This window comes from Promicromonospora sp. NFX87, assembly GCF_048564965.1.
Taxonomy (GTDB): Bacteria; Actinomycetota; Actinomycetes; order Actinomycetales; family Cellulomonadaceae; genus Promicromonospora.
In genome coordinates this window covers 5,570,109-5,625,922 of record NZ_CP183413.1, presented here as the reverse complement: position 1 = coordinate 5,625,922, position 55,814 = coordinate 5,570,109, and the positions used below count along the sequence as shown (strand labels likewise).

General features: G+C 70.8%; 55 protein-coding genes (2 of these 55 cut by a window edge). 40 read left to right on the top strand and 15 right to left on the bottom strand.

Features of this window, described 5'->3' with window-relative positions:
* From ACNYC2_RS25240 to ACNYC2_RS25215, 6 genes are all read left to right on the top strand, one after another.
* Positions 1–588: the 3' portion of an ABC transporter substrate-binding protein gene (locus ACNYC2_RS25240; RefSeq protein WP_419704383.1), read on the top strand. 423 nt of this gene lie to the left of the window's left edge; the window shows 588 of its 1,011 coding nt (coding positions 424–1,011); its start codon lies beyond the left edge, outside the window; the stop codon is at positions 586–588.
* 159 nt (positions 589–747) lie between these two features.
* On the top strand, positions 748–2,274 hold the full coding sequence (locus tag ACNYC2_RS25235; RefSeq protein ID WP_419704382.1) for a sugar ABC transporter ATP-binding protein: 1,527 nt from the start codon (positions 748–750) through the stop codon (positions 2,272–2,274).
* Complete coding sequence (locus tag ACNYC2_RS25230; protein ID WP_419704381.1) at positions 2,271–3,335, top strand: ABC transporter permease; 1,065 nt, start codon at positions 2,271–2,273, stop codon at positions 3,333–3,335. Before ACNYC2_RS25235 ends, ACNYC2_RS25230 begins: the two co-directional genes overlap by 4 nt.
* Complete coding sequence (gene yjfF / locus ACNYC2_RS25225; RefSeq protein ID WP_419704380.1) at positions 3,335–4,333, top strand: galactofuranose ABC transporter, permease protein YjfF; 999 nt, start codon at positions 3,335–3,337, stop codon at positions 4,331–4,333. The genes ACNYC2_RS25230 and yjfF overlap by 1 nt, the downstream gene beginning before the upstream one ends.
* 145 nt (positions 4,334–4,478) lie before the next feature.
* Entirely contained in the window at positions 4,479–8,051 is a 3,573-nt protein-coding gene (locus ACNYC2_RS25220) for an alpha-L-arabinofuranosidase C-terminal domain-containing protein (protein ID WP_419704379.1), read from the top strand.
* Between the two features lie 129 nt (positions 8,052–8,180).
* On the top strand, positions 8,181–8,960 hold the full coding sequence (locus tag ACNYC2_RS25215) for a GTP pyrophosphokinase (protein ID WP_419704378.1): 780 nt from the start codon (positions 8,181–8,183) through the stop codon (positions 8,958–8,960).
* A 94-nt stretch (positions 8,961–9,054) separates the two neighbouring features.
* On the opposite strand, the gene ACNYC2_RS25210 is transcribed toward ACNYC2_RS25215, so the two are convergent.
* Positions 9,055–10,587 (bottom strand): alpha-N-arabinofuranosidase, encoded by a 1,533-nt coding sequence (locus ACNYC2_RS25210; RefSeq protein WP_419704377.1) that lies wholly within the window; start codon positions 10,585–10,587, stop codon positions 9,055–9,057.
* 117 nt (positions 10,588–10,704) lie between these two features.
* Between ACNYC2_RS25210 and ACNYC2_RS25205 the strand changes: the two genes are divergently transcribed.
* From ACNYC2_RS25205 to ACNYC2_RS25175, 7 genes are all read left to right on the top strand, one after another.
* A complete protein-coding gene (locus ACNYC2_RS25205) occupies positions 10,705–11,826 on the top strand; it encodes a LacI family DNA-binding transcriptional regulator (RefSeq protein ID WP_419704376.1) in 1,122 nt (373 codons plus the stop codon).
* A 570-nt stretch (positions 11,827–12,396) separates the two neighbouring features.
* The gene (chvE, locus tag ACNYC2_RS25200; protein WP_419704375.1) at positions 12,397–13,566 is read left to right on the top strand and encodes a multiple monosaccharide ABC transporter substrate-binding protein; all 1,170 of its coding nucleotides are present in this window, start codon (positions 12,397–12,399) and stop codon (positions 13,564–13,566) included.
* Between the two features lie 154 nt (positions 13,567–13,720).
* Positions 13,721–15,292 carry a multiple monosaccharide ABC transporter ATP-binding protein gene (mmsA, locus tag ACNYC2_RS25195; protein WP_419704374.1) on the top strand — a complete coding sequence of 524 codons (1,572 nt, stop codon included), beginning with the start codon at positions 13,721–13,723 and terminating at the stop codon, positions 15,290–15,292.
* On the top strand, positions 15,289–16,470 hold the full coding sequence (mmsB, locus tag ACNYC2_RS25190; RefSeq protein WP_419704373.1) for a multiple monosaccharide ABC transporter permease: 1,182 nt from the start codon (positions 15,289–15,291) through the stop codon (positions 16,468–16,470). The genes mmsA and mmsB overlap by 4 nt, the downstream gene beginning before the upstream one ends.
* A 139-nt stretch (positions 16,471–16,609) precedes the next feature.
* Positions 16,610–17,218 carry a TetR family transcriptional regulator gene (locus ACNYC2_RS25185; protein ID WP_419704372.1) on the top strand — a complete coding sequence of 203 codons (609 nt, stop codon included), beginning with the start codon at positions 16,610–16,612 and terminating at the stop codon, positions 17,216–17,218.
* 26 nt (positions 17,219–17,244) lie between these two features.
* Entirely contained in the window at positions 17,245–18,009 is a 765-nt protein-coding gene (locus ACNYC2_RS25180) for an ABC transporter ATP-binding protein (protein ID WP_419704371.1), read from the top strand.
* Complete coding sequence (locus tag ACNYC2_RS25175) at positions 18,006–18,731, top strand: ABC transporter permease (RefSeq protein WP_419704370.1); 726 nt, start codon at positions 18,006–18,008, stop codon at positions 18,729–18,731. Before ACNYC2_RS25180 ends, ACNYC2_RS25175 begins: the two co-directional genes overlap by 4 nt.
* Positions 18,732–18,832: 101 nt before the next feature.
* Here ACNYC2_RS25175 and ACNYC2_RS25170 read toward each other — a convergent pair whose 3' ends face one another.
* The 3 genes from ACNYC2_RS25170 to ACNYC2_RS25160 form a co-directional block, all read right to left on the bottom strand.
* Positions 18,833–20,143, bottom strand: a complete 1,311-nt coding sequence (locus ACNYC2_RS25170) for a phytase (RefSeq protein ID WP_419704369.1) — start codon at positions 20,141–20,143, stop codon at positions 18,833–18,835.
* Positions 20,144–20,201: 58 nt separating this feature from the next.
* Positions 20,202–21,374: an acetoin utilization protein AcuC gene (locus tag ACNYC2_RS25165; RefSeq protein WP_419704368.1), complete on the bottom strand. Its 1,173-nt coding sequence runs from the start codon at positions 21,372–21,374 to the stop codon at positions 20,202–20,204.
* Between the two features lie 147 nt (positions 21,375–21,521).
* Positions 21,522–21,809 carry a hypothetical protein gene (locus ACNYC2_RS25160; protein WP_419704367.1) on the bottom strand — a complete coding sequence of 96 codons (288 nt, stop codon included), beginning with the start codon at positions 21,807–21,809 and terminating at the stop codon, positions 21,522–21,524.
* A 104-nt stretch (positions 21,810–21,913) separates the two neighbouring features.
* On the opposite strand from ACNYC2_RS25160, the gene ACNYC2_RS25155 reads away from it, so the two are divergent.
* From ACNYC2_RS25155 to ACNYC2_RS25145, 3 genes are all read left to right on the top strand, one after another.
* Complete coding sequence (locus ACNYC2_RS25155; protein WP_419704366.1) at positions 21,914–23,335, top strand: TrkH family potassium uptake protein; 1,422 nt, start codon at positions 21,914–21,916, stop codon at positions 23,333–23,335.
* Positions 23,336–23,407: 72 nt separating this feature from the next.
* On the top strand, positions 23,408–24,076 hold the full coding sequence (locus tag ACNYC2_RS25150) for a potassium channel family protein (RefSeq protein ID WP_116673486.1): 669 nt from the start codon (positions 23,408–23,410) through the stop codon (positions 24,074–24,076).
* Positions 24,077–24,306: 230 nt separating this feature from the next.
* Positions 24,307–24,405, top strand: coding sequence for a 30S ribosomal protein bS22 (locus tag ACNYC2_RS25145; RefSeq protein WP_003792170.1), 99 nt, complete (start codon positions 24,307–24,309; stop codon positions 24,403–24,405).
* Positions 24,406–24,482: 77 nt separating this feature from the next.
* Here the strand turns inward: ACNYC2_RS25145 and ACNYC2_RS25140 are convergent, their stop codons facing one another.
* Positions 24,483–25,277, bottom strand: a complete 795-nt coding sequence (locus ACNYC2_RS25140) for an HAD family hydrolase (RefSeq protein ID WP_419704365.1) — start codon at positions 25,275–25,277, stop codon at positions 24,483–24,485.
* Between the two features lie 77 nt (positions 25,278–25,354).
* On the opposite strand from ACNYC2_RS25140, the gene ACNYC2_RS25135 reads away from it, so the two are divergent.
* From ACNYC2_RS25135 to ACNYC2_RS25110, 6 genes are all read left to right on the top strand, one after another.
* On the top strand, positions 25,355–26,029 hold the full coding sequence (locus ACNYC2_RS25135; RefSeq protein ID WP_419704364.1) for a Pr6Pr family membrane protein: 675 nt from the start codon (positions 25,355–25,357) through the stop codon (positions 26,027–26,029).
* A gap of 9 nt (positions 26,030–26,038) precedes the next feature.
* Positions 26,039–26,287 (top strand): glutaredoxin family protein, encoded by a 249-nt coding sequence (locus ACNYC2_RS25130; RefSeq protein ID WP_357456393.1) that lies wholly within the window; start codon positions 26,039–26,041, stop codon positions 26,285–26,287.
* A gap of 60 nt (positions 26,288–26,347) precedes the next feature.
* The gene (locus tag ACNYC2_RS25125; protein ID WP_419704363.1) at positions 26,348–26,995 is read left to right on the top strand and encodes a redox-sensing transcriptional repressor Rex; all 648 of its coding nucleotides are present in this window, start codon (positions 26,348–26,350) and stop codon (positions 26,993–26,995) included.
* A gap of 224 nt (positions 26,996–27,219) precedes the next feature.
* The gene (locus ACNYC2_RS25120) at positions 27,220–28,095 is read left to right on the top strand and encodes a hypothetical protein (protein WP_419704362.1); all 876 of its coding nucleotides are present in this window, start codon (positions 27,220–27,222) and stop codon (positions 28,093–28,095) included.
* Positions 28,096–28,548: 453 nt separating this feature from the next.
* Positions 28,549–28,965 (top strand): hypothetical protein, encoded by a 417-nt coding sequence (locus ACNYC2_RS25115; protein WP_419704361.1) that lies wholly within the window; start codon positions 28,549–28,551, stop codon positions 28,963–28,965.
* Positions 28,962–29,396 (top strand): hypothetical protein, encoded by a 435-nt coding sequence (locus tag ACNYC2_RS25110; RefSeq protein ID WP_419704360.1) that lies wholly within the window; start codon positions 28,962–28,964, stop codon positions 29,394–29,396. Before ACNYC2_RS25115 ends, ACNYC2_RS25110 begins: the two co-directional genes overlap by 4 nt.
* Here the strand turns inward: ACNYC2_RS25110 and ACNYC2_RS25105 are convergent.
* The gene (locus ACNYC2_RS25105; RefSeq protein ID WP_419704359.1) at positions 29,370–30,134 is read right to left on the bottom strand and encodes an aspartate/glutamate racemase family protein; all 765 of its coding nucleotides are present in this window, start codon (positions 30,132–30,134) and stop codon (positions 29,370–29,372) included. The genes ACNYC2_RS25110 and ACNYC2_RS25105 overlap by 27 nt on opposite strands.
* Before the next feature lie 2 nt (positions 30,135–30,136).
* Positions 30,137–31,756 (bottom strand): NCS1 family nucleobase:cation symporter-1, encoded by a 1,620-nt coding sequence (locus tag ACNYC2_RS25100; RefSeq protein WP_419704358.1) that lies wholly within the window; start codon positions 31,754–31,756, stop codon positions 30,137–30,139.
* Between the two features lie 219 nt (positions 31,757–31,975).
* Here ACNYC2_RS25100 and ACNYC2_RS25095 point away from each other — a divergent pair, with 219 nt between their 5' ends.
* Both ACNYC2_RS25095 and mmuM read left to right on the top strand, forming a co-directional pair.
* A complete protein-coding gene (locus tag ACNYC2_RS25095) occupies positions 31,976–32,569 on the top strand; it encodes a helix-turn-helix domain-containing protein (RefSeq protein ID WP_419704357.1) in 594 nt (197 codons plus the stop codon).
* A gap of 9 nt (positions 32,570–32,578) precedes the next feature.
* Entirely contained in the window at positions 32,579–33,493 is a 915-nt protein-coding gene (gene mmuM, locus ACNYC2_RS25090) for a homocysteine S-methyltransferase (RefSeq protein WP_419704356.1), read from the top strand.
* A gap of 96 nt (positions 33,494–33,589) precedes the next feature.
* Here the strand turns inward: mmuM and ACNYC2_RS25085 are convergent, their stop codons facing one another.
* Complete coding sequence (locus tag ACNYC2_RS25085; RefSeq protein ID WP_419704355.1) at positions 33,590–34,141, bottom strand: YceI family protein; 552 nt, start codon at positions 34,139–34,141, stop codon at positions 33,590–33,592.
* A 143-nt stretch (positions 34,142–34,284) separates the two neighbouring features.
* Between ACNYC2_RS25085 and ACNYC2_RS25080 the strand changes: the two genes are divergently transcribed.
* The 6 genes from ACNYC2_RS25080 (at position 34,285) to ccsB (ending at position 39,703) form a co-directional block, all read left to right on the top strand.
* A complete protein-coding gene (locus tag ACNYC2_RS25080; RefSeq protein ID WP_419704354.1) occupies positions 34,285–34,797 on the top strand; it encodes a MarR family winged helix-turn-helix transcriptional regulator in 513 nt (170 codons plus the stop codon).
* A gap of 89 nt (positions 34,798–34,886) precedes the next feature.
* Entirely contained in the window at positions 34,887–35,531 is a 645-nt protein-coding gene (locus tag ACNYC2_RS25075; RefSeq protein ID WP_419704353.1) for a histidine phosphatase family protein, read from the top strand.
* Positions 35,531–36,127 (top strand): TlpA family protein disulfide reductase, encoded by a 597-nt coding sequence (locus ACNYC2_RS25070; protein ID WP_419707901.1) that lies wholly within the window; start codon positions 35,531–35,533, stop codon positions 36,125–36,127. The genes ACNYC2_RS25075 and ACNYC2_RS25070 overlap by 1 nt, the downstream gene beginning before the upstream one ends.
* The gene (locus ACNYC2_RS25065) at positions 36,127–36,948 is read left to right on the top strand and encodes a cytochrome c biogenesis CcdA family protein (protein WP_419704352.1); all 822 of its coding nucleotides are present in this window, start codon (positions 36,127–36,129) and stop codon (positions 36,946–36,948) included. The genes ACNYC2_RS25070 and ACNYC2_RS25065 overlap by 1 nt, the downstream gene beginning before the upstream one ends.
* Positions 36,948–38,714: a cytochrome c biogenesis protein ResB gene (gene resB, locus ACNYC2_RS25060; protein ID WP_419704351.1), complete on the top strand. Its 1,767-nt coding sequence runs from the start codon at positions 36,948–36,950 to the stop codon at positions 38,712–38,714. The genes ACNYC2_RS25065 and resB overlap by 1 nt, the downstream gene beginning before the upstream one ends.
* Before the next feature lie 2 nt (positions 38,715–38,716).
* Positions 38,717–39,703, top strand: coding sequence for a c-type cytochrome biogenesis protein CcsB (gene ccsB, locus ACNYC2_RS25055; RefSeq protein WP_419704350.1), 987 nt, complete (start codon positions 38,717–38,719; stop codon positions 39,701–39,703).
* A 110-nt stretch (positions 39,704–39,813) separates the two neighbouring features.
* Here ccsB and ACNYC2_RS25050 read toward each other — a convergent pair whose 3' ends face one another.
* Together ACNYC2_RS25050 and ACNYC2_RS25045 are read right to left on the bottom strand one after the other, a co-directional pair.
* A complete protein-coding gene (locus ACNYC2_RS25050; protein WP_419704349.1) occupies positions 39,814–40,212 on the bottom strand; it encodes a PLDc N-terminal domain-containing protein in 399 nt (132 codons plus the stop codon).
* Between the two features lie 33 nt (positions 40,213–40,245).
* Positions 40,246–40,731, bottom strand: a complete 486-nt coding sequence (locus ACNYC2_RS25045) for a PLD nuclease N-terminal domain-containing protein (RefSeq protein ID WP_419704348.1) — start codon at positions 40,729–40,731, stop codon at positions 40,246–40,248.
* A 94-nt stretch (positions 40,732–40,825) separates the two neighbouring features.
* Here ACNYC2_RS25045 and ACNYC2_RS25040 point away from each other — a divergent pair, with 94 nt between their 5' ends.
* Positions 40,826–41,107: a DUF4229 domain-containing protein gene (locus ACNYC2_RS25040; RefSeq protein WP_419704347.1), complete on the top strand. Its 282-nt coding sequence runs from the start codon at positions 40,826–40,828 to the stop codon at positions 41,105–41,107.
* A 49-nt stretch (positions 41,108–41,156) separates the two neighbouring features.
* Here the strand turns inward: ACNYC2_RS25040 and ACNYC2_RS25035 are convergent, their stop codons facing one another.
* Positions 41,157–42,026, bottom strand: coding sequence for a 1,4-dihydroxy-2-naphthoate polyprenyltransferase (locus tag ACNYC2_RS25035; protein WP_419704346.1), 870 nt, complete (start codon positions 42,024–42,026; stop codon positions 41,157–41,159).
* Between the two features lie 115 nt (positions 42,027–42,141).
* Positions 42,142–43,440: an AMP-binding protein gene (locus ACNYC2_RS25030; RefSeq protein WP_419704345.1), complete on the bottom strand. Its 1,299-nt coding sequence runs from the start codon at positions 43,438–43,440 to the stop codon at positions 42,142–42,144.
* A gap of 156 nt (positions 43,441–43,596) precedes the next feature.
* Here ACNYC2_RS25030 and ACNYC2_RS25025 point away from each other — a divergent pair, with 156 nt between their 5' ends.
* Both ACNYC2_RS25025 and ACNYC2_RS25020 read left to right on the top strand, forming a co-directional pair.
* Positions 43,597–44,799 carry a DUF1611 domain-containing protein gene (locus ACNYC2_RS25025; RefSeq protein WP_419704344.1) on the top strand — a complete coding sequence of 401 codons (1,203 nt, stop codon included), beginning with the start codon at positions 43,597–43,599 and terminating at the stop codon, positions 44,797–44,799.
* Positions 44,786–46,441 (top strand): ABC transporter ATP-binding protein, encoded by a 1,656-nt coding sequence (locus tag ACNYC2_RS25020; protein WP_419704343.1) that lies wholly within the window; start codon positions 44,786–44,788, stop codon positions 46,439–46,441. Before ACNYC2_RS25025 ends, ACNYC2_RS25020 begins: the two co-directional genes overlap by 14 nt.
* 31 nt (positions 46,442–46,472) lie before the next feature.
* Here ACNYC2_RS25020 and ACNYC2_RS25015 read toward each other — a convergent pair whose 3' ends face one another.
* Positions 46,473–47,426 carry a 1,4-dihydroxy-2-naphthoyl-CoA synthase gene (locus ACNYC2_RS25015; RefSeq protein WP_419704342.1) on the bottom strand — a complete coding sequence of 318 codons (954 nt, stop codon included), beginning with the start codon at positions 47,424–47,426 and terminating at the stop codon, positions 46,473–46,475.
* Positions 47,427–47,498: 72 nt separating this feature from the next.
* On the opposite strand from ACNYC2_RS25015, the gene ACNYC2_RS25010 reads away from it, so the two are divergent.
* Positions 47,499–48,101, top strand: coding sequence for a gamma carbonic anhydrase family protein (locus tag ACNYC2_RS25010; RefSeq protein WP_419704341.1), 603 nt, complete (start codon positions 47,499–47,501; stop codon positions 48,099–48,101).
* 12 nt (positions 48,102–48,113) lie between these two features.
* Here ACNYC2_RS25010 and ACNYC2_RS25005 read toward each other — a convergent pair whose 3' ends face one another.
* Positions 48,114–49,061: an EamA family transporter gene (locus ACNYC2_RS25005; RefSeq protein WP_419704340.1), complete on the bottom strand. Its 948-nt coding sequence runs from the start codon at positions 49,059–49,061 to the stop codon at positions 48,114–48,116.
* Between the two features lie 147 nt (positions 49,062–49,208).
* Here ACNYC2_RS25005 and ACNYC2_RS25000 point away from each other — a divergent pair, with 147 nt between their 5' ends.
* The 6 genes from ACNYC2_RS25000 to ACNYC2_RS24975 all read left to right on the top strand — a co-directional run bounded on the left by ACNYC2_RS25000 (position 49,209) and on the right by ACNYC2_RS24975 (position 55,198).
* Positions 49,209–49,715, top strand: coding sequence for a type II toxin-antitoxin system Phd/YefM family antitoxin (locus tag ACNYC2_RS25000; protein ID WP_419704339.1), 507 nt, complete (start codon positions 49,209–49,211; stop codon positions 49,713–49,715).
* Positions 49,715–50,050 (top strand): hypothetical protein, encoded by a 336-nt coding sequence (locus ACNYC2_RS24995; protein ID WP_419707900.1) that lies wholly within the window; start codon positions 49,715–49,717, stop codon positions 50,048–50,050. The genes ACNYC2_RS25000 and ACNYC2_RS24995 overlap by 1 nt, the downstream gene beginning before the upstream one ends.
* Positions 50,051–50,075: 25 nt before the next feature.
* Positions 50,076–51,056: an o-succinylbenzoate synthase gene (locus ACNYC2_RS24990; protein WP_419704338.1), complete on the top strand. Its 981-nt coding sequence runs from the start codon at positions 50,076–50,078 to the stop codon at positions 51,054–51,056.
* Complete coding sequence (gene menD, locus ACNYC2_RS24985; RefSeq protein ID WP_419704337.1) at positions 51,053–52,837, top strand: 2-succinyl-5-enolpyruvyl-6-hydroxy-3-cyclohexene-1-carboxylic-acid synthase; 1,785 nt, start codon at positions 51,053–51,055, stop codon at positions 52,835–52,837. The genes ACNYC2_RS24990 and menD overlap by 4 nt, the downstream gene beginning before the upstream one ends.
* Before the next feature lie 84 nt (positions 52,838–52,921).
* Positions 52,922–54,487 carry a S1C family serine protease gene (locus tag ACNYC2_RS24980; RefSeq protein ID WP_419704336.1) on the top strand — a complete coding sequence of 522 codons (1,566 nt, stop codon included), beginning with the start codon at positions 52,922–52,924 and terminating at the stop codon, positions 54,485–54,487.
* A gap of 180 nt (positions 54,488–54,667) precedes the next feature.
* Positions 54,668–55,198 (top strand): GNAT family N-acetyltransferase, encoded by a 531-nt coding sequence (locus tag ACNYC2_RS24975; RefSeq protein WP_419704335.1) that lies wholly within the window; start codon positions 54,668–54,670, stop codon positions 55,196–55,198.
* 8 nt (positions 55,199–55,206) lie between these two features.
* On the opposite strand, the gene ACNYC2_RS24970 is transcribed toward ACNYC2_RS24975, so the two are convergent.
* Positions 55,207–55,814: the 3' portion of a TetR/AcrR family transcriptional regulator gene (locus ACNYC2_RS24970; RefSeq protein ID WP_419704334.1), read on the bottom strand. Its footprint extends 22 nt past the window's final position; only the last 608 of its 630 coding nucleotides appear in the window; its start codon lies off the right edge, out of view — the gene reads right to left on this strand; it ends in the stop codon at positions 55,207–55,209.

The following is a 55,814-nucleotide window of genomic DNA, read 5'->3' as shown; positions in this document are numbered from 1 at the left end:
TCGAGCGACGAGACCCTCTACGAGTCGTTCATCGGCTCCGACTTCGTCAAGGAGGGTGAGATGGCCGGCGAGTGGGTCGCCGAGCAGTACGACGGCGAGGGCTACAAGGCCGTCGAGCTGCAGGGCACCACGGGCGCCGCCCCGGCGATCGACCGCAAGGAAGGCTTCGAGGCCGCCATCGAGGGTACCGACGTCGAGATCATCGACAGCCAGACCGGTAACTTCACGCGGGCCGAGGGCAAGACCGTGATGGAGGGCTTCCTCAACAAGCACGACGACATCGACCTCGTGTTCGCGCACAACGACGACATGGGGCTCGGCGCGATCGAGGCCATCGAGGCGGCCGGCATGGTGCCCGGCGAGGACATCAAGATCGTCACCATCGACGCCGTCAAGGACGGCATGCAGGCGCTCGCCGACGGCAAGATCAACTACATCGTCGAGTGCAACCCGCTGCTCGGGCCGGACCTGGCGGACATCGCCAAGAAGGTCATCGCCGGCGAAGAGGTCGAGAAGCGCATCGTCGTCCAGGACGAGGCGTTCGACCAGGCCGCGGCCAAGGAAGCGCTCCCCACGCGCGAGTACTGACGCCCGTGTCGCCGAAGTAGAGCGCCTGTCCGGACACACGCTCTACTTCGGCGATCGAGCCATGCCGAGGTAGAGCGTGTGTCCGGACAGGCGCTCTACTTCGGCGACGGGCGATGTAGCCCTCATGCGCCGCAGCACGCCAGAACAAGAAGGTCGAGGATGACCCAGCAGACAGCACCAGCCGTCGTCGAGATGACCGGCATCAGCGTCGAGTTTCCCCCGGTGAAGGCCCTCGACGGGGTCGACTTCCGCCTGCGGCCCGGCGAGATCCATGCCCTCATGGGCGAGAACGGCGCCGGCAAGTCCACCCTGATCAAGGCCCTCACCGGTATCCACTCGCCGACGGCGGGGACGATAGTGGTCGACGGCGTAGAACGCCGGTTCACCGGCCCCGCCGACGCGCGGGCGCACGGCGTGAGCACCGTTTACCAGGAGGTGAACCTCTGCGAGAACCTCACGGTCGCGGAGAACATCATGCTCGGCGCCGAGCCGCGGCTCCTGGGCGGCCTGCACTGGTCGGCGATGCGCCGTCAGGCCGCGTCGCACCTGGAGCGGATGGGTCTGAACATCGACCCGGCGTCGTCGCTCGGGTCGCACTCGCTCGCGGTGCAGCAGCTCGTCGCGATCTGCCGCGCCACGGTGGGCGACTGCAAGGTGCTCATCCTCGACGAACCCACCTCCAGCCTGGACACGGACGAGGTGGCGCACCTGTTCACCGTCATGCGCACGCTGCGTGACGAAGGCGTCGCCATCCTGTTCGTCAGCCACTTCCTCGACCAGATCTACGAGGTCTCCGACCGGATGACGGTGCTGCGCAACGGCGGCCTGGTGGGGGAGTACGTCACCGCCGACCTGCCGGCCGCCGAGCTGGTCCAGCACATGATCGGCCGCTCCATGGAGGTCCTGGAGGCCGCGGAGGAGGTGCTCGAGCACACCGAGCGCCCCGCCGACGCGACCCCGCTGCTCCAGGTGGTCGGCCTCGGCCGCAAGGGCTCGGTACAGCCTTTCGACCTCGAGCTCTACGAGGGCGAGGTGGTCGGTCTCGCCGGTCTGCTCGGCTCGGGCCGTACGGAGCTGGCGCGCCTGCTCACGGGCGCCGACCGGGCCGACGTCGGCGAGACCCGCGTGGCCGGAGCGCCGGCCCGCCTGCGCACGCCGCGCGCGGCCATGAGCCACGGCATCGCCTACACCTCGGAGGACCGCAAGGGGGAGGGCGTCGTCGACGGCCTCACCGTGCGGGAGAACATCGTGCTCGCCCTGCAGGCGCGGCGCGGCTGGATCCGGCCGCTGCCCCGCAAGCAGGTCGACGACCTGGTCGCGTCGTACATCAAGCAGCTCGGGATCCGGCCGGCCAACCCCGAGGCGCTGCTGCGCAACCTGTCGGGCGGCAACCAGCAGAAGGTGCTGCTCGCGCGGTGGCTCGCCACGGCGCCGCAGCTGCTCGTCCTGGACGAGCCCACCCGCGGCATCGACGTCGGTGCCAAGGCAGAGATCCAGAAGCTCGTCGCCGACCTGGCGGCCGAGGGCATGTCCGTCGTCTTCATCTCGGCGGAGCTCGAAGAAGTACTGCGTATATCCCACCGCATCGCCGTGATGCGGGACCGTCGCAAGGTGGCGGAGATCGATGGAGGAGGAGCCACTATGGACCAGGTGGTCGACCTCATCGCCGGAGGTGGCGCGAAGTGACGAACATCCTGCGCCACTACCTCTTCTGGCCGGTCGCGGCTCTGGTCGCCCTGCTGGTGGCCAACACCGTCGCCCGGCCGAGCTTCCTGGCGATCAGCATCCGGGACGGGCACCTGTTCGGTGCCCCGATCGACATCCTGCGGACCACCGCACCGCTCCTGCTCGTCGCCCTCGGCATGACCCTGGTCATCGCCACGCGCGGCATCGACCTCTCGGTCGGCGCCGTGGTGGCGGTCTCGGGTGCGGTCGCGCTGTCGCACATCGCGTCGTCGCCGAACCCCGAGTCACCGGTCACGGTGCTCACCGCCATCGGCCTGGCCCTCGCGCTGTGCCTGGTGCTCGGCGTGTGGAACGGGTTCCTGGTCTCGGTGCTCGGCATCCAGCCGATCATCGCGACGCTCATCCTGATGACCGCGGGCCGCGGCGTCGCCATGCTCATCACGGGCGGCATGATCACCACGATCAACAGCGCGCCGTTCAAGGTGCTCGGCTCAGGGTTCTGGCTCGGGCTGCCCGTCGCGGCGGTCATCGCGTTCGGTGTCTTCGCGGTGGTCGCGTTCGTGGTGCGGCGTACCGCGCTCGGCATGCTCCTGGAGGCGACCGGCATCAACCCGGCCGCGAGCCGCCTCTCCGGCGTCCGCTCCAAGACGCTGACCTGGACCGTGTACACGGCGTCGGGCCTGTTCGCCGGCCTGGCGGGCCTGCTCATCAGCGCTGACACGATGGCCGCCGACGCGAACAACGCCGGCGTGTTCATCGAGCTCGACGCCATCCTGGCAGTGGTGATCGGCGGGACCGCGCTCTCGGGCGGCAAGTTCAACCTGTCGGGCACCCTGGTGGGCGCGCTCGTCATCGCCACCCTCGAGCGGACGGTGACCGTCCTCGGCATCTCGCCGCTGGTCACGCCCCTGTTCATGGCGCTCGTCGTCATCGCGGTGACCCTGCTCCAGTCGCCTCGGATGCGGGAGCGGCTGACGGCCGCCACCCGTCGTCCGGTCGCGACGACGCCGCCCGAGCCGCAGCCCGCTGCGCGCCCTGACTCGACGGAGGTGAAGGCCTGATGGCTACGTCGGCCCCCGTGCGCGCCTCGCGCTCGCTGAAGATCCCGACCCGGCTGGACCGGCGCTACCTCCCGGTGGTGGGCACGTTCGTCGTGCTGGCGCTCATGCTGATCGTGGGCGGCACCCGGTACGAGAACTTCCTGACGCCCGCAGTGGTGTCCAACCTGTTCATCAACAACGCGCACCTCATCGTGCTCGCGGTGGGCATGACCTTCGTGATCCTGACCGGCGGGATCGACCTGTCGGTCGGATCGGTGCTGGCCCTGTCCACGGTGGTCACCGCGGCGCTGCTGCAGGCGGGTCTGCCGCCCGCGGTGGTGATCCCGCTCGCCGTCGGCGCCGGGACGGTGATCGGCCTGGCGCACGGCGTGATGGTGCAGTACTTCCAGGTGCAGCCGTTCGTGGCGACGCTCGCGGGCATGTTCCTCGCCCGCGGCCTGTGCTTCCTCATCGCGCCGGAGTCCATCGCCATCGACAACCCGGCGTTCGGCGAGCTCGCGAGCTGGGTCCAGATCTTCGGCGGCTGGCGGATGTCGTCCGGCGTGCTCATCGCGCTGGTCGTCGTGGGCCTCGGCTTCCTCGTGCTGCACTTCACGCGGTTCGGCCGCACGGTGTACGCGATCGGCGGCGGTGAGCAGTCCGCGCTCCTCATGGGTCTGCCCGTGGCCCGCACCAAGGTGCTCGCCTACGTGGTGAGCGGCACGTGCGCGGGGCTCGGCGGCCTGCTGTTCGCGATGTACTCCCGGTCGGGCTACTCGCTGACCGGTGTCGCGATGGAGCTCGACGCCATCGCCGCGGTGGTCATCGGCGGGACGCTGCTGACGGGCGGCACCGGCTTCGTGCTCGGCTCCGTGCTGGGCGTGCTGGTGCTCGGCCTGATCCAGACGATCATCACGTTCGAGGGCACCCTCAGCTCCTGGTGGACCAAGATCGTGATCGGCGTCCTCCTGCTGGTCTTCGTGGCCCTCCAGCGCATCCTGACGCTCCGCCGCACGTAACCGCACGGCACAGAACCCCGGCCCTGACTCGCCGTACCCGGTACGGCGAGTCAGGGCCGCAGTACCACCGACCCACTCCACACCGACGTGACGAAGGGATCGATACGACATGGATCTACAACGATATAGAAGAGGTGCGCTCGCGATGGGCGCCGCACTCGCGGTCAGCCTGGCGGGAGCGGTGGCGCCTTCCGTCGCCGCGCAGGACGCCGCTCCGGCGTCGGCCACGGCGGCGGAGGCCGAGTACGCCGCCTACTTCTTCCCCTACTTCACCGGCGAGTCCACCGCCGACGGCGAGACCATCTCGTTCGCCGTCTCGGACGGTCCCGACCCGCTGGAGTGGACGACGCTCAACGGCGGCGAGCCGGTGCTCAGCTCCACGCTCGGCACCAAGGGCCTGCGCGACCCGTTCCTGATCCGCGGCGGCGACGGCACGTACTACCTGCTCGCGACCGACCTGCAGATCTACGGCGGCGGCAACTTCGGCGACGCCCAGGAGACCGGCAGCCGCAAGATCATGGTCTGGGAGTCCACGGACCTGGTGAGCTGGGGCGAGCAGCGCGAGATCGAGCTCGCGCCCGAGAACGCCGGCAACCTGTGGGCGCCCGAGGCGTACTGGGACGAGGCCGCCGGCGAGTTCGTCGTGTACTGGGCCTCCGCCCTGTACCCGGCCGACGTCCCGCCCGCGGAGCGCGACATCCGCACGTCGTACCAGCGCATGCTGTACGCGACGACCACGGACTTCGAGACCTTCTCGGAGCCGAAGCCGTGGATCGACGAGCCGCAGGGCGACGGCCTCGGCATGATCGACTCGACGGTCCAGGAGGAGGACGGCGTCTACTACCGCCTCACCAAGGACGAGTCGTACATGGGGATGCGGCAGGAGTCGTCCACCGACCTGCGCCGGACGCAGGGCGTGACCGAGGGCGACGGCTGGGACCTCGTCAAGGAGCGCGTCGGGTTCGGGCAGCCGAACCCGTGGGGCGGCACGTTCACCGGCGGTGAGGGGCCGACGCTGTTCCCGTCGCTGACGGACGACCGCTGGTACCTCCTGCAGGACCAGCCGAGCTACCACGGCGGCCAGGGCTACATGCTCTTCGAGTCCGACGACCTGAGCAGCGGCGAGTGGACCGCCAACCTCGACGCGATCCTGCCCGCCAGCCCCAGGCACGGGACGGTCCTGCCGATCACGGCCGAGGAGCGGGCGCGCCTCGTGGCCGCGTACCCGCCGGCCGAGACCCCGGTGCAGGAGCACACGCTCGACGTCGACGCCGCGGCAGCGGGCACGGAGATGAGCGACGACCTGTACGGCGTCTTCTACGAGGACATCAACTACGCGGCCGACGGCGGCCTGTACGCCGAGCTGGTCCGGAACCGGTCCTTCGAGTTCGCCGCGACCGACAACGCGAACTTTACCGGTATGACGGGCTGGGACGCCGTGCAGCGGCGGGGCTCCACCGGCACGGCGCAGGTCGAGTCCGAGCGGGACAAGTGGCTCAACGACGCCAACCGGGCGTACCTGACCATCAAGGCGGACGGCCCCGGCGTCGGCGTGCGCAACGCGGGCTACAACGAGGGCTTCGCGATCGAGAAGGGCAAGAAGTACGACTTCTCGGTGTTCGCGCGCACCGGACGGGCCCAGCAGCTGCGGGTGAGCCTGGAGTCGCCCGACGGTGCCACGACGTACGCGGCCGTCGTGGTGGGGGTGGACAACACCAACCGGTGGAAGAAGCGCACGGCCAGGCTGACCGCGAGCCGCACGGTCGACGACGCCCGGCTCGTGGTGACGGTCGGCCGAGAGAGCACGATGCGCCTGGACATGATCTCCCTGTTCCCGCGTGACACGTGGCACGGCCCGGTCAACGGCCGCTCGGTTCTGCGCAAGGACCTCGCGCAGAAGGTCGCCGACCTGGAGCCGTCCTTCCTGCGGTTCCCCGGCGGCTGCGTCACCAACGTCGGCACGTTCGACACGTACCTGGAGTCGGACGGCGCGGACCGCCGTCGGACGTACCAGTGGAAGGAGACCATCGGGCCGGTCGAGGAGCGCCCGACCAACTGGAACTTCTGGGGCTACAACCAGACCTACGGCCTGGGCTACCTCGAGTACTTCGAGTTCGCCGAGGACCTGGGGGCGTCGCCGCTGCCCGTGCTGTCCGTGGGTGCCAACGGGTGCGGCAGCAACATCCCCGAGATGACCGACGACGTCCGCCTCGACCGCTGGGTGCAGGACACCGTCGACCTCATCGAGTTCGCCAACGGTTCCGTGGACACCGAGTGGGGCGCCAAGCGTGCCGCGCTGGGCCACCCCGACCCGTTCGGGATGAAGTACATCGGCCTGGGCAACGAGGAGAACACCGACACGTTCCAGGCGAACTTCCCGCGGTTCCGCGACGCCGTCGAGGCCGCGCACCCCGAGGTCACCGTGATCTCCAACTCCGGCCCGGACGACACCGGCGCCCGGTTCGACGAGCTCTGGGACTTCAACCGCGAGCAGGGCGTCGCGATGGTCGACGAGCACTACTACAACGACCCGTCGTGGTTCCTGTCGAACACCGAGCGGTACGACTCGTACGACCGCGAGGGCCCGCACGTGTTCCTCGGCGAGTACGCCTCGCGCGGCAACGCCTGGGCCAACTCGCTGTCCGAGGCCGCGTACATGACCGGGATCGAGCGCAACGCCGACCTGGTGGAGCTGGCCTCCTACGCGCCGATGTTCGCGAACGAGGACCATGTCCAGTGGTCCCCGGACCTGATGTGGTTCGACAACGACGAGTCGTGGGGCTCGACGTCGTACTACACGCAGCGGATGTTCATGACGAACACCGGCGACCAGGTCGTCCCGTCCACGCACGACGGCCCCGAGGAGACCCCCGCGGACATCTCGGGTGGCGTCTTCCTGTCGACCTGGAACACCCAGGCCGCCTACGACGACGTGAAGGTCACCGACAACGAGTCCGGCGAGGTGCTCTTCTCCGACTCGTTCGACGAAGCCGCGCAGTGGGAGCCGCAGGCCGGCACGTGGGGCGTGTCCGACGGCGAGTACGTGCAGTCGGCGGGCAACGTCACCGATGCCCGCTCGATCATCACCGACGCGTACACGAAGGACTGGGACAACTACACCCTGGAGCTCGACGCCCGGAAGCTGGGCGGCAGCGAGGCGTTCCTCGTCGGGTTCGCCGCGGGCGGCCGGGACGACTTCTACTGGTGGAACCTGGGCGGCTGGAACAACTCCCGCCAGGCGCTCCAGCGGGCCGACGGCGGCGGCGCGGGCGAGGTCGCGGCCGTGGAGGGCCACTCGATGGAGACCGGCCGGGACTACCACGTGAAGGTCGTGGTCTCCGGGCGGACCATCAAGCTCTACCTCGACGGCGCGCTGCAGATGACGTACACGGAGCCGACCACGGAGTCGCTGTACCAGGTGGTCACGCGGGACGCCGAGACGGGCGAGCTGGTGCTCAAGGTCGTCAACCCGTTCGACTCGGTCGCACGCACGGCGGTGAACGTCGACGGTTACGCGGTGGACGGTGACGCCGAGGTGATCGAGATGAGCGGGGCGCCGTCGGCCATGAACACCAAGACGCAGCCGGAACGGATAGTGCCGGTGGAGGGCAGGGCGACGCTCGACGTGTCCCGGTCGGGAGGTGACACGGAGTTCAGCTACGACTTCGCGCCGCACTCGATCACGTTCCTCCGGCTCGCGGAGGCCAACGGCAGCTGACCGTAGGTAGGTCCGCGAAGTAGAGCGCCTGTCCGGGTTCTCCCGGGTGACAGCCGGGAGAACCCGGACAGGCGCTCTACTTCGCGGACCAGCCCCACGGCGGCGCCCTCAACCCGTACGGTGGTCTCCGTGAGCACGCTGCCCGAGGACCTCCGGGAACACCCGATACCTGATCCAGCCGAGCTCCGGACGCTGGTCGCAGAGCTGCGCCGCCTGGTGCTGACCTACAAGTTCGGGATCGACGAGGTGATGACCAAGGTCTCGATCCTGCGCGACGAGTTCCGGCACATGCAGAACTACAACCCCGTCGAGCACGTGGGTTCGCGGCTCAAGTCGTTCGAGTCGATAGTCGCCAAGTGCCGCCGCAAGGGCATCCCGCTGACGCCGGACGGCGTCCGGGCGCAGATGTTCGACATCGCCGGCGTCCGGATCACCTGCAGCTTCGTCAACGACATCTATCTGGTCCGCGACATGCTGCTCAAGCAGGCGGACCTGACGCTGCTGGAGGAGCGCGACTACATCAAGCACCCGAAGGCGACCGGGTACAAGTCGCTGCACCTCATCGTGCAGATCCCGGTGTACCTGTCCGACCGGGTCGAGGACGTGATCGTCGAGATCCAGCTGCGCACGATCGCCATGGACTTCTGGGCCAGCCTCGAGCACAAGATCTACTACAAGTACGACGGCGACGTGCCCCGGCACCTCACCGACTCGCTCAAGCTCGCGGCGGACGTCGCATGGTCGCTGGACACCTCGATGGAGCGCATCCACGACGAGGTCAAGGCCATCTCGGGCGACGAGGAACCGGTGGCGAGCCGGCACAACCTCCACACCCCGGAGGAGATGCTGCGCGACTTCTGGCGGGCCGCCGAGGCGGACGGCGGCTTCGACCTCGGCACCGACAAGTGAAGCGGGATCCGTGAAGTAGAGCGCCTGTCCGGCTCTCCCTGGTGTCGACAGGGAGAGCCGGACAGGCGCTCTACCTCACGGATCCCGCTTGAGTTCAGAGGGGCTTGAGGGTGCCTGACAGGGCTGTCCACGACTCGGGGGCCAGCGTCACCCTTGTCGTCGCGCCCTCGGTCGCGGCGACGCGGCCGGCGACGTCGAACTCGCCCCAGTGCTCCGCGGCCACCTTCTCCGCGTGCTCCGGCCCGGCGACGGCGGCCTCGTGGTCGGCCGTCATGGCCCAGCCCTCGGCGACCTCCAGCGCCGCGCCCAGGTGGGCCAGCTCGACCTCCACCGGCTCGGTGGAGCGGTTGGTCAGGAACAGGGCGACGGCGCCGTCGGCCAGGGTGGCCGCCGCCGTGACCGCAGGCACCTCGCCGTGGGCCTTCGTGGTGATCGTGGACGTGGACACGCGCAGGTCGAGCGCCTCGCCCTGCGCCAGGCGCGCCGTCGTCGCGAACGGGTGGAAGGTCGGCTGCCGCCAGGCCTCGCCGCCCGGCTCGGTCATGATCGGCGCGATCACGTTGACGAGCTGCGCGAGGCACGCGACCGGCACCCGGTCGGCGTGGTTCAGCAGCGTGACCAGGAGGTCGCCCACGACCACGGCGTCCAGCCCGGAGTAGACGTCCTCGATGATGCGGGGCGCGTCCTTCTGGATCGGCAGGTTCGCCTCGCCGGGGAAGCGGGTCTGCAGGTACCAGACGTTCCACTCGTCGAACGAGATGGTGATGCGCTTGTCCGATCGGCGCTGGGCGCCGACGGCGTCCGCGGAGGCCACGACCCGCTCGATGAACCGGTCCATCGCGGTGCCCGACCCGAGGAACGACGCGCGGTCGCCGTCGACCTCCTCGTAGTAGGCGTGCATCGAGATGTGGTCCACGAGGTCGTACGTGTACTCGAGGACCGTGCGCTCCCACTCGCCGAACGTGGGCATCCCCATCGACGACGAACCGCAGGCGACGAGCTCGATGGACGGGTCCACGAGCTTCATCGCGGCGCCGGCGTTGCGGGCGAGCTTGCCGTACTCGTGCGCGTCCTTGTGCCCGATCTGCCACGGGCCGTCCATCTCGTTGCCCAGGCACCAGAGCTTGACGCCGTAGGGCTCCGCGCGGCCGTTCGCGATGCGCAGGTCGGCCCAGCGGGTGCCCGCCTCGCCGTTGCAGTACTCGAGCAGGGCCACTGCCTCCTCGACGCCGCGGGTGCCCAGGTTGACGGCCATCATCGGCTCGATGCCCTCGCGCTCGGCCCACTGCAGGAACTCGTCGGTCCCCACGACGTTGGGCTCCACCGTGCGCCACGCGAGATCCAGGAACGGCTTGCGCTGCTCGACGGGCCCGACGGCGTCCTCCCACCGGTAGTTGGAGACGAAGTTGCCGCCCGGGTACCGGACGGTGGTGACGCCGAGCTCGCGCGTCAGGTCGGCGACGTCGCGGCGGAAGCCGTGGCTGTCGGACGTCGGGTGGCCCGGCTCGTGGATGCCCGTGTAGACCGCACGCCCGAGGTGCTCCACGAAGGAGCCGAACAGGCGGCGGTCGACGGTACCGACGGTGAAGTCGGGGTGCAGCAGCACGCGGGTGCGGGAGGTCGTCATTGTTCCTCGCTGGATCGGTCGGTCGTTCTACAACGTTGCACACTATCCGATCGGCGACGCGTGGACGACGGCCGTCCTCTACCCTGTGGGAAAACTCGCCGAGTGGAGGCTGGCAGCGTGGCTGTGACGATGCACGACGTGGCGCAGCGCGCAGGCGTGTCGATCAAGACGGTGTCGAACGTGGTGAACGGCTACCCGTACATCCGCGCCGCGACCCGGGAGCGGGTCCAGGCCGCCATCGAGGACCTGGGCTACCGCGTCAACATGTCCGCCCGGAACCTCCGCACGCGCCGCACGGGGCTGATCACGCTGGCGGTTCCCGAGCTCTCGCTCCCGTACTTCGCCGAGCTCGCCGACTCCGTCATCTCCGCCGCCGACGACGCCGGGTGGACCGTGCTCATCGAGCAGACGAGCGCCAGCCGCGAGCGGGAGACCGACGTGCTCTCGGGCCGCCGCAGGCACCTCACGGACGGCCTGATCTTCTCGCCCCTCGCGCTCGGGCCCGACGACATCGGCCTGTTCACCGTCGACTTCCCGATAGTGATCCTGGGCGAGCGCGTCTTCGGCGCACCCGCCGACCACGTGACGATGAACAACGTCGAGGCGGCCAAGGCGGCGACCCTGCACCTGGCGTCGCTCGGCCGCCGTCGGATCGCGCTGATCGGGGGGCACGAGGGGGAGCAGGTCGGGTCCGCGGCGCTGCGCACCGCCGGCTACCTGGAAGGACTGGCGGAGGCCGGCCTGCCGCACGACCCGGCGCTGATCGGGGAGGCGGGCCTCTGGCACCGCTCCACCGGTGCGGAGACGATGCGCCGCATGCTCGACGAGGGCGTCGAGATCGACGCGGTCTTCGCGCTCAACGACGCGCTCGCCCTCGGCGCCCTGCACGCCCTGCACGCCCACGGGATCGACGTCCCGGGGGAGGTGGCGCTCATCGGGTTCGACGACGTCGACGACGCGAAGTACGCGGTTCCAGCGCTGTCCTCGGTGGACCCGGGACGAGACCAGATCGCGCGCACCGCCGTCGAGCTGCTGCTGGAGCGCATCGGCGCGGCCGGCGACCCGGCGCCGTTCCGGAAGGTGGTGCCGGACTCGCGGATCATCGGACGGGAGTCGACGGGCGACGTCGCGCCGGGCCAGGACAGCCGCGTCGTGGGCGTCCAGCCGGGTGGCACGGAGCTCGTGCAGGTGATCGGCGAGGCGGCGGACAGTCGGCAGCTGGAGCAGCCGATCTCCTGACGGCGGGTGAGATCCGGCCCTCTTCCGGGTGATCTTGCCGCCGCCGTGACACGCGATCAGCACTGTGCTGCTGCTCACTACCGTCGCCACGTGGAACAACTTCTTCCTGCCCTTGGCCGTCTCCCGGGGAGCTCGCGCCTACTTCCGGTCGCCGCCAGGGTCTTCACGAGGCAAGCCCTTTCCCATGTGCGTGCAGGCGGCGAGCAGGTCTGGAACCGCATCGCCACGGGCTCGTTCATCCCCGTGGTTCCGCTGGTCGCAGCGTTTCGGCCGCTGCAGAAGTACCGGCAGGGCGGGTTGTCGCCGGGGCGCGCGGTGAGCGGACTACCCAGGACGACGGTTCCCGGATTCAAGAGTTGACTGTATCGATGCCGTAACCATCCAGTAAGTTCCCCTTACTAGCCCTCGACCACGGCTACGGTGGGCACGGTCACCGGTCGGTTGTGGCTAAGTTCAGCCGACCTGGTTTTGACCAACGGACGTGTGAGCGTTCACAATCTGTTGCGTTCACAATGTGAAGTCGGCCGGGTTGCAGAGACGTTGCCCGGGCAAACTCGAAGAGGAGATGTCATGGCAAGGAAGCTGTGGGCCAAGCGCGGTCTGGCTGCGCTGGCGACGGGCACGATGGCTGTTTCGCTCGCTGCGTGCGGCGGCGGCGGTGCCGGCGCAGGTGGCGGTGGCGGTGCCGGGGACGGCGAAGAGGGCGGCCTCGTCGGCGTGGCGATGCCCACCCAGACGTACGAGCGCTGGATCGCGGACGGCGGTGCTGTCGAGGAGGGTCTCAAGGCGGCCGGGTACGACGTCGACCTGCAGTTCGCGGGTGACGACATCCCGACCCAGCAGCAGCAGATCGACGCGATGATCAACAAGGGCGCCGAGGCACTCATCATCGCCTCGATCGACGGCACCGCGCTGGGCAGCCAGCTCGAGGCCGCCGCTGCCGCGGACATCCCGGTGATCTCTTACGACCGCCTCATCCGCGACTCCGAGAACGTGGACTTCTACGTCACGTTCGACAACTACACGGTCGGCGTGCAGCAGGGCACCTCGCTGCTGACCGGTCTCGGCATCCTGGACGAGAACGGCGAGGAGGCCGCTGACGCGCCCGAGGGTCCGTTCAACGTCGAGCTCTTCGCCGGTTCGCCGGACGACAACAACGCAGGGTTCTTCTACGAGGGCGCCATGTCGGTGCTCCAGCCGTACATCGACGACAAGACGCTCGTCGTGCCCTCGGAGCAGACCGACTTCGGCACCGTCGCCATCCAGCGCTGGGAGCAGGAGGGTGCGCAGGAGCGCATGGAGAACCTGCTGACCTCGACGTACACCAAGGGTGACGTGAAGGTCGACGGCGTGCTCGCCCCCGCCGACGTGCTGTCGCGCGGCATCATCACCGCCCTGAAGAACTCGGGCTACGGCAAGGGCGACCTGAAGATGCCGATCATCACCGGCCAGGACGCCGAGGCGGCCTCCGCCAAGCTGATCGTCGACGGCGACCAGTACTCGACGATCTTCAAGGACACCCGGCTCCTCGCCGAGCAGGCCGTCACCGCGGCGACGGCGTTCCTCGAGGGCAACGAGCCCGAGGCCAACGACACCGAGACGTACGACAACGGCGTGAAGGTCGTGCCGTCGTTCCTGCTCCCCACGGTGATCGTCACCAAGGACAACCTCGAGGCCGAGCTGGTCGAGTCCGGCTACCTCACCGAGGAAGAGGTCGCGTCCGGCCAGGTCGACGAGTAGGACTGACCTCCTGGCAGTACCGGTCCGACGCCGCTGACTTCTTGCGGTCGTTCGGTGGTCGAGCTTGTCGAGACGTGGTCTCGGCAAGCTCGACCACCGGCGTCGGGCAACCCGCAACATCACTATTGGCGACAAGTACGCGACAAGGACTGGCATGGCCGATTCGGCGCCGACCGACATCCTCGAGATGCGCGGCATCACCAAGACATTTCCTGGGGTCAAAGCGCTCCAGGACGTCAACCTCACTGTCCGCAGGGGCGAGATCCACGCCATCTGCGGTGAGAACGGGGCGGGCAAGTCCACCCTGATGAAGGTGCTGTCGGGGGTGTACCCGTTCGGCACCTACGACGGCGACATCGTGCTCGACGGCGAGAACGCCCAGTTCGGCAACATCAACGACTCCGAGGCCCGCGGTGTCGTGATCATCCACCAGGAGCTCGCGCTCGTCCCGTACCTGTCGATCGCCGAGAACATCTTTCTCGGCAACGAGCGACGCCGCGCCGGTGGCGCCATCGACTGGAACAGGACCAACTCCGAGGCAGCCGTGCTGCTGGAGCGGGTCGGGCTGAGCGAGTCGCCCACGGTCCCCATCTCCGCGCTCGGTGTGGGCAAGCAGCAGCTCGTGGAGATCGCCAAGGCCATCTCCAAGGACGTGCGCCTGCTCATCCTCGACGAGCCGACGGCGGCGCTGAACGACAACGACTCCGAGCACCTGCTCGAGCTGCTCCGGCAGTTCAAGAGCCAGGGCATCACGTCGATCATGATCTCCCACAAGCTCGCCGAGATCGCCGAGATCGCCGACCGCACCACCATCATCCGCGACGGCCAGTCGATCGAGACCTTCGACATGGCCGAGGCGGGTGGCTCGTCCGAGGCGATCCAGAACCGCATCATCCGCGGCATGGTGGGGCGCGACCTCGACAACCGGTATCCCGACCGCGAGTCGCACCCGGGCGAGGAGGTGCTGCGCGTCGAGGACTGGACGGTGTACCACCCGACCCAGCCCGGCCGCGTCATCGTCAAGGGCGCGAACCTGAACGTGCGGGCCGGCGAGGTGGTCGGTATCGCCGGCCTCATGGGCGCCGGGCGGACGGAGCTCGTGATGTCGCTGTTCGGCCGCTCCTACGGCCGGGACATCTCCGGCACGGCGTACGTGCACGGCAAGAAGATCGACGCCCGCACGGTGCCGGACGCGATCAAGGCCGGTATCGCCTACGTGTCCGAGGACCGCAAGCAGTACGGGCTCAACCTCATCGAGGACATCAAGCGCAACATCTCGGCGGCGGGCCTCGGCAAGCTGTCGAAGAACGGCTTCGTGGACGAGAACGAGGAGCTCAAGGTCGCGGAGGAGTACCGCGAGTCCATGAACATCCGCACCCCCAACGTGCTCGTGGACGTGGGCAAGCTCTCGGGCGGCAACCAGCAGAAGGTGGTGCTGTCCAAGTGGCTGTACACCGCCCCTGAGGTGCTGATCCTCGACGAGCCCACGCGCGGCATCGACGTCGGCGCCAAGTACGAGATCTACACCATCATCAACAAGCTGGTCGCGGACGGGAAGGCCGTGCTGGTCATCTCCTCGGAGCTCCCCGAGCTCCTCGGGATCTGTGACCGCATCTACACCCTGGCCTTCGGCCGCATCACTGGCGAGGTCGACGTGGCCTCAGCCACCCAGGAAGGACTCATGGCTCTCATGACCCAGGAGAACGCACAGGAGACGAAGGCATGACCGGCATCACGAACCTCCGGGACCTGTTCACCCGGAACATCCGCACCAGTGGCATCTACATCGCGTTCGTGCTGATCATCGTGCTGTTCTCGGTGCTGACCGACGGCCTGCTGCTCAGCTCGCGGAACCTGACCAGCCTCGTGCTGCAGTTCTCGTACATCCTCATCCTCGCCATCGGCATGGTGATCATCATCATCGGCGGGCACATCGACCTGTCGGTGGGCTCGGTGGTCGCACTGACCGGAGCCGTGGCCGCGGTGATCGTCATCCGTGGCGGTCAGCCGTGGTGGGTGGGCGTGCTCGCCGCCATCGGCACCGGGCTGCTGGTCGGGGCGTGGCAAGGGTTCTGGGTGGCGTACGTGGGCATCCCAGCGTTCATCGTGACGTTGGCAGGCATGCTCCTGTTCCGTGGCCTCACGCTCGAGGTGCTCAACAACGTCTCGCTCTCGCCGTTCCCGGCGGAGTACTCGGCCATCGCCTCGGGCTTCCTCAACGGCCTGCTCGGCGGTTACGGGTACGACACCTTCACGCTCGTCATCTTCGCCATCGGTGTGCTGGGCTTCGCGTACAACTCGTGGCGCCAGCGCCGCGCGCGCATCGCGTACAAGCAGACGGTCGAGGCGGCCGTGTTCTTCGTGCTGAAGCTCGTGGTCGTCGCAGCCGTGGTCATGTGGTTCGCGTACAACCTCGCCACGTACCGCGGCCTGCCCGCGGTGCTGATCATCCTGGCCGTGCTGGTCATGGTCTACACGCTGATCACGAAGCACAGCGTGTTCGGCCGCCACGTCTACGCCATCGGTGGCAACCTCGCCGCGGCGCAGCTCTCCGGCGTCCGCGTGAAGCGCGTGAACTTCTGGATGTTCGTGAACATGGGCTTCCTCGCCGCTATCGCGGGCATCGTGTACTCCGCGCGGTCGAGCGCCGCCCAGCCGGCGGCGGGCAACATGTTCGAGCTCGACGCGATCGCGGCGTGCTTCATCGGTGGCGCCGCCGTGACCGGCGGTATCGGCACGGTGACCGGCGCGATGGTCGGTGGCCTGATCATGGCCGTCATGTCCAACGGCATGCAGCTCATGGGTGTCGACCAGTCCACGCAGCAGGTCGTCAAGGGCATCGTCCTGCTCCTGGCCGTCGCGTTCGACGTCTGGAACAAGCGGCGGGCCGCGGCCACCCGCTGACGGTTCTCGGCTGACAAGAGAACCGCGAGGGTCTCGACAAGCTCGACCAGCAGGTGCGCGAGGGTCTCGACGGGCTCGACCACCGGTGGTCGAGCCCGTCGAGACCCTCGCGTCGTAGTACCTGGGCGAGAATGGCGGGATGGCCGATCTCGCTCCTCCCTCGCGCCGCGGACGGCGTCCCGCCGGGCAGGACGCACGCGCCGACATCCTGACCGCCGCCCGGGCGGAGTTCCTGGAGCGCGGGTACGAGGCGGCGTCCCTGCGGTCGGTCGCCCGGCGCGCCGGCGTCGACCCGGGCACCGTGCGGCACTGGTTCGCCGACAAGGCGCGGCTGCTGACGGCCACGCTCGGCGTCACGGAGATCGAGCCGGACCGCGTGATGGAGCAGGTGGTGGACGGCCCCATGGAGACCCTGGGGGAGCGCCTCGTCGAGGCGATGCTCGGCGTCTGGGAGTTCGACGGCGGCACCACGGTCCGCATGGTGGTACCCGCCGTCATGGCCGACCCCGGGCTGCGCGGGCTCCTGCCCCAGTTCATCGGCGCGGCGATCCTCGGCCCGGTGATGCGCACGCTCGACGCGCCCGACGCGCCGCTGCGGACCGCCCTCGTCGCCTCCCAGATGGCGGGGCTCATGATGACGCGGTTCCTCGTCCCCGTGGAGCCCATCGCCTCGATGACGCCCGCCGAGGTCGCGGCGCTCGCCGGCCCCACCATCCAGCGCTACCTCACGGGAGACCTTGCGCGGTAGCCGGGCGCGGGAGCACAATTCCTCACATGAGGAAAAATGCGGTGGTCATCAGGGACCTGCGGGTGGTGCGCGGCGGACGGCCGATCATCGACGGGCTGGACGTCGCCGTGCCGGCCGGATCCGTCGTCGGGCTGATGGGGCCGTCCGGCTCCGGCAAGACGACGCTCATGCGCTCCGTCGTGGGCGTGCAGGACCGCGTGACCGGCACCGTGGAAGTGCTCGGCAGCGCGGCCGGTACCCCGGCGCTGCGGCGCCGGGTCGGCTACATGACGCAGGACGCCAGCGTCTACACCGACCTCACCGTCGCGCAGAACCTCAGGTACTTCGCCGCTCTGGCCGGCGTCCCCTCGCCCGCCGAGGCGGTGGCGACCGCCGTGGCCACCGTCGACCTCGGTGGGCACGAGAAGCAGCGGGTCGGCACGCTCTCGGGCGGCGAGCGCTCCCGGGTCTCCCTGGCCGCCGCGCTGGTCGGCGGACCCGAGCTGCTCGTGCTGGACGAGCCGACGGTGGGCCTCGACCCGGTGCTCCGCCGCGACCTGTGGGCCGTGTTCCGAAGGCTCGCGGCCGCGGGGTGCACGCTCCTGGTCTCCAGCCACGTGATGGACGAGGCGGTGCAGTGCGACCGTCTGCTTCTCATGCGGTCGGGCGCTCTCGTCGCCGACACCACTCCCGACGACCTGCTGGCCACCACCGGGGCACCCGACGCCGAACGCGCGTTCCTCGCCCTGATCGACGCCGCCGGCGTCGGCGAGACCACCGTCGGCGAGACCACCGAGGAGACGGCGCGATGAACCTGACCCTCGCCACCGCGAGCCGCGTGCTGTCCCAGCTGCGCGGCGACCACCGCACGGTGGCCCTGATCATCCTGCTGCCCTGCCTGCTGATCGGCCTGATCGCCTGGATGTTCGACGACCAGCCCCAGGTGCTCGACAGGTTCGGCCCGATGCTGGTCGGCCTCTTCCCGCTCATCGTGATGTTCCTGGTCACGAGCGTGGCGACGCTGCGCGAACGGCAGTCGGGCACGCTGGAGCGGCTGATGACGACGCCCATCCGCAAGGGCGACTTCGTGGCCGGCTACGGCCTGGCGTTCGCGACGCTGGCGCTCGTCCAGGCGCTGGTGGTGGTCGGCTTCGCGCTGCTCGTCGGGATGGACGTGGAGGGGCCGCTCGGCCTCGTCGTCGTGGTCGCGCTGCTCGACGCGATCCTCGGCTGCACGCTCGGCCTTGCCGCCTCCGCGCTCGCGCGCAGCGAGTTCCAGGCGGTCCAGATGATGCCCGCCATCCTGTTTCCGCAGCTCATCACGTGCGGGCTGCTCATGCCGCGCGACCAGATGCCGCAGGTGCTGGAGTGGCTGTCCCGCGCGTTCCCGCTCACCTACGCGATCGAGGCGATGACGTCGCTCGCGGCGGGCGACGAGTGGGCCGACATCCGCGGCGCCGTCGGCGTGATCGCCCTGTTCATCGTGGGCGCGGTGCTCCTGGGCGTCCTAACCCTCCGCCGCCGCACCCCGTGAGCCCCGTGGGCGGATCGCCGAAGTAGAGCGCCTGTCCGACTCTCCCGATGGCAACCCTGGGAGAATCGGACAGGCGCTCTACTTCGGCGATCACGGTCGGGTCAGTGGAGGCGCAGGGCCTTGGTTACGTCGGACCAGTGGACGTAGGAGAAGCCTGTGGCTTCCTCCTCGCGGCCTGGGTCGACGTCGGGGCCCGTCTCCGGCTCGTCGTGCGTGACCAGCAGCCCTGAGCGGTACTCGCCCACCGGCGCGTTGGAGACCGCGAGGCCGTCCGACCCGTTGACGTCGTCCACGCCGTCGCCCGCCACCCGGAAGGTACCGAGCGCCCGGTTGTGGCCGCGCAGGTCGTAGACACCGTAGGTGTCGTCACCCTGGCTGGACACGATCACGTAGCCCTTGCGGCCCGGGCCGTACCAGATGTCCACGCCCTCGGCGTCGGCCGTCAGGTTCTTGCCCCCGTACGACGGCGCCTCCGGGTCCACCGGGGCGCACTCCTCGGTCTCGGGGTCGTAGGCGTCGTGCACGCCGAAGTCCTTCACCCGGTCCACCAGCCGTGGCTCGCCCGAGCCGAGGGGGAGCGGAACCCGCCACAGGCCGACGTCCTCCTGCGTGGCGTACAGCGTGCCGGTGCGGCGGTCGACGGCCAGCCCCTCCAGCTGCGGTTCCGTGCCCGGCTCCTCGCACGGCACCCAGGTGGTGCCGTCGGGCAGGGGGAACTCGCCGGGCATCGCCAGGTGCTCGACGTCGGTGTAGCCGACGCCGTCCGGGCCGGTCGTGATCCGCGCCGTGGCGATGTTGGTGCTGCCCTCCTGCGTCACCACCGCGTACGTCCGGCCGCGGCGCTGGTAGACCGCCAGGCCGTAGGCCGTCTGGTCCTCGGCGACCGTCTCGCGGTCGGGGCTGAACAGGAACTCCAGCTCGGGCGCGGTCACCTCGGTGAGCGGCCTGGCGGCCCTGGCCCCGGCCGGGTCGATCGCGAAGAAGCGGATCTGGTCGTTGTACCGGTCGGAGACGACGGCGACATCGGTCTTCCGGCCGGCCACGTCCAGGCCGTAGGCGATGTCCACGTTGTTGTACCGGCCGGGTACGCCGTCCGCGCGCGGGGCCGGCGCGGCCGGGAGCGACTGCAGCTCGGTCGCGGCGACGGAGTAGACGCGCAGGCCGCCCTCCTTGGCCGTCGTGACGACGAGCGACCGGTTCGAGCTCTTCGGGTGGACCCAGATCGCGGGGTCGTCGCCCGAGGCGTTGCCGCCGGCCTCGTCGTCGTACAGCGGCGGCGTCTCCACCGAGGTGGTGACGGTGGCGGTGGCCGACGTCGGCCGGTCGTGCCCGCCGCTCGCGGCGGCCGAGGCCGGGACCATGGTGGACAGGAGCAGCAGGGCAGCCGGCAGGGCGGCGAAGCGACGTCGCATGGGCCCGAGGTTCCCGCACCCGGATGACGCGAACCTGAACCACACACGAACACCCAGGTCAGTCCAGGAGCGGGTCCAGGCCGTGGAGGGGGAACACCGCGCGGCGGGTGGCCTGGACCGCACGGTCCACGGCGTCGGCCGGGTCGTAGCCGTCGCTCCAGCGGCGGAACGGCACCTCGGCGGAGCCCAGCGTGCGCGCGGCCTCGAAGCCCATGGCCTCGACCGCGGCGCGCCACGTGGCGGGCAGCTCGGCGCCGCGTTCCAGGGGTGCGTGCGCGGCCTCGGCGACGAGGGCCGCCCAGGCGAGCGGGACGACGTCGGACACCGCGTAGCCGCCACCGCCGAGGGCCAGCCAGCGGCCGTCGGCGTGCTCGTGCGCCAGCGCGTGCGTCCACTGCTGCGCCGTCCACTGCGCGTCCACCGAGACGTTCAGGTTGGAGAGCGGGTCCCGCCCGTGGGCGTCGCAGCCGTGCTGGGACACGATCACCTGCGGCCGGTGCTCCCGCACCAGGGCGGGCACGACGGCGTCGATCGCCCGCAGCCAGGCCGGGCCGGTCGTGCGGGCGGGGACCGGGATGTTGACGGCGCTGCCCTCGGCGGAACCCTGTCCGACGTCGGCGGAGGCGCCGGTCCCCGGGAACAGGGTGCGGCCGTCCTCGTGGACGGAGACGGTCAGCACGCGGGGGTCGTCCCAGAAGATCGCCTCCACCCCGTCGCCGTGGTGGGCGTCGAAGTCCAGGTAGACGACCCGTTCCGCGCCCCGGTCCAGCAGCCGGCGGATGGCGGCCGCGGCGTCGTTGTAGACGCAGAAGCCCGAGGCCGCGCCAGGCATCGCGTGGTGCATGCCGCCGGCGATGTTCACGCCGTGCGCGATCTCGCCGGTCCAGAGCGCGTCGGCGAGGTCGACGGACCCGCCCAGCTGGCGCGCGGCGGCCTCGTGCATCCCGGCGAACAGCGGGTCGTCGTCGGTGCCCAGCCCGCGCGCGACGTTCGGCTCCAGCGTCGTCCCCGCGTGCCGGACGGCGGCGACGTAGTCGGCGTCGTGCACCGTCTCGATCACCGCGTCGGACGCCGGCTCGGCGTCCGCCAGCTCGAGCGTGGGCCGGTCCAGCAGGCCGAGCGCCTCGATGAGCCGCATCGTGAGGTCGAGGCGGGTGGGCGACATGGGGTGCCCGGGTCCGAAGTCGTACTCGAGCAGTCGCGGACTCCAGACCAGCCGGGCGAGGTGCACCCGCCCACGGTAACGGACCTGCGGCCCGGCCAGCGCTCTGGCTCAGGATCAGCACGCGAGGTACGCTGGTTGCTGCCACCTCCTGCGGGAGGAGAGGAAGTGAGGCCGGGAACCCCGCCGGACGACGGGATCCCGGCTTTCGCGTGTTCAGAGCTCGATGTCGATCTCGTCGATCCCTTGGCCCAACGCTTCGCGTACGTCGAGACCGACTCCTCGCCGTGCTTGGCCGACCGCGCCGGCGACGGAATCGGCCACCCAGAGCATCGGTTCCTCTGCGGGAGACGCGAAGTCGATGTGCAGTTCCGCGGGCATCGCCCGCTTGGCGTGCAGGGCCGCGAACATTCGCCTGTCCCGGTCGTTGAGGGACTGCGTCCGGGACTCGAGCCAGACCTGCGAGACGGCAAGGATCCCTAGCTCGAACACGAGACGTTCCAAGCATTTATCCGCAACAGCCGTCTAAAGGCTCGCTGTCCGGCTCAGGGTTTCTGCTCAGAACGGCTGCCGTTGCGTGGCAGAGTAGGGCGTCGATCGACCGGGACATGGTGGAGGGAGCGGAGCGGATGGCGGGGAGCCTGCGGAACCGGCTGTTCGGGCTGCGGGAGCTCGTCGACGAGCTCGCCTTCCGGGCGCCGGCGCGGCTGGCGGTCACCGTCTTCGCGTGTGTGGTCGTGCTGTTCGCGGCGCTCCTGACGGTGCCGTTCGCCACCGCCGACGGCGAAGGCGCTCGCCTGGTCGACGCCCTGTTCACCGCGGTCTCCGCCGTGTGCGTGACGGGGCTCGTGGTCCAGGACACCGCCACCTACTGGTCCCTGTACGGGCAGATCGTGATCCTCGCGGGCATCAAGGTGGGCGGCTTCGGCATCATGACCGTCGCCTCCCTGCTCGGCATGATCGTGTCGCGCAAGATCGGGCTGACCCAGAAGCTGCTCACGGCGTCGGAGACCAAGACGAGCCGGCTGGGCGACGTCGGCTCGCTGATCCGGGTCATCATCGTCACCGCCACCACGCTCGAGCTGTCGATCGCCCTGCTGATCTTCCCGCGGCTGGTCGTCATCGAGGAGAACGTCGGCACCGCCGCCTGGCACGCGCTCTTCTACGGGATCTCCGCGTTCAACAACGCGGGCTTCGTGCCCACGACCGAGGGCCTGATGCCGCACGTCGGCGACTGGGCGCTCGTGCTGCCGATCGCTCTCGGGGTGTTCATCGGCGCGCTCGGCTTTCCCGTGATCCTCAACATCCAGCGCGCGTTGCCCCGGCCGGGCCAGCGCTGGCACAACTGGACCAAGCGGCTCTCCCTGCACAGCAAGCTCACGCTCGTGACGAGCGGCGCGCTGCTCGCCGTCGGCGCGTTGCTGCTGCTGGTGCTGGAGTGGGCCAACCCGGACACGTTCGGGCCCCTGACCTTCGGGGAGAAGCTGCTGGCCGCTCTCTTCGCCGGGATCATGCCCCGCTCGGGCGGGTTCAGCACGGTCGACGTCGGCGCCATGACGGAGTCGAGCTGGCTCATCCAGGACGCACTGATGTTCGTCGGCGGCGGGTCGGCGTCGACCGCCGGCGGTATCAAGGTGACCACGCTCGCCGTCATGCTGCTGGCGATCGTCGCCGAGGCGCGCGGCGACCGCGACATCGAGGCGTTCGGCCGCCGCATCCCGCGGGACGTCCTGCGGCTGTCCATCGCCGTGGTGTTCACGGGGGCGAGCATCGTGCTCGTCTCGTGCATCGCGCTGCTGGAGGTCACGGGCCTGCCGCTGTCGCAGGTGCTGTTCGAGGTGCTCTCGGCGTTCGCGACCGTCGGCCTGTCCACGGGCATCACGCACGAGCTGCCCGACGCCGGGAAATACGTGCTGGCTCTCCTCATGTTCGTGGGGCGCACCGGCGCGGTCACGGTGGTCGCGGTGCTTGCGCTACGCGACCGGCGGCGCATCGTACGCTTCCCAGAAGAACGCCCGATTATCGGTTAACTGACGAGAGTGTCAGGCGCACGGGTCACTAGGGTGACCTGTACGTCTGACAAGCGGCTAGAGAGGAATACCGTGCCGGAGAAGAAGCCCGAGCGGGATGCGGGTGTGCTCGTGATCGGACTGGGGCGGTTCGGGTCGTCGATCGGCGCGACCCTGGACCGGCTCGGCCAGGACGTGCTCGCCGTCGAGCAGGACCCGGTCCTGGTGGCCCAGTGGTCCGGGCGGCTGCCGCTGGTGGAGGCCGACGCGTCCAACCCGGAGGCGCTGGAGCAGCTGGGCGCCAAGGACTTCGGCGTGGCAGTGGTCGGCGTCGGCTCGTCGCTCGAGGCGTCCGTGCTGATCACGGGCAACCTGGTGGACCTCGGTACGCCCCAGATCTGGGCCAAGGCCATCTCCGCCGAGCACGGCCGCATCCTGACCCGCATCGGCGCGCACCACGTGGTCTTCCCGGAGGCCGACGCCGGTTCGCGCGTCGCCCACCTCGTGAGCGGCAAGCTGCTCGACTACATCGAGGTCGAGGACGGCTTCACCATCGTGAAGATGCGCCCGCCCAAGGAGGCACAGGGCTTCACGCTCGCGCAGTCCAACATCCGCAAGCGGTACGGCATCACGGTGATCGGCGTGAAGTCACCGGGTGTCGACTTCGTCTACGCGACGCCGGAGACGCGGATCTCCGCCAACGACCTGCTCGTCTGCTCCGGCCACGCGGACCTCCTCGAACGGTTCGCCGCGAGGCCGTGAACCGGGCTTCGGGACGGGTTCGCTACGGCTCCGGGACAGGTTCGGCGCACCTCACACCGCCCCCGATTACGGGGCGCGCGTCAGACCAGGTAGCCTAGGCAGCGGACTCCCTTTCGTGTTGGTCGGCCATCGTCACTCCCTGGCGTCACTGTCCCGGACCAACCGTGGACCATTTCGCTGAGCGGCCCGTCGTCGGGCTGCCGCCGACCGATCGAACATTGCGAGGACCTATGGGCTCCGTCATCAAGAAGCGCCGCAAGCGTATGGCGAAGAAGAAGCACCGCAAGCTGCTTCGTAAGACGCGCCACCAGCGCCGCAACAAGAAGTGACGCTCGCGCCCTCGGGCGCGTGACGAGCAGGCCCGGCCCCCTCGGGGCCGGGCCTTCTTCGTGTCAGCGGTGCGCTGCTACTGCCCGCGCAGCCGGCGGCGAGCCGCCCGCAGCACCAGGCCCAGCACCCACGCGGCGCCGGCCCAGGACGCCGTGCGTACGCTGCGCCCCGCCGCGCGCTGCGACCGTCCGCGGAACTCCCGGATGGGCCAGCCCACCTCCTGCGCGTGCCGGCGCAGCCGCAGGTCGGGGTTGATCGGGCAGGGGTGGCCCACCGAACGCATCATCGGCAGGTCGTTGAGCGAGTCCCCGTACGCGTAGCTCTCGTCGAGGTCGATGCCCTCCAGCTCCGCGAGCTCGACGATGGCCGCCGCCTTGGCCTGGCCGTGCATCAGGTCGCCGTTGAGCCGGCCCGTGTAGAACCCGTCCTTGTGCTCCGCGATGGTGCCGAGCGCACCCGTCGCGCCCAGCCGGCGCGCGATGAGCTGCGCGATCTCCACGGGCGTGGCGGTGATGAGCCAGACCTGGTGGCCCGCCGCGATGTGCTCGTCGAGCAGGCGGCGCGTGCCGGCGTAGATCCGCAGGGACAGCACGGCGTCCCACACCTCCTCGCCGAGGGTGGCGACCTCGGCGACGCTGCGGCCCGCGATGAGCGACAGGGCGCGGTTGCGGACCTCGTCGATCTCGGCCTTGTTCTCGCCGAAGACGAGGTACCGAGCCTGGATCAGGGCGAAGCGGAGGATGTCCCGCGTGCCGAAGAACTTGCGCTGGTACGCGGACTTGGCCAGGTGAAAAGCGCTCGCACCGCGGATGATCGTGTTGTCGACGTCGAAGAACGCCGCGGTGGCGGACGAGGGGTGCGTCGACGGCATGGAGGCCACTCTATCCGCGCGCCACGTAGTGCAGGTCACACCGGGCAGGCAGCGGCAGCCGGTGATAGAACCGGGGCGTGAGCCAAGAGATCAGCGGGCCGGACCGGGCCACCCTCGCGCGTGTCCTCCACCTCCTGGTGGCCGTGGTCGCCCTCGGCGGCTTCACGATCGAGCTCGTCACCGCGATCGTCGGCGGCCCGGGTATCGCGCCCACCCACGCCGAGCGTTTCGTCCGGCTCTTCAGCTACTTCACCATCGAGTCGAACCTGCTGATCGGCGGCGTCTCGCTGGCGCTGGCGCTGGACCCGCGGCGCGACGGTCCGGTCTTCCGCGTCCTGCGGCTCGACGCGCTGCTGTGCATCGCCGTCACGGGGATCGTCTACAACACGGTGCTGCGCGGCCTGACGACGCTGACGCCGTCGGGCGCCGTGGCGAACACGATGCTGCACGTGCTGGCGCCGCTCCTCGCCGTCGTCGTCTGGCTGTGGGTGGGTCCCCGGCCCCGCGTGAGCGTGCAGACCGTGTGGTGGTCGGTCGTCTACCCGATCGCGTGGCTCGTCTACACGTTCGTCCGCGGCGCCGCCACGGGCTGGTACCCGTACCCCTTCCTCGACGTCACCGTGCTCGGCTACGGCGCCGCGCTGACCAACGCCACCCTCGTCGCCGTGGTCTTCCTGGTCCTGGCCTGGGGCGTGCGGTGGGCAGACGTACGGCTGCCGGGTACGGACGGTTCGGTCCCGCGCGTGACGTAACCTCGGGTCGTGACAAGTCCTGCCGATGCCCGGGTGGTCCTGTACACACGCGAGGCGTGCCATCTGTGCGAAGACGCACGCGCCGTGGTGGTGCGGGTGTGCGAGGGCGCAGGAGCCCGATGGCGCGAGGTCGACATCGACAGCGCGCCCGCACTGCGGGAGAAGTACGGGGACTACGTCCCCGTGGTCGAGGTGGACGGGGTCCAGCAAGGTTTCTGGCGCGTGGACGGTGCGCGTCTGGCCCGCCTCCTGGCATGATCATCCCGGCAGTGTGTGCGTACGCCCGCGACACAGTGGTCGCGGGGAGGGGAGCAGCACGTGGTCGAACTCAGTGACGGGACAGTTCCGGCAGCAACCGTAGGGAGGCTGCCGTACTACCTGCGCGCCCTGCGGGACCTCGCGGCCGAGGGGGTGGCCCTCACCTCGTCGACGGAGCTCGCCGAGCGTTCGGGCGTCAGCTCGGCGCAGCTGCGCAAGGACCTGTCCTACCTGGGTTCGTTCGGCACTCGCGGCGTCGGGTACGACGTCGAGTCGCTCGCCTCCTACATCACGGTCGCCCTGGGGCTCGAGACCGAGCACCGGCTGGCGATAGTCGGCATCGGTAACCTCGGGCACGCCCTCGCGAACTACTCCGGCTACACGACGCGGGGCTTCCAGGTGGTGGCGCTGCTCGACGCGTCGCCCGACGTCGTGGGCACGCGGGTGGCGGGCGTGACAGTCGAGCACGTGCGCGACGTCGCGCAGATCATCCAGCGTGAGCGGGTCAGCATGGTCGTGCTCGCGCTGCCGGGCCACGTGGCCCAGGACGTGGCCGACGCCGTGGTGGCCACGGGCGTCCGCGAGATCCTCAGCTTCGCGCCGGTCGCGCTGCAGGTGCCGGACGACGTGGTGGTGCGCTCGGTCGACGTCGGCGGCGAGCTGCAGATCCTGGCGTTCCACGCGGCGACACGAGCCGCGGCGCTCTGACTCTCGGCCCCGAAGGCTGACCGTGCCGGGTGATCTTCCGCTCGTGCGGCTCAGCGACGCCTTCTGGCTGGTGCCGCGCTGATAGGAATGGCTGTGCTGATGCGCTGGCCGACCGGGGGACCCGAATGACTGAGGAATGGCACCCGAGGATCAGGCGAAGGACGCTGTCGGGGGTCTCCGCGCACCGTCTGTCCGCCGTCGATGGTTGGTGCCTGGGGATCGGCATGGCCTGTTGCGTGGTGGCGCTGGTGCTGCTCTGGGTCGCTGACCAGCCGATTCTTGCCGCCCTGGTCGGCCTGCCGGGAGCGATCGGGGTAACGGTATCGCGGGCGCTCGGCACTGCCGGGGGCACCCGGGAGGCCAGGGAGCGCGTGGCGGGATACGTCACGCTCGTCCATGGCACGGGACCGGCCGACCTGGAGCACGTGGACCCCCGAACGGGGCGGCTCGTCAGCTTCGCCGGAGAGGGCCTGACCGACGCAGAGCGCCGGGCGCGGGTCGCGGCGATCCGTTCCGATGCCAGGCTCGGCGTCGGGCATCCGGACCGGTTGCTGATCGCGGCCGGTGGTGATCCGGTGGACCCCGCGGGCTACACGGACGAAGACCTCTTTGCCGGGCGTCCGAGGACGTTCATCACGCTGCCGTGGTCCGTACGGCACGGAACCGTCTGGGGATGGTTCATTGTCGGCCTGTCCCCGATCGGGTTCCTCGTCTTTGCCCTGTTCGACGCCAGCATGTCGACACTGGCCATCGTCGCCCCGGTGATCCTCGGCGTGGTGCTGGTCGCCGCGCCGATCGGCGCAGTCGTCCTGGTCACGGTGATGCGTAGGGCCGACACGCTGCTGGGTGACGGTGGCCCAGGCGGCAGCGACAGGTCTCGGGGTGTCGTGGTGTCGCTCTGGGTCGTGCCGCTGGGCGTCGCTGTAGTTCTCATCGGCATCTCGGTCGTCGCGACGAACGACATCGCCGGAGCGCGGGACCTGCTCGGCGTTGCCGGCCTGGACCGCGCGGCCATGATGTCCGCCGTATGGGCCGTCCCTTGGTTCGTGGCCTGGGTAGTGCTGGTGCGCCGCGCGGCGACGGCGGAGCCACGCTCCTGACCATGGTTCAACAGGCTCTAGGGTGCCGTAGACCTGGGGTTGCAGCTCCTCGGAAGCCTGCTGAAGGGGAGTCAGCCCCGTTGGTTCCGCGAACCGCTTGCCGGGGTATGGGGTCATACTCGTTTCGCTTGTTCTGACGGCCCATCCCGGCTCAATGTCCAGGTGCTGCCGCGCGCCCATGCAGTTAGCGTGTTGCCCATGCCGCCTGGGCTGTGGCGGTCAGAACTATGGGGGACTCTTGAACCGACTCCGCTTTCGACAGCTGGCCACGCTGATCGTCGCAGCAGCAATGGTGGGGACTGGAATGGGTGGCGCAGCGGCTTCTGAAAGTCTGACGCACTCTTCGGGAGACTCAGATCAGGCCATGGGGCCGGGAAGCCCGCAATACTCGTGGGTTGCTGAGTCTGCAGAAGACATCCAGATGGATAGGTTGGCGGCAACGCCGAGCGAGACATGGGCGCATGCGGAATCTTCGGCAGCAGTCTGAAGGTCATCAGAGCCTTCAAGGGCCGTTCTCAGGGTCACGTCGGCGGCAAGTCGATCACGTACGGCGGTTCGAACTTGACGTGTGGCAACGAGCGTTGGGGATACAGGCATATTCTCAAGAGGCATCTGAGCGAGTGGCAGTCTCGGGCCGCGGTGGCGCAGGAAAACTGGCGTGACACCGGCGACTACGGGATCCATTGGGCGCTCAGGGATCCGGACAAGATCAGGTACCGGGCGTCCGACGATACGTTCTGCTATTCACGCAAGATCCTGCTGATCGACAACCGCACCAAGGAGGCCGTGGGGTCGTACTACCCCAAGGTTTCCGTGGCCCGCGTTAGTCATCGCGTGATCACCGCCTACCCGTCAGGAGCCCAGTGTTGATCTCCGGGGCCAGCCGCGACCTCGCCCGTGACCTGATCTCTCGGGGTGGCGAGGTTCTGGACCGCATCGAGGTCGACGCGCGGGAGGCTCGCGCTCTTGTGCGGGTGCCGCCTGAAGAAGCTCCCGTGGAGTTCATCGTCGACCTGGGTGGCCTGCAGCGATTCATCGAACTCGCCCAGCAAGACGCGCGGGATGCCTTTCCTGACGTCGATCCGACCGAGGGCGCGCTTCGACTCATCTCCGAGCACCTGTGGGAGGAGATCGGCTCCGCGGACGCGAGGGTCGTAGCGGTTGGCGTCGATCGCCGGGGTGAGGTTTGGCGCCGCACCGAGCCTGTGCCGCCGGGAACTGCGCTGCCCCCAGGTGATTACCGTTGGACGGCCGACCGCGAGGCGTCCCAGGGGTCAGATCCTCGAACCGCTCCCCGGTAGCCGGGGCGGGGGCGCGTACTCGTCGCGTTTGCTCGTACCGACGCCCATCCGGACCATGCCGGACACCAGGCCGACGGCGGCCGCCACGCCGTCGATCACCGGCACCCCCGTGCGCTTCGTGAGGTCGGCGCAGAGGTCGGTCATGCCCGCGCAGCCGAGCACCACGGTGTCCGCGCCGTCGTCGCCGACCGCGCGCTCGCAGAGCTCGGCGATCTTCTCCCGGGCGGCCGAGCCGGCGTCCTCCAGCTCGAGGACCGGGACGTCCGCCGCGTACATGGCCACGCACGCGTCCTCGAAGCCGTAGCGCCGCACGAGGTCGTGCGCGCGGCCCAGCGTGCGCGACAGCGTGGTGACCACCGCGAACGTGCGGCCCGACAGGGTCGCGACGTGCATCGCGGCCTCGGCGATCCCGACGACCGGGCCGTCCGTGAGCTCGCGGGCGGCGTCCAGGCCGGGGTCGCCGAAGCAGGCGACGACGTAGCCGTCCGCGGGGCCGACGTCGACCGCCCCTCCGCCGCTCGCACCGACGCCGGCCGCCTCCGCCGCCGCGACCTGCTGCGCCACCACGAGCGCCGCCCACGCCTCGTCGGTGTGGCTCTCGACGGCGGCCGGTCCAGCACCGGGGTCCGGGCAGGTGGCGACGACGGTGACGTCCGGCCCGGCGACCTCCCGGGCGGTGACCGCGATCTTGTCGGTCATCGCCCGGGAGGTGTTGGGGTTGATGAGGTGGATCCGCACCTTCAGGCCTTGGTGCCCGCTGCGCCGTCGGCCACACCCTCGGTGACGCCGTCGAACGACGGGATCTGCGGGCTGAGCCGCTCCAGCCACCAGAAGGCGACGAAGCCGAGGCCGCACCCGATGAACCAGGTGTAGTTCCCGATCCAGGAGATGTCGAAGTACCCGAGGTCGGCGATCAGCTTGGGCAGGACGCCCAGGAGGACGGTCGGCACGCCGGCCAGGAAGATCGCCAGCACGCCGTTGCGGTTGTAGCCGTTCGTGTACCAGTAGGCGCCCTCGGGCGACATGGTGAACATGTCGTCGACGAGCACCCGCTGCTTCGCCGCGAAGTAGTAGCCGGCGATGAGGATGCCGAACAGCGGGCCGATCAGGGCGCCGAGCACGCCGAGCGTGTAGTGGATCGCGTCGGCGTCGTTGTACCAGTTCCAGGGCAGCAGGACCACGGACCCGACCGCGGCGATCATGCCGCCCATGCGCCAGCTGATCTTCTGCGGGGCCACGTTGGAGAAGTCGAACGCGGGGGAGATGAAGTTCGCGACGATGTTGATGCCTACCGTCGCGGTGACGAAGGTGAGGCCGCCGAGCAGGATGGCGAACGGGGTGTCGATGCGTTCGACGGTGTGGATGGGGTCGGTGATGAGCTCGCCGAACACCGGCACTGTTGCCGACGCCGTGATCACCGTCAGGAGCGAGAAGAAGAGGAAGTTGACCGGCAGGCCCAGCAGGTTCCCGCGCTTCACGGCCTTGAACGAGCGCCCGTACCGCGCGAAGTCGCCGAAGTTCAGCATCGGCCCGGAGAAGTACGACACGACGATCGCGACCGCTGTGCAGAAGACCCCTACCGAGGCCCACCCGGTCAGCGGCTCGCCCTCGGAGAGGTCCAGGCTGATGTTGGACCAGCCCGCCTCCGAGACGAGGTAGACCGCCAGCACGATCATCACGACGTAGACGGCGGGACCGGCCCAGTCGATGAACCGCCGGATGGTCTCCATGCCGTTCCAGAACAGCGCTGCCTGCGCGAACCAGAGCACGGCGTACGAGATCCAGCCCAGGGCGTTCAGCCCGAGGAACGTCGGCTCCAGGAGCGCGGCGCTGGCAGGGATGAACTTGAGGAACACGATGTTCAGCGCCTGCGCGGCGAGGAACGTCTGCACGCCGTACCAGGCCACGGCGATGAGGCCGCGGATGATCGCCGGGATGTTCGCGCCCTTGACGCCGAAGACTGCGCGGTTGATCACCGGGTACGGCACGCCGGTGCTCTGGCTGGGCTTCGCGACCAGGTTGGTGAACACCTGCACGATGACGATGCCGACCAGCAGGGCCAGCAGCACCTGCCAGCTCGCGATGCCGAGCGCGAAGAGGCTGCCGGCGGTGACGTAGCCGCCGACGCTGTGCACGTCGGACATCCAGAAGGCGAAGATGTTGTACGACGACCACTTCTGCTCCCGCAGCGGGGCCAGGTCCTCGTTGGCGAGGCGGGGGTCGTAGGAGGGCTTGACGTTGCCCGACCCCACCGGGTGCCCGGCGGCCTCGACCAGGTCGTGCTCACCGCCGGAGACGGCGCCGGGCGGGTTCTGGGGTGCGGTCGCCGAGGAGGCCGCCACCTCCGTGTTCTCGGTCATGAGCACTGCCTTCCGAAGCGTGGTCGCTGGGTCGATATGAAGTTATGGGTTAACGGGAGGCGGCTGGTTTCCCCGGGGTAACCACGTCGTAAGGCTCATGTTCAGTGACCGCTTCACGCATGTTTCGGGGCGTGTCGGGTACGTGAACCGGTGCGTGTCGCCCGGTGTGTCGTGCGGGCGAGGGCCGCACGAGGCCCGGAGCACTCGTACGATGCGGCGGTGTCCTCCGAACCGTCCCTCGGTGCCCGGCTCCGCGGCCTCCGCGTGGCGCGTGGTGTGTCCGCACGCAGCCTCGCCGCGACGCTCGGGATCTCGGCCAGCGCCGTCTCGCAGATCGAACGGGACGTCATGCGCCCCTCGGTGGTGCGCCTGCTCGCGATCACCGACGCGCTGGGGGTCTCGCTGTCCGACGTGTTCGAGCCGCCGGACGCCGTCGCCGTCCCGCGCGGCGGGACGACGGAGCTCGACCACGCGGGGATCGCGGTCACCCGCGGCTGGGAGGCGTCCCCGGTGACCCTCGACGGCGGGGTCACCTTCCGCCGGCTCTCGCCCAACCCGACCAGCGGTCTCGACTTCTTCGAGTCGATCTACCCGCCCGGCGCCACGGCCACCCTCGGCGACGTCGACCTGTTCAAGCACGAGGGCTACGAGATCGGCAACGTCGTGGCGGGCGAGCTCACCGTCGAGCTGGCCGACGACGAGGTGGTGCTGGCGGCCGGCGACTCCATCAGCTACCCGTGCTCCGTGCCGCACCGGATCCGGAACGCGGGTGTGCGGCCGGCGGTCGCGACGTGGCTGATCGTGCACCCTTAGGGTCGCCCCGTGGGATTCCTGGAGAACGACGACACGGTCCTGGTCACGGACGGCGGCCTGGCGACCGAGCTCGAAGCGCGCGGGCACGACCTGTCGGACGACCTGTGGTCGGCGCGGCTGCTGACGGACGCCCCCGACGAGATCAAGGCCGCCCACCTGTCGTTCTTCCGCGCCGGCGCCGTGATCGCCACGACGGCGAGCTACCAGGCCTCGTTCGACGGCTTCGAGGCCCGCGGGATCGATCGGGACGACGCCGTCCGGCTGCTCCGGCGCAGCGTCGAGCTGGGCCGCGACGCCCGCGACGAGCTGGCCGACGACGGGCGGGAACGCTGGGTCGCCGCGTCGGTGGGCCCCTACGGTGCGACGCTGGCCGACGGGTCGGAGTACCGGGGCCGGTACGGGCTGAGCGTGGCTGAGCTGGCAGCGTGGCACCGACGTCGGCTGGAAGTCCTGGCCGACGCCGGACCGGACGTGCTGGCGCTCGAGACCATCCCGGACCTGGACGAGGCGGAAGCGCTCATGTCGGTGGTCTCCGGCATGGGCATCCCCGTGTGGCTGACGTACAGCATCGACGGCGACCGCACCCGCGCCGGGCAGTCGCTGGCCGAGGCGTTCGCCGTCGCCCGGGACGTGCCGGAGGTCGTGGCGGTTGGGGTCAACTGCTGTGCGCCGTCGGACGTGCCGGCGGCGGTCGTCACGGCAAGGGACGTGACCGGGAAGCCGGGGATCGCCTACCCGAACAGCGGCGAGAGCTGGGATGCCGGGCGGCGCAGCTGGGCGGGTTCGCCGGAGCGGTCCGCGCAGCCGGGGCAGCAGGCGCGGCAGTGGGTCGCCGACGGGGCGCGGATCGTGGGCGGTTGCTGCCGGGTGCGCCCCGCCGACATCAAGGACATAGCCCGTGCCGTCGCGAGGTCCGCGAAGTAGAGCGCCTGTCCGGGTCTCCCCGGTTGCGCCGGGGAGACTCGGACAGGCGCTCTACTTCGCGGACCTCGCGTCCTCGCTGAGGGTCGATCGAGGAGATCAGGCCTTGGCGATCGCGCTGACGTCCAGGGTGATCTTCACCTTGTCGCCCACGAGGAAGCCGCCGGTCTCCAGCGAGGCGTTCCAGGTCAGGCCGAACTCCTTGCGGTTGATCTCGAGGGCGGCCTCGAAGCCGGCGCGGTTGTTGCCGAACGGGTCCTTGGCGGTGCCGGTGAACTCGGTCTCCAGCTCGACGCCCTTGGTGACACCGTTGATGGTCAGGTCGCCCGAGATGATGTAGGCGTCGCCCTCGGGGCGGATGGCGGTGGACGAGAAGGTCCAGGCGGGGTTCTCGTCGGCGTGCCAGAAGTCGGCGCTCTTCAGGTGGCCGTCACGACCGGCGTCGCCCGTGTTGACCGACTGTGCGTCCAGCTCGGCGGTGACGCTCGACGACTCGAGGTCCTCGCCGACCGTGATGGTGCCCGAGGAGACGGCGATGGTGCCGCGCACCTTCGCGATGCCCGCGTGGCGGACCGAGAAGGCCGCAGAGGTGTGGGACGTGTCGATGTCGTAGGTGCCGGTGGTGAGTCCGGCGGGGAGCGGGGTGGCCATGAGTGAGGACTCCTTGTTGATGCGGCGATTTGGGTGGATAGTTTAGAGATCAACTACCCGAGGTGGTCCAACATAGCGGGTCCCGTAACGTATTCCCAGGTGTCCGAGCAGGGTGTCCGAGTGAGCGCGAAGGCGGTGGCGAGATGGCGGTGCAGACGGTCGAGCAGCAGGACGTGTGGCTGACCGAGGAGCAGCAAGGCTCCTGGCGGCACTATCTCGAAGGCACCGCACGATTCGTCGAGGCCCTCGGCGCGGTCCACGACCGCACGCTCGATCTCTCCCTCGGCGAGTACAGCCTGCTGGTGCAGCTCTCGGAGGCACCGGAGCTCACCATGCGGATGTCGACGCTCGCCGACGGCCTCGTGCTGTCGCGCAGCCGGCTCACGCACACGGTCGCCCGCATGGAGTCGCGCGGGCTGGTCGAGCGCCGCGCCGCCGAGGGTGACCGGCGCGGCGTGAACTGCACGATGACCGACGCCGGCCGTGCGGCCCTGGAGGCAGCGGCGCCCGGCCACGTCGCCGCGGTGCGCCGCATCATGGTCGAGGCGCTGGAGCCCGAGGAGTTCGCGACGCTCGGCCGGATCATGGCCAAGGTGGCCGAGTCCTCGAAGCTCTCGGGCGGCACCGAGGAGGGCCTGACGGCGCACTGCGACTGACCCGGCCGGTCGCCAGGTCGGGCGCAGGATGACGTAATCCACACTCCCGAGGTCACCGGCACCCAGGGTCGGGTGCGAGACTGGGCGCCATGGTTTCCACGACGGTTCACCTGCTGCGTCACGGCGAGGTGTACAACCCCGACGGTGTCCTGTACGGGCGGCTGCCCGGCTACCGCCTCTCCGACCGTGGCCAGGCGATGGCGAAGATCGTCGCCGACCACCTCACCAGCACCGGTCACGACGTGATCCGGGTGGTGGCCTCCCCGCTGCAGCGCGCGCAGGAGACGGCCGCCCCCGTGGCGCAGGGCTTCGGGCTGGAGCTCGCCACCGACGACCGCATCATCGAGGCAGGCAACAGGTTCGAGGGCCTGCCCGTCGGCGACCGCGGGGGCGCGCTCAAGAGCCCGCGCAACTGGCCGTACATGTGGAACCCGTTCCGCCCGTCCTGGGGTGAGCCCTACACGCAGCAGGTCGAGCGGATGCGCAGCGCCGTCGAGGACGCGCGCAGGGCCGCGGAGGGCCACGAGATCGTGCTGGTCAGCCACCAGCTCCCGGTCTGGCTCACGCGCCGGTCGTTCGAGAACGGCCAGCTCTGGCACGACCCGCGCCGCCGCCAGTGCAACCTGGCCTCGCTGACGTCCCTGCACTTCGAGGACGACCGGTTCGTCGGACTGCACTACACGGAGCCCGCCGCGGAGCTCTACGACGGCGCGAGCAAGGTCGCCGGAGCGTGATGCGGGGTAAGACCTTCAAGGTCGTGCAGTGGATAGTGGCGGTCGGCATCGTCATCGGCCTGGTGGCCGCCCTCGCCGGGTGCACGCCCGAGGAGTCCGGCGCCGGCGACGTCGTCGGACAGGGCTACGTCTCCGGGGACGGGTCGGTGCAGACGTACGACGTCGGGGACCGCAAGGGGCCTGTCGCCATCGAGGGCACCGACTTCGAGGGCAACGACGTCGACACCGCCGACTGGGCGGGTGACGTCGTGGTCGTGAACACCTGGTACGCCTCGTGCGCGCCGTGCCGCGCCGAGGCGCCCGACCTCGTGGACCTCGCCTCCTCGAAGGAGGGCGTGCAGTTCCTCGGCATCAACACGGAGGACGACGCCGGCGCCGCACAGGCGTTCCAGCGCACCTTCGAGGTGCCCTACCCGAGCGTCGAGGACCGCAGCGGTGCCGTGATCGCGGGCCTGTCCGGCGTCGTGCCGCTGCAGGCCGTGCCGTCCACCGTGATCCTGGACCAGGAGGGCCACGTGGCGGCGCGAGTCGTCGGCCAGGCGGAGGGCTCGACGCTCGAGGCCCTCATCGACGAGGTCCTGGCGGAGGCCGCCTGATGCTTTCCAGCACTGTCGCGACCGCCGTCGGTGACGGGCTCGCGGTCACCGCGTTCAGCGGGTCGCTGCTGCTGGCGGTGCCCGTGGCGATGCTGGCGGGCCTCGTGTCGTTCGCGTCGCCGTGCGTGCTGCCGCTCGTGCCCGGGTACATCGGCTACGTGAGCGGCATGGCCGCCGCCTCGATGAACGCGACCGCCGAGGCCGGCGGGACCGGCGGGGCCCTGGCGACGCGCGTCAAGCCCGCCCGCTCCCGCGTCGTCGCGGGCGTCGCGCTGTTCGTGCTCGGCTTCACCGTCGTCTTCGTCTCGTTCGGCGCCGCGTTCGGCGGCCTCGGCAGCTACCTCGTGCGCTGGGAGGACGTCATCACCCGCGTGCTCGGCGCGGTGGTCGTCCTGCTCGGTCTCGGCTTCCTCGGCGCGGTCCCGTTCCTGCAGCGCGAGGCACGGTTCCACGTGACGCCGCGCGCCGGCCTCTGGGGCGCGCCGCTGCTCGGCATCGTGTTCGGCCTCGGCTGGACGCCCTGCATCGGCCCCACCCTCGGCGCCGTGCAGGCGCTCGCGATCGACGAGGCGTCCGCCGGCCGTGGCGCGCTGCTCGGCGTCGCCTACTGCATCGGCCTGGGCGTGCCGTTCCTGCTGGTCGCCCTCGGGCTGGGGAGCTCGGAGCGCATGATGGACTTCCTGCGCCGGCACCGCCTCGCGGCGCTGCGCATCGGCGGCGGGATGCTGGTGCTGGTCGGGCTGCTGCTGGTCACGGGGCTGTGGACACAGCTCACCGGTGCCATGCAGCTCTGGATCGGTGGATTCGAGACGGTGATCTGATGGCAAGGCGCACGGGTGGGGACGGCACCTACGTCCCCGAGGGGATCGCGGACGAGTTCACGCAGGGTGAGCCGACGTCCGGTGAGCAGCCGGCGTCCGGCGAACAGAAGCCCGCCAGGCCCAACGCGCCCGCGCTCGGCGTGGTGGGCACGCTGCGCTGGATGTGGCGCCAGCTCACGTCGATGCGCGTGGCGCTCATGCTGCTCATGCTGCTCGCCGTCGCGGCGGTGCCGGGGTCGGTGCTCCCGCAGCGCAACCAGGACGCGGCAGGCGTCATCGAGTACCTCGCCGACCATCCGACGGCGGGGGAGTGGCTCGACAAGGCCGGGTTCTTCGACGTCTACTCGTCGGTCTGGTTCTCCGCGATCTACATCCTGCTGTTCGTCTCGCTGGTGGGCTGCATCCTGCCGCGGTCGATGGCGCACTACCGCGCCCTGCGCGGCCGCCCGCCGCGCGTGCCGTCCCGGTTCAACCGGTTCCCGGCCAAGGCCTCCGGCACCACCACCGCTTCCCCCGAGGAGGCCGCCGACGCCGTCGCCGCCCGCCTGCGCGGCAAGATCTCGTGGCTGCCCATGTTCCGCGTGGACCGTGGTGAGGAGACCGAACGCGGCGCTGCGCGACCGGCGTCCGCCACCGTGAGCGCCGAGCGCGGCTACCTGCGCGAGAGCGGGAACCTGGTGTTCCACCTGGCGCTGGTCGGGCTGCTCGTGTCGGTGGCGACGGGCCAGCTGCTGCACTACCGCGGCCAGGCCATCGTCACCGAGGGCCGCGGGTTCGCGAACGCCGTCGTCGACTACGACACCTTCGAGAAGGGCGCCTGGTTCCGGCCGGAGTCGCTGGTGCCGTTCTCCATGACGCTCGACCGGTTCGTGTCGGAGTTCGCGAGCGACACCGTGGCGTTCGCGCAGGCGCGCGACTTCACGGCACACGTGACGGTGACCGAGCCCTCGGGCGAGCAGCGGCCGGAGATCGTGAAGGTGAACCACCCGCTGGTCGTCGACGGGGCCAAGATCTACCTGCAGGGCAACGGGTTCGCGCCCGACATCACGGTGCGCGACGCCGAGGGCGAGGTCGCCTTCGCGGGCCGCGTGACGTTCATCCCGCAGGACACGATGTACACGTCCCGCGGCGTGGTGAAGGTGCCGGACGTCGCCCCCGGGCTCGACCAGATCGGGCTGGTGGGCTACTTCCTGCCGACCGCAGAGGTCGAGCCGGACGGGTCCGCCCGCTCCGCGTTCCCGCAGCCCGTCGACCCCCTGCTGGTGCTCGAGGTGTACACGGGCGACCTGGGGCTCGACGACGGCGCCCCGCAGAACGTGTACGAGCTCGACACGGCGTCGCTCACGCCCGCCGTCGACGAGAACGGCGAGCGGGTCAAGGTGCTGGCCCGGCCCGGCGAGACCGTCGACCTGCCGGACGGGCTCGGCACCCTGACCCTCGGCGACGAGCTGCCCCGCTACGTGGCGCTCGATCTTCGGCACGACCCGTCGCTCGGGTTCGTCCTCGTGTTCTCCCTGCTCGCGCTCGGCGGGCTCACCGTCTCGCTCTTCACGCCGCGACGGCGCGTCTGGGCGCGGGCGTACGTCGCCCAGGATGGGGCTACCGTGGTCGAGGTCGCGGGGCTTGCCCGCGGGGACGACGCCGGCCTGCAGGCCGAGGTCGACCGCGCGCTGGCCGCGGTGCCCGGGGTGGCGGAGGTCGGGTCGGGGGCCGCCCTTGAACAGGCTCAGCAACCGCGTGTCGAGACCGGATCGGAAAAGGACTGAACATGGAGCTGGCAAACCTCAGTGTGCTGCTCGTCTGGGGCGCGGCGACGGCCCTCGCCGTCGCGCTCGTCGCGTTCGCCGTGGACCTCTCGCGCCTGTCGGGCGCCAAGGTCGACGCGCGGGACGCGGCCAGGAGCCGGGAGAAGGTGGCCGTCGCGGCCGCCGACGCCGGTTCCGACGTCGTCTCGCCCTACGGCCCGGACACCACCGCCGAGGCCCCCGGGCCGGTGAACCGCAGGCTCGCCCAGGTCGGCATGTCGGTGACCTGGCTCGCGGCGGCGATGCTGCTCGCCGCGATCGTCCTGCGCGGGATCGCCGCGGGCCGCACACCGTGGGCCAACATGTACGAGTTCACGCTGGTCGGTACCTTCGTGGCCGTCGCGGTGTTCGCCGGGGTCAACGTCCGGCGCGACGTGCGGTTCCTCGGCGCCTTCGTGACGGGGCTCGGCGTGCTGTTCCTCGTGCTGGCGCAGCAGCAGTTCTTCGTCGCGGCGATGGGTGTGCAGCCCGCCCTGCAGAAGTACTGGCTCGTGATCCACGTCGGCGTCGCCATCTGCGCGACGGGCATCTTCACCGTCGCGTTCGTGACGTCGGTGCTGCAGCTCCTGCGGGACGGCCGGGACAACGGCTCGGTGCTGCTCGGCAGCCGGCACTGGGGCTGGCTCGACCACACGCCTGCGCCGTCGGCCCTGGAGTCGCTCTCGTTCCGGCTCAACTCGGTCGCGTTCGTGCTCTGGACCTTCACGCTCATCGGCGGCGCCATCTGGGCCGAGGACGCCTGGGGCCGCTACTGGGGCTGGGACCCCAAGGAGGTCTGGAGCTTCATCGTGTGGGTCGTCTACGCGGCCTACCTGCACGCGCGCACGACGCGCGGCTGGTCCGGCACCCGCGCGGCCTGGTTCGTGGTTGCTGGCTACGCCTGCGTCCTCTTCAACTTCACCGGCGTGAACCTGGTCTTCAACGGCAAGCACTCCTACTCGGGCCTGTAGGCCTCCGCGAAGTAGAGCGGGCGTCCGGACACTCGCTCTATCTCGGCCATCGACTGGTCGCGAGATAGAGCGAGTGTCCGGACGCCCGCTCTACTTCGGCGTCAGAGTGGTCAGACGTCGTCGTCCTGGGTGTCCCGGGTGCCGCGCGCCTCGCGCTCACGCTTGCGCTTCTCCTGCTCGAGGCGCCAGAGGAACTCGGGGTCGTCGTCCGGGGCGACGGGGCCGGCGGGACGGCGCGGTCCGGGGCGGGGAGACCGCGGCGACGGCGTCGGACGGCTGCCGCCACCGCTCGGACCGGTGCCGGGGGCCGACGGGCCCTTGCCCGACCGACGGGCCGCGACGCGCACGACGATCCACGAGATCGCGCCCAGCAGGGGCAGGAGCACGATCAGGAGCACCCAGAGCCACCGGGGCAGCCCGCCGCGTTCGTCCTCGTCAGAGCCCCAGACGTCGGCCAGGGCATATGCCATGAGGCCGACGGTTACCAGGATCAGGAGGATGTTTCGCATAGCCCCAGCCTACGGCGGGACGGCGGGGATGGGTCAGCCCTCGACGTGACCTTCGCCGCGTTGCCGCCCGTCCGTGTCCGCGTCCGTGGGTAGGTCCGTCGGCACGTCCGTGGGCACGTCCGCCGGCGCGGCGTCCTCGGTGCGACCGGCTCCCTCACGAGCCTCGCGCTCACGCTTGCGCTTGGCCTGTTCCATCAGCCAGATGAACTCGGGGTCGTCCTCGGGCGCGAGGGGCGCGGCGTCCTGCTCCCAGGAGCGGGTCCGGCGCTCGTACCGGGCGGGCGCCGGCTGGCCGGCCGGGAACCCGGTGACCTGCTGGCCGGAGCTCCTCCGGCGGCTCCGGGCCGTGTTGCTCACCACCAGCCACGCGATGGAACCCGCCAGCGGGAGGAACACGATGGCGACTACCCAGAAGCCCTTCTGGATCCCGCCGAGGTCCTCCTCCTCCGCCTGGATGACGTCGACCAGCGCGTAGACGACGAGCGCGAGATACAGGAGGAAGAAGACGAGCTTGGGCATGCGCTGGATCCTAGTGGGGCGGATGCCGGAGGCGCCGGGCCGAACGGGTGAACTCGTGGCCGGGTGTGACCGAGGCCCGGCTTACGATGGGAGGGTGCCCCTCCTGACCTACACGTTGCTCCGCCTCGCGCTGTTCGGCGCGACCCTCGGCCTTCTCTACCTGGTCGGGCTACGGGGCTGGCTGCTCCCGACGGTGGCGGTAGTGGTAGCGCTGGCGCTGTCGTACCTGACGTTGACGAAGCCCCGGGACGCCGCGACGCGGTGGATCGCCGCACGGACGGACCGTCGCGCCGCCGAGCGCGCGGTCTTCCCGAAGGCCGACGCCGACGCGGCCCACGAGGACGCCGAGGTCGACAGGAAGCTCCAGACGGACTGACCCGTCCGTCCGGCCCTGCCGCCCGACCCTCGATCCGACCGGGCGAGGGTCAGATCGAGAGGCCGAACCAGAGCAGCAGGCCGTAGCCCAGCTCGTACAGGCCCGTACCGGCCAGCACGGGGATCAGCAGCTTGCCGCGGGCCCCGGCGAGCACCGGGATGGTCAGCAGGATGGCCGGCCCGAGCAGCAGCAGCACGACGAGCGACCACGGTGCCCAGAACGCGCACACCAGACCGAGCAGCACCGGGACCCACAGCATCGCCACGTATGCCCGGCGGGCCCGGTGGTCGCCGAGCCGCACGGCCAGGGTCCGCTTGCCGGCGAGCACGTCCGTCGGGATGTCGCGCAGGTTGTTGACCATGAGCAGCGCGCACGCGATGAGGCCCACGCCGACGGCGCCGAGCACCGCCGGCCAGGTGATGCGGTCGGCCTGCGTGTACGTGGTGCCGAGCACCGCGACCAGGCCGAAGAACACGAACACGGCGATCTCGCCGAGTCCCCGGTACCCGTACGGCTTCTTGCCGCCCGTGTAGTACCAGGCCGCGGCCACGCACACCGCGCCGACCGCGAGCAGCCACCAGTGACCCGAGACGGCGCTCAGCGCCAGGCCGAGCAGGGCGGCGACGCCGAACGAGGCGAAGGCGGCGCGCTTCACGCTGCCGGGCGCGGCGGCGCCGGAGGCGGTGAGCCGCATGGGTCCCACCCGGTCGAGGTCGGTCCCGCGGACGCCGTCGGAGTAGTCGTTGGCGTAGTTGACGCCGATCTGCAGGGCCAGGGCGACCCCCAGCGCGAGCAGCGCGGGCAGCCACGCGGAGGCGTCCACCTGCGCGGCCGCGCCGGTACCCACCATCACCGGGGCCGCTGCCGCCGGCAGCGTGCGGGGCCGGGCCCCGGAGATCCACTCGGCGGCAGTCGCCATCAGCGTGTCCTTCGTTCGTGAGGTGTGACCAGCATCCGTGGACGACAGGGTTCGCGCCCAGCAGGTTCGACGTACCAGGTCCGAGCCTGTTCGAGGCCCTGGCGGAGGAACGAAGTCATGGTCGCACGGGTTCCCGGGCAGCCTCCCGCTCGGCCCGCACGACGGCGTCCCGCACCGCCCGGCGGTCCGTCTTGCCGGGGCCGCGGGTCGGCAGGGCGTCCGTGACGTACACGCGCCGCGGCGCGGCGGGGGCACCGAGCCGCTGGCCGACGGCGGAGCGCACCCCGGCGAGCAGCTCACCGCCGCCGTCGGTCAGGACGGGGCCCGGGTCGCCCGGCGATCCCTGGGCGGCCGGCCCGGTCGCGACGACGGCGACGACCGCCTGGCCCCACTCGGCGTCGGGCACGCCGACGACGCAGGCCTCCCCGGGGGTGCCGAGCCTCGCGAGGTGCTCGGCGATGGCGTCCTCCACGGCCGCCGGGGCGACGTTGACGCCGCCGGTGAGGATGACGTCGTCCGCCCGGCCGAGGATCGTGAGCCGGCCCTCGTCCGGGCGGCCCAGGTCGGACGTGCGGAACCAGCGGGTGCCGTCCGGGTCGGTCCGGAAGGCAGCGGCGGTGGCATCGGGATCACCCACGTAGCCCTCGGCGAGCATCGGGCCGGACAGCTCGACGACGCCGGTTCCCGGGGCGGACCCGGGCGTGAGGCCGGACCCCGGCTCGGCGTCGGCCTCGGCGTCGGCCAGACGGACCCGCACGCCGGCGAGCGGGACGCCGTCGTACACGCAGCCGCCGCTCGTCTCGGACATGCCGTACGTGGTGACGACCCGGACGCCCGCGGCCCGGGCGGCGGCCAGCAGGGGCGCCGGTGCGCCCGCACCACCGACGAGCACCGCGTCGAACCGGGCGAGGGCGTCGAGGCCTGCGCCGTCGCCGTCGTCGGCCGCGGCGACCAGGCGGTGCAGCTGGGTGGGGACCAGCGAGACGTACGCGCGCCGGCCGTGCGCCAGGCGGCCGGCGAAGTCGGTGGCGAGTGCCGCGAACCCCGCGGCGGTGAAGCGGTCGAGCGTGTGCGGGTACAGCGCGCCGTCCGCCATGAGGGACCGGGTGATGACCTGGACCCCGGCGACATGGGTGGGCGGGAGCACGAGCAGCCAGCTTCCGGGGCCGCCGAGCCGCTCGTGCGTGGCGTCCGCCGAGGCGCGCAGGGCGGCGGCGCTCAGCGCCACCTCGTGCGGGTTTCCCGTGGAACCGGAGGTCCGCAGCACGAGCGCGGTGCCGGGCGGCGCGTCGACGTCGGACAGGCGGGGCTGCGGTGCGTACGCGGGGCCGCCGTCGAGGGCGTCCCGGACGGCGCGGACGACGCTGCCCACGGGGTCGGGCACAGCGTCGGGGAGAGGGTCGGTCGGGGCCACCTCACGAGCGTAAGCGTGCGTCGAGGGTGCCGGAGCACGATGCGGCGGGCGCCCCGATGAGAGACCTATCATCCGGGTCTCATGACCGGTTCATACCGGCCGAGTTGAGTGACGGTGTTGCACCTCAGCGTCCCTCGACCAGAAAGCGTGGCCGTCATGAGCATCCTCGACACGTCCCCTGACCTGCGCGGCTACGCCCCGCACCCCGTCGTCGCCCCGCTGCGGGCAGCGGCCGCCGGAGCAGGGACGTCCGACCCGCTCGCGGGCCGTCTGCTGCGGGCCAAGAAGGCCTACTCCACGCGGTTCGTCGCGACGGCCATCGAGGAGGACCCTGGCGCCTTCGACCTGATCACCGACCCGGCGCGAGCGCCGCGAGCAGGCGACGTCGTCCTGGCCCGGGTGGTGACGATCGGCCAGCACAAGCGGCTCGAGTCGCCGGTGTCGCGCCGCCAGATCCTGTTCGAGGGTGACGAGATCGTCGTGGCCTACGGGTCGCGGTACGCCGCCGACCAGTTCCTCGCCGTCATCCCCGAGGACCTCGGCGAGTGCCATCTCGCGGCCGCCGGCGGGCTCGCCTCGCGCGTCGTCGACCAGCACGCGGCGATCGACGACGCCACGGTGATCCAGCCGATCGGGCTGCTCTCCCGTGCGATCCGGGTGGTCAACCTGGCGCGGTTCGCGCCGCACGCGGTGCGCGCGGCGGCGCTCGCCGGTGGCTCCGCGGTGCGGGTTCCCGTCGTCGCGGTGGTCGGTACGTCGATGAACTCCGGCAAGTCCACGACGATGGCCTGCCTCGCCCGCGGTCTCACCGAGGCCGGCCTCACCGTCCACGCGGGCAAGGCGACCGGCACGGGCGCGGGCAACGACGCGCACCACTACACCGACGCGGGCGCGGCTCGCGTGGTCGACTTCACCGACTTCGGTTTCCCCAGCACGTTCGGCCTCTCCTTCGAGGAGGTCCGGGACGTGTTCGCGACGATGACGGACGTGCTGGCGTCCCCGACCGGGCGCGGCACCCCCGACGTCGTCCTGATCGAGATCGCCGACGGCATCTTCCAGGGCGACACGAGCCGCCTCCTCACCGACGACGCCTTCCGTTCGGTGGTCGACCGCGTGGTGTTCGCCGCCGGGGACGCGCTCGGCGCGAGTGGCGGGATAGCGGCGCTCCGGGCGCTGGGCTGCGAGCCTTCGGTGGTGTCCGGGGTGCTCACCGCCTCGCCGCTCGCCACCGCGGAGGCGCGCGCCGCGCTCGATGTCGGCGTCGTGCCGACGTACGACCTGTGCCTGCCGTCCGTGGCGCTCGCTGCGGCGGGCCTGGCTCCCGCTGGGCAGAACCGGGGCGGACATGCCGTCGCCTGAGCCGGAGCCTGCCCAGCTCCCCAAGATCTACACCGGGGGCCGACGCGGCTGGGTGGCCGGCCTGGTCGCCCTTGGCCTCGGCCAGGCCGCGCTCGGCGCCGTCAGCGCCTGGACCCTCACGCAGCTCCGTGGGGGCAGCCCGTGGCCGATGGCGGTGGTGATCGTCAGCATCGTCGCGGCCGCCGTGGCGCTCGGCGGGCTGCGCGTGGAGGAGCGGATCGCCGCCGAACGGCTCGGCCAGGACTACGTGCGCGACGTACGCCGTGACCTGGTCGAGGCCGAGCTCACCCCGGGCAGCCGCACCCATCTCGGGATCACGGTCGCCCGGACCACCAACGATCTCTCCAGCGTGCGCAACTGGGTGTCGCAGGGTGTCGGACCGCTCGCCGCGGGGATCCCGCTGATCCTCGGCTCCGTCGTGGGCCTCACGATCATCGACCCGTTCCTCGGCCTCGGGTTCCTGTTCCCGCTCGGTGTGCTCGCTACGGTCATGGTGCCCTGGGCGCGGACGGCGTACCTGAGGTCGCGCAGCCTGCGGCGGGCCCGCGGGCGCATGGCCACGCGGATCGCCGACACGGTGGGCGCCGCGCCGGGGATCATCGCGGCGCGCGGCGCAGGTCGCGAGCTCGGCCACATCGACTCCGCGTCGGACGTCGTCGTCGACCGGGCGGTCGACCGGTCCGCGATCGTCGGCCTGATCCGGGCCGGCGGCACCGTGGCGGCGATGCTGGCCACGCTGGCCGTCGCGGCCGTCGGCGTCATCCGCGGCATCGACCCCGCCGTCACGATGGCCGCCATGGCGATCGCGGGTATCGCGTCGACGCCGATCATCGACATCGGCCGGATCGTCGAGTACCGCCAGACCTACCTGGCCGCGCGCGCCGTCCTGGGCCCGGCGCTCGCCGACGCCGCACGACGGCGCGCCGAGTACGAGCAGGCCCGCGACGCCGCGTCGTCGGCCCCTGTGCCGGACGGCGCGGACGCGCCCGGCCTGGTGCACGTCGCCGTCCCGGGGCTCACCCGCGAGCCCCTGCGGGGGAACGCCGGCGCCCGGATCCGGCTGACCGGCGACGACCTGGGGGCGCCGCTGCGCCTGATGCGCCGGGTCGTCGGGCTCGACGCGACCCCGTCCGGCGTCGCCGACGAGATCTGGGTGGGCGGCGAGAACCTGCGGGCCGTCGCCCCGGGGCGTGGTCGCGCGCTCGTCGGGCTCGCCACGAGGGGCACGGTGTTCGAGCGCGGATCGCTGCGCCGTGCGCTGCGCTACCGGCGTCCGGACCTGGACGACGAGACGGCCCTCGCCGTCCTCGAAGCCGTCGGCCTCTCCGCCGACCGGTTCCCCGACGGGCTGCGCACCGTGCTGCGCTCCGGCGGGGAACCGCTGACCACCGACGAACGGGCGCGGCTCGCGCTCGCCCGCGCGATCTACGGGGAGCCGCCGCTGCTTCTGGTCGCCGACCTGGACCGTGATCTGGACCAGGAGGGGCGTGCTCGGCTGGAGCGCATCCTGGCGAGCTACCCGGGTGTCGTCGTGCTCACTGGGTCCGACGAGCTGGCGCGGGCGCTGGGTGCCGAGGAGTTCCGCGTGGAGGCGACGCCGGTCCTGGTCACCTCGGACGGGCGTGCCCCGGACGACGACTGACGCCGGTGCATCCTCGCCGCGGTGCGCGCCGTCAGTAGTAGTACGGGAACGCCGACCAGTCCGGGTCGCGACGTTCCAGGAACGCCTCCTTGCCCTCGACCGCCTCGTCCGTCATGTACGCGAGCCGCGTCGCCTCACCGGCGAAGACCTGCTGGCCGGCGATGCCGTCGTCGGCAGCGTTGAACGCGAACTTGAGCATCCGGATGGCCTGCGGCGACTTGCCGGCGATGATCTTCGCGTACTCGAGCGCCAGCCCCTCCAGGTCCTCGTGCTCGGCGACCTCGTTGACGGAGCCCCAGCGCTCGGCGTCGTCGGCGGAGTACTCACGGGCGAGGAAGAAGACCTCGCGGGCGCGCTTCTGGCCGATCTGGCGGGCGAAGTAGGCGGAGCCGTACCCGGCGTCGAACGAGCCGACGTCGGCGTCGGTCTGCTTGAACTTGCCGTGCTCGCGGCAGGCGACGGTGAGGTCGGCGACGACGTGCAGCGAGTGCCCGCCGCCTGCGGCCCAGCCGTCCACCACCGCGATGACGACCTTCGGCATGGTCCGCATCAGGCGCTGCACCTCCAGGATGTGCAGGCGGCCGGCCTTGGCCGGGTCGATGGTGTCGGCGTTCTCGCCCTCCGCGTAGCGGTAGCCGTCGCGGCCGCGGATGCGCTGGTCGCCGCCGCTGCAGAACGCCCAGCCGCCGTCCTTGGGGGAGGGTCCGTTGCCGGTCAGGAGCACCGTGCCGACGTCGGAGGTCATGCGTGCGTGGTCCATCACCCGGTACAGCTCGTCCACGCTGTGCGGGCGGAACGCGTTGCGGACCTCGGGGCGGTCGAACGCGATGCGGACCACGGGCAGGTCGCGCGGCTCGGGGCCGGTGCGGTCGACGCCGCGGTGGTACGTGAGGTCGGTCAGGTCCTCGAAGCCCGACACCGCGCGCCAGCGCTGCGGGTCGAACGTCTCGGAGACCTGCTTGGGGAGTTCGGTGCTCGTGGTCACGCGAGCAAGCCTAGTTCGGGGCCGCGGAGGGCGTGGCAGCCTCTATCGTGGCGGCGACGAGAGGACCCTCACATGCTCATCCGCCATCGCGGTCTAGAACCCTCCATCGACCCGTCGGCATACGTCGCCCCGTCGGCGACGCTCGTGGGCGACGTCCGCATCGCGGCCGGTGCGCGGATCCTGCACGGCGCGGTGCTCACCGCCGAGGACGGCGCCGTGATCGTCGGGGCGGACACCGTGGTCATGGAGAACGCGCTCGTGCGGGGGCGCCAGGGGCATCCGGCGGAGATCGGGTCCGCGGTGCTGATCGGCCCGCACGCCCATGTCAACGGCAGCACCGTCGAGGACGAGGCGTTCATCGCGACCGGCGCCGCGCTGTTCCCGGGCAGCGTCATCGGGGCGGGCGCCGAGGTGCGCATCCACGGCGTGGTGCAGGTCAACACAGTGGTGGACCCGGGCGCGGTGGTACCGATCGGCTGGATCGCGGTGGGCGACCCGGCAACCATCCTGCCGCCGGAGAAGCACGAGGAGATCTGGGCGATCCAGCGCGAGCTCGACTTCCCCGGCACCGTGTACGGGGTCGACAGGGACACCTCGATGCGTGAGCTCATGCGCCGCCAGTCCGAGTACTACGGCGCCCACCGCGACGACGCGCCTGTGGACGGGACCGCGTAGCGATCCAGGTACTCAGGTCCGGCGGTCCAGGTCCTGGTTCGCTGCGAGGTCCTCCGGCCGGATCTCGGGGCGCGAGCCGCGTGTGGCGCCCACCGAGGCGATGACGACGCACAGCACCGCGATCCATTGCGACCAGTGCAGCAGCTCCTGGAGCACGACGAGGCCGATGAGGGCCGCCATGGCTGGTTCGAGGCTCATGAGGATGCCGAAGACGCGCGGCGGCATCTTGCGCAGCGCCTCCAGGTCCAGCGAGTACGGGAGCACCGACGACAACAGAGCCAGACCGAGCCCTGCGACCAGGACCCACGGTTGAACCAGCGCCGCTCCGCTGTCGACCACGCCGATGGGGACCGCCACCAGCGCGGCGACGATCATGCCCAGGGCCAGGCCGTTGCCCTCCGTGGTGTGGCGGCCAAGCGCCGCGCTGACCACGATGTACAGGCCCCAGCACGCCCCCGCGCCGAGGGCGAACAGCAGGCCGATCAGGTTTACCTCGCCGCCACCGCCCATGAGCAGGACGACGCCGGCCGCCGCGAGCGCCGCCCAGAGCGCGTCCAGCCAGCGCCTCGACCCGATGAGGGCCACCGTGAGTGGCCCGAGGAACTCGATGGTGACCGCGATCCCCAGCGGGAGCCGGTCCAGCGCCAGGTAGAAGCACAGGTTCATCAGGCCGAGGGTCAGGCCGTAAGCGACCACCACGGTCCACGCCTGACGGCTCATGCGTGGCGAGGGTCGCCACAGGAGCAGCAGGATCGCCGCGGCGAAGAACAGCCGCAGCGCGACGGTCCCGAAGCTGCCCACCTCGCTGAACAGCTGCTTGGCCAGTGCGGAGCCGAGCTGGACGCTGACGATGCCGAGCAGGACCAGGGCCGTCGGCGGGACGCCACCGAGACCGCGTCCGACCAGACCGGTCAGGGATGGCCGGGGCGTCGGGCCGCGTCGAGCACTGTCATCGTTCATCGGGGCCACACCTGGAGTATCGACGGACATCGGGTCGCGTAACACGTCATTTCGCTGCAGCCCTGTGGATAACTCTTCAAGGGTGTCTGTGGCCCGACGTAGGTTCGTTCTCGGGTGCTCACCCGACAATCAAATGCAGGAGGAACGATGGCGCTTGTGCTTGACAGTTCAGAACATGTTCTGAACTATGGGACGATGGATGTTCGACCGATTGCTCAGACGGTGCGGTTCTCCGATCTCTCACGCGACTCCAAGAAGGTCGCGGCTGCGGCTGACCGGGGCCCTGTCATGATCACGCGCCGGGACGGGGAACCACTGGTCCTGCAGCGGCAGAGCGTGTATGAGCAGAACCGGGCTGGGCTCGCGCTCGCGTCCCAGGTGATCGCGGCCGCTGTAGGTGAAGGCCCGGAGGGCTTTGCGGAGCGGCTCGGGCGATTCTTTCCGTGGATGAGTTTTCTCCCGCCGGCCGGACGCGCTCACTGCGCGAACGAGCTGGCCCAAGTGGCCCGAGCCTGTGCGTCCGTGTCGGTCTTCGAGCCGCTCGAGGTCGAGGTCGGCGCGTGGCAGTCGACGGCTGAGGCGTACGCGTCGGGCCATGGGCCTGACCGGGAGTACGACTGGCTGGACGAGGCGATCGCCGTTGAGCGGCCGTGATGGTGCGAGAGGCCGCAGTACCTCGTCCCATCAAGAAGAACGAGTACACGATCGTCTTCGCGAGCAAGCAGGCTCAGAAGGGCTGGCTCGACGTCGCGGCGACAAAGCGGAACGCGCTGGCCGACGCGTGGGACTTTCTCACGCGGACTCCGCATGCGTCATCACAGATCTGCCATCAGCTCAAGTTCGAACTGGCAACCGTCGAGCGTGCCGGACAGGTCCATGACAGGTGGCAGTACGAGCTGCCTGGCGGGGCGCGGATCTGGTTCTACGTCGCAGCGGGTGTAGTTCACATCCTCGACGTCCACACGCATCATCCGAACGAGACCAAGTAGCCGTGCAGGTCGTTAGCCTGGGCCTGTGCTGCTGATCGGTGAGCCCGTCGTCTGGTCCACGCCCCTCCGGACCCGCTTCCGCGGGATCGACGTGCGCGACGGAATCCTCCTGCGCGGGCCTGCCGGCTGGGGCGAGCTGTCGCCGTTCTGGGACTACGACGACGCCGAGTCCGCGACCTGGCTGCGCGCCGCGCACGAGGCGGCCTTCACCGGCTGGCCCGAGCCCGTCCGCAGCAGCGTCCCCGTCAACGTGACCGTGCCCGCCGTCGGGCCGGAGCGGGCCCGGGAGATCGTCCTGGCCTCCGGCGGCTGCCGCACCGCCAAGGTCAAGGTCGCCCAGCGCGGGCCCGACGGGACGCTCGAACCGGTGTCCGCTGAGGTCGAACGGGTCGCGGCGGTCCGGGAGGCCCTCGGGCCCGACGGCGCCATCCGGATCGACGCCAACGCCGCCTGGACCCCCGACGAAGCCCTCGCCCACCTGGCCGAGATCGACCGCGCGGCCGGCGGGCTCGAATACGTGGAACAGCCCTGCGCCACCGTCGACGAGCTGGCCCTCGTCCGCCGCAAGCAGGACGTGCCCGTCGCGGCCGACGAGTCCATCCGCCGCGCGTCCGACCCCCTGCGGGTCGTGCGCGAGGAGGCCGCCGACATCGTCGTCCTCAAGGTCCAGCCCCTCGGCGGCGTCCGCGCCTGCCTCGCCCTCGCCGAACAGGTGGGGCTGCCGGTCGTCGTCTCGTCGGCGCTGGAGAGCTCGGTGGGGCTCGCCGCCGGCGTCGCCCTCGCCGCGGCCCTCCCCGAGCTGCCCTACGCCTGCGGGCTCGCGACGTCCCAGCTCCTGGTGCACGACGTCGTCGCCGAGCCACTGCTCCCGGTCGACGGCGCACTCCCCGTCCGCCGCCCCGAACCCTCGCCCCGGGCGCTCGCGGCCGCGGCGGCCGACCACCTGACCGCCGAGCGCTGGCTCGCGCGGTACCACCGACTGACCCGGATCCTGGAGGACGCATGACGATCCCGCCCGCCGTCACCGCCGCCCGCGCACTGGTTGCCGACCTGGTCAGCCGGGGTGTGGCCGACGTGGTGCTCGCGCCCGGCTCGCGCAGCGCGCCCCTCGCCTACGCGGTGGCGGAGGCCGCCGACGCCGGCCGCCTCACGCTGCACGTCCGGATCGACGAGCGAGCGGCGGGATTCCTCGCGCTCGGTCTGTCGAAGGGTGCGGAGGGCGCCCCGGTCGCCGTCGTCACGACGTCGGGGACCGCCGTCGCGAACCTGCACCCGGCGGTGCTGGAGGCGAGCCACACCGGGCTGCCGCTGATCCTGCTCACCGCCGACCGGCCGCACGAGCTGCGCGGTACCGGGGCGTCACAGACGACCGACCAGGTGGGCATCTTCGGTTCGGCGGTGCGGTTCGCCGTCGACGTGCCGGCGCCGAGTCAGGGAGCGGCAGGGGAGCCGGGTACCGAGCCCGGCGTCCCGACCGCCGAGGACCTCCGCGATCTGCGGAGCGTCACGGCGCGCGCGGTCAGCGCGGCCCTCGGGTTCCGGTCGGGGCATCCCGGTCCGGTGCACCTCAACCTGGCGTTCCGGGACCCGCTGACGCCGTCGGCCCCGCTGCCGGGGCTGCCCGCGGACACCGCGCAGGAGGGCTACCCCAAGCCCGACCCGCCGCTCGTCGTGCCCGCCATGCTGCAGCACGTCGCGTCGCCCGCACTGCCCGGCAACCCGGCGCACACGGTCGTCGTGGCGGGTGACGGCGCGGGCACCGATGCCCGGCAGCTCGCGGAGGTGCAGGGCTGGCCGCTGTTCGCGGAGCCGTCGTCGGGCGCGACGGGCGGGCCCAACTCCATCGCGGCCTACCGGGCGCTGCTCGGGTCCGAGGACCTCGCCGGGAGCATCGAGCAGGTGGTGGTCCTCGGCCGGCCGACGCTCTCCCGGCCGGTGCAGCGGCTCCTCGGCCGCCCCGACGTGACGGTCTCCGTCGTCGCGCCGGGTGCCGGTCCGTGGCCCGACGCCGCCCGCAACGCCGCCGTGGTGCTGCCGGGTGTGTCGCCCGCCTGGTTCGAGACGTCCACGCCGCCGCCGTCCGCGTTCCTGGAGCGCTGGCGTGCCGCGGGCGCGCGGGCTTCCGAGGTGCTCGACGACGTGACCTCCGACGAGGCGGTCCTCGGCGGACCGACCGCACTCTCCGTGGCCCGCGCGGTCGCCGCAGTGCTCGGGCCGGACGACCTGCTGGTGGTCGGCTCGTCCAACCCGGTGCGGGACCTCGAGCTGGTGCTGGGCCTCGACGGCCCCGGCCCGGCGGTCCTCGCGAACCGCGGGCTCGCGGGCATCGACGGCACGGTGTCGACGGCGGTCGGCGTCGCGCTCGCCGCCGCCCGCCGTGGTCTGCGGACCCGAGCCCTCCTGGGCGACCTCACGTTCCTGCACGACGTCGGCGGCCTGCTCCGCGGACCGGACGAGACCCCGGTGGACCTGGAGATAGTGGTGGTGAACGACGACGGCGGCTCGATCTTCGCGACGCTGGAGCACGGCGCGCTCGCCGCCACCGGCAACGCGGCGAACGCCACGTTCGAGCGGGTCTTCGGGACGCCGCACGGGTCGAACCTGGCGCAGCTGTGCGCGGGGTACGGCGTGGACCACCAGCTCGTGAAGGACGTGCCGACCCTGCGCCACGCGCTGCAGGCACCCAGTCACGGGATCCAGGTGATCGAGGTACGGGTGCCCAGGGCGGACCGCCAGGCGGAGTCCATCGAGCTGACGCGCCGCATAGTGGCCGCCGTCCAGGAGTGAGGGCTCGCAGCGAACTCACAGACTCGTCCAAGGTTGAAGCAAGGATCGGGGTGTCAACTGGTTCTGACTTCAAGGAGGGTCACGATGACCGACGAGAACAGCACCACTCCGCAGCCGGAACAGCAGCCGCACGTGCCGCAGCCCACCGAGCAGCTGCCGCCCGCGACGCCGCCGACTCACCAGCTGCCGGCCGCGGCGCCTGCGCCCGCACCGGCACCTGCGCCCGCACCGGCCCAGAACGCGGCGGCTGAGCAGTCCTCGAACGCCGCGCAGCCCTCGCACCCCGCCCAGCCGTCGCACCCGGTGCCCACGCAGAGCCCGGCACCCGCGCAGAGCCCGGCGCCCGGGTACGTCAACCCGTACGCGGCCCCGGCGACGGTCACGGCGTCGGGCGAGACGAGGGCGAAGAACCGCGCCTGGGTTCCCGTGGTCAGCGCAGCAGCGGCTGCCGCCCTGCTGGCCAGCCTCGGTACCGCGGGCGCGATCTCGCTCACCGACGGCTCGGACGGCGCCGCCTCCCTGGCCGACGTGGGGCAGACGACCAGCCAGAACGTGCCCGTGAAGAGCTCGACCGTCGACAACCCGGACTGGACGGCCGTCACGTCCGCGGTGCAGGAGTCGGTGGTGGCGATCCAGGTGGAGAGCCAGGGCGGCGGCGCGGAGGGTTCCGGCGTCGTGCTGGACTCCGAAGGCCACGTCCTGACCAACAACCACGTGGTCGCGGACGCGCAGAAGGTCCAGGTGACCCTGAGTGACGGCCGGGTGTACGAGGCCGACATCGTCGGTACCGACCCGACCACCGACCTCGCCGTCGTCAAGCTCTCCGACCCGCCGTCGGACCTCAAGCCCGCGAAGTTCGGGGACTCCTCCGACGTCGTGGTGGGGGAGCCCGTGATGGCGCTCGGCAACCCGCTGGGTCTGGCCAACACCGCCACGACGGGCATCGTGTCCGCACTGGACCGCCCGGTCACGGCCAGCGCCGAGGACGGGTCGGACCAGGTGGTCACCAACGCCATCCAGATCGACGCCGCGGTGAACCCCGGTAACTCGGGCGGGCCGCTGTTCAACGCGTCGGGCGAGGTCATCGGCATCACGTCGTCGATCGCCACGCTGTCGAGCGGGATGTCGTCGGGCGGCTCCGGCTCGATCGGCCTCGGGTTCGCGATCCCGTCGAACCAGGCGACGCAGATCGGCGACCAGCTCAAGGCCGACGGCACTGCCGAGCACGCCTTCCTCGGCGTCTCGCTCCAGGACGCCACGGCCACCGCCGACGACGTCACCCGGCGCGGCGCGGGCGTCGCCGAGGTGACCCCGGACTCGCCTGCCGGCAAGGCTGGCATCCAGCAGGGCGACGTGATCGTCGCGATCGACGGTGCTCCGGTGAACGGCTCGGCGTCCCTCACGGCGTTCGTCCGGGAGAAGACGGCCGGGGACGAGTCGGTGCTGACCGTGGTGCGCGACGGCAAGACCCAGGAGGTCACCGTGACGCTCGCGGTCAAGGAGGAGTCGGCGACCCAGGACCAGGGCCAGCAGAACCAGGGCCAGCAGGGCCAGCAGTCGCCGGACTCCGGCTCGGGCTCCGGCTCGGACCAGAGCGCACCGAACAACATCCCCGACTGGATGCAGGAGTGGTTCGGCAACCAGGGCTGACCTCCCGACCCTCCCGCCGAGCGAAACCCGCCGAGATAGAACTCTGGCGAGATAGAACTGGGGCGAAGTAGAACGCGAGCCAGCGTTCTACTTCGCCCTAGTTCTATCTCGCCACGGTTCTACTTCGGCGTATTCGCGTTCAGCGGGTGAAGCCGGCTCGTCCGGTCTAAATTAGGCCGCGTGTCTGGGACGTTTACCGTGGTCAGGACCCTCGGCCGATCGGATGCCGCGCACGACATCCTCGGGGAGCTGCCGGAATGGTTCGGCATTGACCGGTTCACGCACGAGTACGTCGAGGCGGCGGCCAAGTTCCCCAACTATGTGGCGGTCGCGGCGCCCGAGGCCGCGCCTCCCGGAAGCGCCCCGGCACCGGCGATCGAGGCCGACGGCGGAAAGATCCCGTCCGAGGACGTGCTCGGCGTGCTGCTCGTCGACCAGCGGTACCCGACGTCGGCGGAGGTGCACCTGCTCGCCGTCCGGCGCAAGCACCATCGCGGGGGCATCGGGCGCACCCTCATGCGGCGGGTGGAGGACGACCTCAGGGCCCAGGGCGTGCGCCTGCTGAGCGTGAAGACGTTCGGGCCGTCGGCGTCCGACCCGGACTTCGACCGGACCCGTGCCTTCTACACCGCCTGCGGCTTCCACCCGGTCGAGGAGTTTCCCGACCTCTGGGCCGACAACCCCTGCATGCTCATGGTCAAGGCGCTCTGACGGAGCGGTCAGCTCGCCGACGGGACCCCGAACAGCGCCTCCGAGGCGCCCGGCACGACGGCGGCGACGACGCCGCCGAGGCTGCGCTCGAGATAGCCGACGAGCTCCTCGTCGGTGAGGTCGGAGTTGATACCGCCGTCGACCAGCGCCTGCTCGGCGAGGGCCACCCAGGAGCGGACCGCCACGCGCAGGAGCTCCGACTCGGGCACTCCCAGCTCCAGGAGGACGGCCATGGCCCGCTCCGTCTGCTCCCGACGCGCGTCCTCGATGACGGCACGCACCTCCTCGTCACCGCTGGCCGCACCACGGACCAGCGAGTAGAAGGTCGGGCCGTGCTCCCGCACGTAGGCGACGAGCCGGGTCAGCGTGCTGACCAGACGCTCGGCCGGCGGAAGCTCCGCGAGAGGCTCGGAGGCGTGCAGCATCGAGTCGCGCGCGCGGCGCACGATCTCGTGGTGCAGGCCGTTCTTGGAGCCGAAGTAGTAGTAGACGAGACCCGTCGAGACACCGGCTTCGGCGGCGATCTCCTCGACGGTCACGTCCGCCAGCGGTCGGTCCGCGAGAGTGGCCACTCCCAGCGCCACGAGCTGGTTGCGGCGTTCCTCCGGGCGAAGTC

Bases quoted from the DNA above. Each gene is read 5' to 3' on its own strand.
- ACNYC2_RS25235 (WP_419704382.1), top strand. From the start codon at position 748: ATGACCCAGCAGACAGCACCAGCCGTCGTCGAGATGACCGGCATCAGC.
- yjfF (WP_419704380.1), top strand. From the start codon at position 3,335: ATGGCTACGTCGGCCCCCGTGCGCGCCTCGCGCTCGCTGAAGATCCCG.
- ACNYC2_RS25220 (WP_419704379.1), top strand. From the start codon at position 4,479: ATGGGCGCCGCACTCGCGGTCAGCCTGGCGGGAGCGGTGGCGCCTTCC.
- ACNYC2_RS25210 (WP_419704377.1), bottom strand. From the start codon at position 10,587: ATGACGACCTCCCGCACCCGCGTGCTGCTGCACCCCGACTTCACCGTC.
- chvE (WP_419704375.1), top strand. From the start codon at position 12,397: ATGGCAAGGAAGCTGTGGGCCAAGCGCGGTCTGGCTGCGCTGGCGACG.
- mmsA (WP_419704374.1), top strand. From the start codon at position 13,721: ATGGCCGATTCGGCGCCGACCGACATCCTCGAGATGCGCGGCATCACC.
- mmsB (WP_419704373.1), top strand. From the start codon at position 15,289: ATGACCGGCATCACGAACCTCCGGGACCTGTTCACCCGGAACATCCGC.
- ACNYC2_RS25185 (WP_419704372.1), top strand. From the start codon at position 16,610: ATGGCCGATCTCGCTCCTCCCTCGCGCCGCGGACGGCGTCCCGCCGGG.
- ACNYC2_RS25180 (WP_419704371.1), top strand. From the start codon at position 17,245: ATGAGGAAAAATGCGGTGGTCATCAGGGACCTGCGGGTGGTGCGCGGC.
- ACNYC2_RS25175 (WP_419704370.1), top strand. From the start codon at position 18,006: ATGAACCTGACCCTCGCCACCGCGAGCCGCGTGCTGTCCCAGCTGCGC.
- ACNYC2_RS25170 (WP_419704369.1), bottom strand. From the start codon at position 20,143: ATGCGACGTCGCTTCGCCGCCCTGCCGGCTGCCCTGCTGCTCCTGTCC.
- ACNYC2_RS25155 (WP_419704366.1), top strand. From the start codon at position 21,914: ATGGTGGAGGGAGCGGAGCGGATGGCGGGGAGCCTGCGGAACCGGCTG.
- ACNYC2_RS25145 (WP_003792170.1), top strand. From the start codon at position 24,307: ATGGGCTCCGTCATCAAGAAGCGCCGCAAGCGTATGGCGAAGAAGAAG.
- ACNYC2_RS25140 (WP_419704365.1), bottom strand. From the start codon at position 25,277: ATGCCGTCGACGCACCCCTCGTCCGCCACCGCGGCGTTCTTCGACGTC.
- ACNYC2_RS25120 (WP_419704362.1), top strand. From the start codon at position 27,220: ATGGCCTGTTGCGTGGTGGCGCTGGTGCTGCTCTGGGTCGCTGACCAG.
- ACNYC2_RS25115 (WP_419704361.1), top strand. From the start codon at position 28,549: ATGGGCGCATGCGGAATCTTCGGCAGCAGTCTGAAGGTCATCAGAGCC.
- ACNYC2_RS25100 (WP_419704358.1), bottom strand. From the start codon at position 31,756: ATGACCGAGAACACGGAGGTGGCGGCCTCCTCGGCGACCGCACCCCAG.
- ACNYC2_RS25085 (WP_419704355.1), bottom strand. From the start codon at position 34,141: ATGGCCACCCCGCTCCCCGCCGGACTCACCACCGGCACCTACGACATC.
- ACNYC2_RS25080 (WP_419704354.1), top strand. From the start codon at position 34,285: ATGGCGGTGCAGACGGTCGAGCAGCAGGACGTGTGGCTGACCGAGGAG.
- ACNYC2_RS25075 (WP_419704353.1), top strand. From the start codon at position 34,887: ATGGTTTCCACGACGGTTCACCTGCTGCGTCACGGCGAGGTGTACAAC.
- ACNYC2_RS25070 (WP_419707901.1), top strand. From the start codon at position 35,531: ATGCGGGGTAAGACCTTCAAGGTCGTGCAGTGGATAGTGGCGGTCGGC.
- ACNYC2_RS25065 (WP_419704352.1), top strand. From the start codon at position 36,127: ATGCTTTCCAGCACTGTCGCGACCGCCGTCGGTGACGGGCTCGCGGTC.
- resB (WP_419704351.1), top strand. From the start codon at position 36,948: ATGGCAAGGCGCACGGGTGGGGACGGCACCTACGTCCCCGAGGGGATC.
- ccsB (WP_419704350.1), top strand. From the start codon at position 38,717: ATGGAGCTGGCAAACCTCAGTGTGCTGCTCGTCTGGGGCGCGGCGACG.
- ACNYC2_RS25050 (WP_419704349.1), bottom strand. From the start codon at position 40,212: ATGCGAAACATCCTCCTGATCCTGGTAACCGTCGGCCTCATGGCATAT.
- ACNYC2_RS25045 (WP_419704348.1), bottom strand. From the start codon at position 40,731: ATGCCCAAGCTCGTCTTCTTCCTCCTGTATCTCGCGCTCGTCGTCTAC.
- ACNYC2_RS25035 (WP_419704346.1), bottom strand. From the start codon at position 42,026: ATGGCGACTGCCGCCGAGTGGATCTCCGGGGCCCGGCCCCGCACGCTG.
- ACNYC2_RS25025 (WP_419704344.1), top strand. From the start codon at position 43,597: ATGAGCATCCTCGACACGTCCCCTGACCTGCGCGGCTACGCCCCGCAC.
- ACNYC2_RS25020 (WP_419704343.1), top strand. From the start codon at position 44,786: ATGCCGTCGCCTGAGCCGGAGCCTGCCCAGCTCCCCAAGATCTACACC.
- ACNYC2_RS25010 (WP_419704341.1), top strand. From the start codon at position 47,499: ATGCTCATCCGCCATCGCGGTCTAGAACCCTCCATCGACCCGTCGGCA.
- ACNYC2_RS25005 (WP_419704340.1), bottom strand. From the start codon at position 49,061: ATGAACGATGACAGTGCTCGACGCGGCCCGACGCCCCGGCCATCCCTG.
- ACNYC2_RS25000 (WP_419704339.1), top strand. From the start codon at position 49,209: ATGGCGCTTGTGCTTGACAGTTCAGAACATGTTCTGAACTATGGGACG.
- ACNYC2_RS24995 (WP_419707900.1), top strand. From the start codon at position 49,715: ATGGTGCGAGAGGCCGCAGTACCTCGTCCCATCAAGAAGAACGAGTAC.
- menD (WP_419704337.1), top strand. From the start codon at position 51,053: ATGACGATCCCGCCCGCCGTCACCGCCGCCCGCGCACTGGTTGCCGAC.
- ACNYC2_RS24980 (WP_419704336.1), top strand. From the start codon at position 52,922: ATGACCGACGAGAACAGCACCACTCCGCAGCCGGAACAGCAGCCGCAC.